At 39.9% G+C, this 57,671-nt stretch carries 48 protein-coding genes and 1 other RNA gene (1 of these 49 running past the window's edge); 33 read left to right on the top strand and 16 right to left on the bottom strand.

Features of this window, described 5'->3' with window-relative positions; genetic code table 11:
* Window positions 1–1,780 carry the 5' portion of a [protein-PII] uridylyltransferase gene (gene glnD, locus ACHUE3_RS14140; RefSeq protein ID WP_394193032.1) on the bottom strand. 836 nt of this gene lie to the left of the window's left edge, so only the first 1,780 of its 2,616 coding nucleotides appear in the window; its start codon is at window positions 1,778–1,780; its stop codon lies beyond the left edge, outside the window.
* 12 nt (window positions 1,781–1,792) lie between these two features.
* Window positions 1,793–2,605 carry a type I methionyl aminopeptidase gene (map, locus tag ACHUE3_RS14135; protein ID WP_280953826.1) on the bottom strand — a complete coding sequence of 271 codons (813 nt, stop codon included), beginning with the start codon at window positions 2,603–2,605 and terminating at the stop codon, window positions 1,793–1,795.
* A gap of 244 nt (window positions 2,606–2,849) precedes the next feature.
* On the opposite strand from map, the gene rpsB reads away from it, so the two are divergent.
* From rpsB to lpxA, 13 genes are all read left to right on the top strand, one after another.
* Window positions 2,850–3,578, top strand: a complete 729-nt coding sequence (gene rpsB / locus ACHUE3_RS14130; RefSeq protein WP_135474171.1) for a 30S ribosomal protein S2 — start codon at window positions 2,850–2,852, stop codon at window positions 3,576–3,578.
* 103 nt (window positions 3,579–3,681) lie between these two features.
* Entirely contained in the window at window positions 3,682–4,533 is an 852-nt protein-coding gene (gene tsf / locus ACHUE3_RS14125; RefSeq protein WP_394193031.1) for a translation elongation factor Ts, read from the top strand.
* Between the two features lie 158 nt (window positions 4,534–4,691).
* A complete protein-coding gene (gene pyrH, locus ACHUE3_RS14120) occupies window positions 4,692–5,441 on the top strand; it encodes a UMP kinase (protein ID WP_087530699.1) in 750 nt (249 codons plus the stop codon).
* A 50-nt stretch (window positions 5,442–5,491) separates the two neighbouring features.
* A complete protein-coding gene (gene frr / locus ACHUE3_RS14115) occupies window positions 5,492–6,013 on the top strand; it encodes a ribosome recycling factor (protein ID WP_370693511.1) in 522 nt (173 codons plus the stop codon).
* A gap of 81 nt (window positions 6,014–6,094) precedes the next feature.
* Window positions 6,095–6,874, top strand: a complete 780-nt coding sequence (locus ACHUE3_RS14110) for an isoprenyl transferase (RefSeq protein ID WP_394193030.1) — start codon at window positions 6,095–6,097, stop codon at window positions 6,872–6,874.
* Window positions 6,875–6,890: 16 nt separating this feature from the next.
* Window positions 6,891–7,757 carry a phosphatidate cytidylyltransferase gene (locus tag ACHUE3_RS14105; protein ID WP_394193029.1) on the top strand — a complete coding sequence of 289 codons (867 nt, stop codon included), beginning with the start codon at window positions 6,891–6,893 and terminating at the stop codon, window positions 7,755–7,757.
* Window positions 7,754–8,959: a 1-deoxy-D-xylulose-5-phosphate reductoisomerase gene (gene ispC, locus ACHUE3_RS14100; RefSeq protein ID WP_394193028.1), complete on the top strand. Its 1,206-nt coding sequence runs from the start codon at window positions 7,754–7,756 to the stop codon at window positions 8,957–8,959. The genes ACHUE3_RS14105 and ispC overlap by 4 nt, the downstream gene beginning before the upstream one ends.
* Window position 8,960: 1 nt before the next feature.
* Window positions 8,961–10,313: a sigma E protease regulator RseP gene (rseP, locus tag ACHUE3_RS14095; RefSeq protein WP_394193027.1), complete on the top strand. Its 1,353-nt coding sequence runs from the start codon at window positions 8,961–8,963 to the stop codon at window positions 10,311–10,313.
* Window positions 10,314–10,409: 96 nt separating this feature from the next.
* Window positions 10,410–12,881 (top strand): outer membrane protein assembly factor BamA, encoded by a 2,472-nt coding sequence (bamA, locus tag ACHUE3_RS14090; RefSeq protein WP_394193026.1) that lies wholly within the window; start codon window positions 10,410–10,412, stop codon window positions 12,879–12,881.
* A gap of 11 nt (window positions 12,882–12,892) precedes the next feature.
* Window positions 12,893–13,411 (top strand): OmpH/Skp family outer membrane protein, encoded by a 519-nt coding sequence (locus ACHUE3_RS14085; protein ID WP_394193025.1) that lies wholly within the window; start codon window positions 12,893–12,895, stop codon window positions 13,409–13,411.
* A gap of 7 nt (window positions 13,412–13,418) precedes the next feature.
* Window positions 13,419–14,459: a UDP-3-O-(3-hydroxymyristoyl)glucosamine N-acyltransferase gene (lpxD, locus tag ACHUE3_RS14080; protein ID WP_394193024.1), complete on the top strand. Its 1,041-nt coding sequence runs from the start codon at window positions 13,419–13,421 to the stop codon at window positions 14,457–14,459.
* A gap of 10 nt (window positions 14,460–14,469) precedes the next feature.
* Window positions 14,470–14,922, top strand: a complete 453-nt coding sequence (gene fabZ, locus ACHUE3_RS14075) for a 3-hydroxyacyl-ACP dehydratase FabZ (RefSeq protein ID WP_058561338.1) — start codon at window positions 14,470–14,472, stop codon at window positions 14,920–14,922.
* Between the two features lie 2 nt (window positions 14,923–14,924).
* Window positions 14,925–15,695, top strand: coding sequence for an acyl-ACP--UDP-N-acetylglucosamine O-acyltransferase (lpxA, locus tag ACHUE3_RS14070; RefSeq protein ID WP_394193023.1), 771 nt, complete (start codon window positions 14,925–14,927; stop codon window positions 15,693–15,695).
* Window positions 15,696–15,763: 68 nt separating this feature from the next.
* Here the strand turns inward: lpxA and cydC are convergent, their stop codons facing one another.
* From cydC to ACHUE3_RS14045, 5 genes are read right to left on the bottom strand one after another with little or no spacing between them, the layout of a single operon-like run.
* Window positions 15,764–17,497 (bottom strand): thiol reductant ABC exporter subunit CydC, encoded by a 1,734-nt coding sequence (gene cydC / locus ACHUE3_RS14065; RefSeq protein ID WP_394193022.1) that lies wholly within the window; start codon window positions 17,495–17,497, stop codon window positions 15,764–15,766.
* Complete coding sequence (gene cydD / locus ACHUE3_RS14060; RefSeq protein ID WP_394193021.1) at window positions 17,490–19,250, bottom strand: thiol reductant ABC exporter subunit CydD; 1,761 nt, start codon at window positions 19,248–19,250, stop codon at window positions 17,490–17,492. Before cydD ends, cydC begins: the two co-directional genes overlap by 8 nt.
* Entirely contained in the window at window positions 19,240–19,392 is a 153-nt protein-coding gene (gene cydX / locus ACHUE3_RS14055) for a cytochrome bd-I oxidase subunit CydX (protein WP_394193020.1), read from the bottom strand. Before cydX ends, cydD begins: the two co-directional genes overlap by 11 nt.
* A gap of 11 nt (window positions 19,393–19,403) precedes the next feature.
* Window positions 19,404–20,543, bottom strand: a complete 1,140-nt coding sequence (cydB, locus tag ACHUE3_RS14050) for a cytochrome d ubiquinol oxidase subunit II (protein ID WP_394193019.1) — start codon at window positions 20,541–20,543, stop codon at window positions 19,404–19,406.
* Window positions 20,540–22,126, bottom strand: coding sequence for a cytochrome ubiquinol oxidase subunit I (locus ACHUE3_RS14045; RefSeq protein ID WP_394193018.1), 1,587 nt, complete (start codon window positions 22,124–22,126; stop codon window positions 20,540–20,542). Before ACHUE3_RS14045 ends, cydB begins: the two co-directional genes overlap by 4 nt.
* A gap of 358 nt (window positions 22,127–22,484) precedes the next feature.
* On the opposite strand from ACHUE3_RS14045, the gene lpxB reads away from it, so the two are divergent.
* The 6 genes from lpxB to ACHUE3_RS14015 all read left to right on the top strand — a co-directional run bounded on the left by lpxB (window position 22,485) and on the right by ACHUE3_RS14015 (window position 30,492).
* A complete protein-coding gene (gene lpxB, locus ACHUE3_RS14040; RefSeq protein ID WP_394193017.1) occupies window positions 22,485–23,642 on the top strand; it encodes a lipid-A-disaccharide synthase in 1,158 nt (385 codons plus the stop codon).
* Window positions 23,632–24,228, top strand: a complete 597-nt coding sequence (gene rnhB, locus ACHUE3_RS14035) for a ribonuclease HII (RefSeq protein ID WP_394193016.1) — start codon at window positions 23,632–23,634, stop codon at window positions 24,226–24,228. The genes lpxB and rnhB overlap by 11 nt, the downstream gene beginning before the upstream one ends.
* Window positions 24,228–27,719, top strand: coding sequence for a DNA polymerase III subunit alpha (gene dnaE / locus ACHUE3_RS14030; protein ID WP_394193015.1), 3,492 nt, complete (start codon window positions 24,228–24,230; stop codon window positions 27,717–27,719). Before rnhB ends, dnaE begins: the two co-directional genes overlap by 1 nt.
* Window positions 27,720–27,735: 16 nt before the next feature.
* Window positions 27,736–28,692 carry an acetyl-CoA carboxylase carboxyl transferase subunit alpha gene (gene accA / locus ACHUE3_RS14025; RefSeq protein ID WP_394193014.1) on the top strand — a complete coding sequence of 319 codons (957 nt, stop codon included), beginning with the start codon at window positions 27,736–27,738 and terminating at the stop codon, window positions 28,690–28,692.
* A 136-nt stretch (window positions 28,693–28,828) separates the two neighbouring features.
* Entirely contained in the window at window positions 28,829–30,142 is a 1,314-nt protein-coding gene (gene tilS, locus ACHUE3_RS14020) for a tRNA lysidine(34) synthetase TilS (protein WP_394193013.1), read from the top strand.
* A complete protein-coding gene (locus ACHUE3_RS14015; RefSeq protein WP_394193012.1) occupies window positions 30,139–30,492 on the top strand; it encodes a hypothetical protein in 354 nt (117 codons plus the stop codon). The genes tilS and ACHUE3_RS14015 overlap by 4 nt, the downstream gene beginning before the upstream one ends.
* Window positions 30,493–30,512: 20 nt before the next feature.
* On the opposite strand, the gene ACHUE3_RS14010 is transcribed toward ACHUE3_RS14015, so the two are convergent.
* A complete protein-coding gene (locus ACHUE3_RS14010; RefSeq protein WP_394193011.1) occupies window positions 30,513–31,409 on the bottom strand; it encodes a GGDEF domain-containing protein in 897 nt (298 codons plus the stop codon).
* 158 nt (window positions 31,410–31,567) lie between these two features.
* Here ACHUE3_RS14010 and ACHUE3_RS14005 point away from each other — a divergent pair, with 158 nt between their 5' ends.
* Window positions 31,568–33,544: a monovalent cation:proton antiporter family protein gene (locus ACHUE3_RS14005; RefSeq protein ID WP_394193010.1), complete on the top strand. Its 1,977-nt coding sequence runs from the start codon at window positions 31,568–31,570 to the stop codon at window positions 33,542–33,544.
* Window position 33,545: 1 nt separating this feature from the next.
* On the opposite strand, the gene ACHUE3_RS14000 is transcribed toward ACHUE3_RS14005, so the two are convergent.
* Entirely contained in the window at window positions 33,546–34,691 is a 1,146-nt protein-coding gene (locus tag ACHUE3_RS14000; RefSeq protein ID WP_099296481.1) for a patatin-like phospholipase family protein, read from the bottom strand.
* A gap of 175 nt (window positions 34,692–34,866) precedes the next feature.
* On the opposite strand from ACHUE3_RS14000, the gene ACHUE3_RS13995 reads away from it, so the two are divergent.
* Together ACHUE3_RS13995 and ffs are read left to right on the top strand one after the other, a co-directional pair.
* Window positions 34,867–35,733 carry a DUF3014 domain-containing protein gene (locus ACHUE3_RS13995; RefSeq protein WP_394193009.1) on the top strand — a complete coding sequence of 289 codons (867 nt, stop codon included), beginning with the start codon at window positions 34,867–34,869 and terminating at the stop codon, window positions 35,731–35,733.
* Window positions 35,734–35,864: 131 nt separating this feature from the next.
* An RNA gene (gene ffs / locus ACHUE3_RS13990) (signal recognition particle sRNA small type) lies at window positions 35,865–35,961 on the top strand.
* 228 nt (window positions 35,962–36,189) lie between these two features.
* Here ffs and ACHUE3_RS13985 read toward each other — a convergent pair.
* Window positions 36,190–36,453 (bottom strand): hypothetical protein, encoded by a 264-nt coding sequence (locus ACHUE3_RS13985; RefSeq protein WP_394193008.1) that lies wholly within the window; start codon window positions 36,451–36,453, stop codon window positions 36,190–36,192.
* Window positions 36,454–36,831: 378 nt separating this feature from the next.
* Between ACHUE3_RS13985 and ACHUE3_RS13980 the strand changes: the two genes are divergently transcribed.
* Entirely contained in the window at window positions 36,832–37,245 is a 414-nt protein-coding gene (locus ACHUE3_RS13980) for a hypothetical protein (RefSeq protein ID WP_394193007.1), read from the top strand.
* Window positions 37,246–37,380: 135 nt separating this feature from the next.
* Here the strand turns inward: ACHUE3_RS13980 and ACHUE3_RS13975 are convergent, their stop codons facing one another.
* Window positions 37,381–38,268, bottom strand: a complete 888-nt coding sequence (locus ACHUE3_RS13975) for a LysR substrate-binding domain-containing protein (protein WP_394193006.1) — start codon at window positions 38,266–38,268, stop codon at window positions 37,381–37,383.
* Between the two features lie 145 nt (window positions 38,269–38,413).
* On the opposite strand from ACHUE3_RS13975, the gene ACHUE3_RS13970 reads away from it, so the two are divergent.
* From ACHUE3_RS13970 to ACHUE3_RS13940, 7 genes are all read left to right on the top strand, one after another.
* Window positions 38,414–39,583, top strand: coding sequence for an MFS transporter (locus ACHUE3_RS13970; protein ID WP_394193005.1), 1,170 nt, complete (start codon window positions 38,414–38,416; stop codon window positions 39,581–39,583).
* A gap of 688 nt (window positions 39,584–40,271) precedes the next feature.
* A complete protein-coding gene (locus tag ACHUE3_RS13965) occupies window positions 40,272–42,377 on the top strand; it encodes a GGDEF/EAL domain-containing response regulator (protein WP_394193004.1) in 2,106 nt (701 codons plus the stop codon).
* A gap of 39 nt (window positions 42,378–42,416) precedes the next feature.
* The gene (locus tag ACHUE3_RS13960) at window positions 42,417–43,307 is read left to right on the top strand and encodes a GGDEF domain-containing response regulator (RefSeq protein WP_394193161.1); all 891 of its coding nucleotides are present in this window, start codon (window positions 42,417–42,419) and stop codon (window positions 43,305–43,307) included.
* A gap of 69 nt (window positions 43,308–43,376) precedes the next feature.
* Window positions 43,377–44,645 (top strand): ABC transporter substrate-binding protein, encoded by a 1,269-nt coding sequence (locus ACHUE3_RS13955; RefSeq protein ID WP_394193003.1) that lies wholly within the window; start codon window positions 43,377–43,379, stop codon window positions 44,643–44,645.
* 9 nt (window positions 44,646–44,654) lie between these two features.
* Window positions 44,655–46,925, top strand: coding sequence for a response regulator (locus ACHUE3_RS13950; RefSeq protein WP_394193002.1), 2,271 nt, complete (start codon window positions 44,655–44,657; stop codon window positions 46,923–46,925).
* An 88-nt stretch (window positions 46,926–47,013) separates the two neighbouring features.
* A complete protein-coding gene (locus ACHUE3_RS13945; RefSeq protein ID WP_394193001.1) occupies window positions 47,014–50,394 on the top strand; it encodes an ATP-binding protein in 3,381 nt (1,126 codons plus the stop codon).
* A gap of 232 nt (window positions 50,395–50,626) precedes the next feature.
* A complete protein-coding gene (locus ACHUE3_RS13940) occupies window positions 50,627–50,845 on the top strand; it encodes a DUF6500 family protein (RefSeq protein WP_394193000.1) in 219 nt (72 codons plus the stop codon).
* A gap of 65 nt (window positions 50,846–50,910) precedes the next feature.
* Here ACHUE3_RS13940 and ACHUE3_RS13935 read toward each other — a convergent pair whose 3' ends face one another.
* Both ACHUE3_RS13935 and ACHUE3_RS13930 read right to left on the bottom strand, forming a co-directional pair.
* Window positions 50,911–51,393 carry a YchJ family protein gene (locus tag ACHUE3_RS13935; protein WP_394192999.1) on the bottom strand — a complete coding sequence of 161 codons (483 nt, stop codon included), beginning with the start codon at window positions 51,391–51,393 and terminating at the stop codon, window positions 50,911–50,913.
* Window positions 51,394–51,429: 36 nt separating this feature from the next.
* On the bottom strand, window positions 51,430–51,864 hold the full coding sequence (locus ACHUE3_RS13930; RefSeq protein ID WP_394192998.1) for a SulA-like leucine-rich domain-containing protein: 435 nt from the start codon (window positions 51,862–51,864) through the stop codon (window positions 51,430–51,432).
* Between the two features lie 720 nt (window positions 51,865–52,584).
* On the opposite strand from ACHUE3_RS13930, the gene ACHUE3_RS13925 reads away from it, so the two are divergent.
* The gene (locus tag ACHUE3_RS13925; RefSeq protein ID WP_394192997.1) at window positions 52,585–52,947 is read left to right on the top strand and encodes a hypothetical protein; all 363 of its coding nucleotides are present in this window, start codon (window positions 52,585–52,587) and stop codon (window positions 52,945–52,947) included.
* A 366-nt stretch (window positions 52,948–53,313) separates the two neighbouring features.
* Here ACHUE3_RS13925 and ACHUE3_RS13920 read toward each other — a convergent pair whose 3' ends face one another.
* Window positions 53,314–53,769: a tetratricopeptide repeat protein gene (locus tag ACHUE3_RS13920; RefSeq protein WP_394192996.1), complete on the bottom strand. Its 456-nt coding sequence runs from the start codon at window positions 53,767–53,769 to the stop codon at window positions 53,314–53,316.
* Window positions 53,770–53,897: 128 nt separating this feature from the next.
* Between ACHUE3_RS13920 and ACHUE3_RS13915 the strand changes: the two genes are divergently transcribed.
* A complete protein-coding gene (locus ACHUE3_RS13915; RefSeq protein ID WP_394192995.1) occupies window positions 53,898–55,190 on the top strand; it encodes an NCS2 family permease in 1,293 nt (430 codons plus the stop codon).
* 23 nt (window positions 55,191–55,213) lie between these two features.
* Here the strand turns inward: ACHUE3_RS13915 and ACHUE3_RS13910 are convergent, their stop codons facing one another.
* Together ACHUE3_RS13910 and ACHUE3_RS13905 are read right to left on the bottom strand one after the other, a co-directional pair.
* A complete protein-coding gene (locus tag ACHUE3_RS13910) occupies window positions 55,214–55,972 on the bottom strand; it encodes a hypothetical protein (RefSeq protein WP_394192994.1) in 759 nt (252 codons plus the stop codon).
* A 104-nt stretch (window positions 55,973–56,076) separates the two neighbouring features.
* Window positions 56,077–56,244: a hypothetical protein gene (locus tag ACHUE3_RS13905; protein WP_394192993.1), complete on the bottom strand. Its 168-nt coding sequence runs from the start codon at window positions 56,242–56,244 to the stop codon at window positions 56,077–56,079.
* A gap of 310 nt (window positions 56,245–56,554) precedes the next feature.
* Here ACHUE3_RS13905 and cysB point away from each other — a divergent pair, with 310 nt between their 5' ends.
* On the top strand, window positions 56,555–57,532 hold the full coding sequence (cysB, locus tag ACHUE3_RS13900; RefSeq protein WP_099295918.1) for an HTH-type transcriptional regulator CysB: 978 nt from the start codon (window positions 56,555–56,557) through the stop codon (window positions 57,530–57,532).
* The last annotated feature ends 139 nt before the right edge of the window (window positions 57,533–57,671 follow it).

The following is a 57,671-nucleotide window of genomic DNA, read 5'->3' as shown; positions in this document are numbered from 1 at the left end:
TGTTTTTCCAATCATTCCATAAGTTGTCATTAGTTGCGCGTATATCCGCAACAGTCAAACAATATAAATAATCTAATTGGCGCTCTGTTTTTACTTTTGATGCAAATTCTTTAATCACATCGGGGTCATTAATGTCTTTACGCTGGGCTGTAACCGACATAAGTAAGTGATTAGCCACTAACCACGAAATAAGCTTACCATCTGAGTTTGTAAACCGATGAAGTTTGGCAAATGCAATAGCATCTACAGAGCCAAGCTCGGAGTGATCCCCGCCACGGCCTTTGGCAATATCATGGAAAATACCCGCTAAGTACAGTAATTCTGGTTTATCCATTCGAGTGACTATTTCACAACATAATGGAAACTGATTGCTGCTTGATTTATCAAAATATTGATAAATATTATTAATTAATTTGTGAGTATGCTCATCGACCGTATAGGCATGAAACAAATCAAACTGCATTTGCCCAAATATATTGCGCCATTGTGGTAAGTAGGCCGCGAGCATGCCGTGTTTATGCATCAAAGTAAAAGCACGACCCATGCCATTAGGGTGTTTAATGATACGTAAGAACGCTTCACGGCACGCTGCGTAATCTTGCAAGTCACCGAGTAGACGCCTGCGTACTTGGCGTATAGTGCGAATTGTACTTGGATAGATATGCGTGATAGCAGGGTTATCAGCAATATGCTCAAACAATACAAAAAGCTGATCACGGCGGAAAAACACTGACGGATTTTTTACTTTTATTTGATGACCAACACGTTCGAAGCTATTGTCGAGCTCTACAATTGGTTGCTCACTGGACTCAGGTAAAATACTTTGCTCAAAATATGACAATAGCATTTGGTTGAGTTCGCGCACGCGGCTCATAATCCGAAATAAACGTTTCATCATACGTTCAACCGAGGCTTTACCATCACTGCCAAAGCCAAGGATTTCAGCAGCAAGGGGCTGGTGGTCAAACAATAAACGGTTTTCAGAACGCTCAGCAGCGAGGTGCAAGGCAAAGCGAATATTCCATAGGTTTTCTAAACACTCAGAAAGCTCTTGGTATTCTTCGTGTGTTAAGTAACCATGACTAATAAGTTCTTGCAGGGTTTCAGCTCTAAAATGCTTTTTTGCAACCCAAATGATGGTTTGTAAATCACGCAAGCCACCCGGGTTCTCTTTTATATTTGGCTCAAGGTTATATGCAGTACCATGACATTTTTTATGGCGAAGGTGTTGTTCTTTTACTTTAGCCAAAAAGAAATCATCTGAGCGCCAAATAGGGGTGTCAAGGATATGCTTTTTAAGCTTTTCATACTCGATGTGATTGCCAAACAATAAGCGGCTTTCTAGCAAGCTAGTGGCAAACGTAACGTCTTCACGTTTCTGTTCAATAGCTTGATCAATGGTGCGTACACTGTGGCCTATCTCTAAACCTAGGTCCCATAACATAGTGACAAATTGACCGATTTTTTCACAAATAGCGTCACTTGGCTGCTCAGTAACGAGTAATAGAAAGTCAATGTCAGAGTAAGGGTGTAATTCACCTCGACCATACCCGCCAACTGCAATGAGCGCTAAATCAGGCTCATGTGCTAAGTCATAAACATGAAATAGCTTGATCAGCAGGCGGTCTATAAATTCAGCGCGGGCATTAATCAAATTACCAACGGGTTGTTTTGAAAACTCGTTTTGCAGCCATTTATAAAAATAAGCGGAGCAATCGCGGTAATCGTTTAGTTGCTCAGCATCGCTAAGCAACTTTTTTACTTTATTGGGTAATGCCACGTGGGCTGGCTCCTAATGTTCGATGATCCTGTCTATCGTATCATCTGATCGGAGCGTTAAAATTTCAACACCATTTTCAGTTACTAACAGTGTATGTTCCCACTGCGCTGACAAAGAACGGTCTTTTGTGACCACGGTCCAGTCATCTTTTAGCAGCTTACATTGGCGTTTGCCGGCATTGACCATAGGCTCAATCGTTAAGCACATGCCCGCTTTTAAAGCCTCGCCAGTGCCCGCACGGCCATAGTGCATGATTTGTGGCTCTTCGTGAAACTCAGCGCCGATACCATGCCCACAATATTCACGCACGATAGAATAATTAAATCCTTCAGCGTATTTTTGAATCGCTTCGCCAATATCACCAAGGCGTACACCCGGTTTGACCATTTTAATAGCCAAGTAGAGACTCTCTTGGGTTATTTGTGCAAGACGTTTGCCTTGGATGTTGGGTGTTCCAACATGAAACATTTTTGATGTGTCGCCGTGGTAACCATCTTTGATGACAGTTACGTCAATATTTACGCTGTCACCGTCTTTTAATGCTTTGTCATTTGGAATACCGTGACAAATAACGTGGTTTACTGAGGTGCAAATTGATTTTGGAAAGCCGTGATAATTTAACGGCGCAGGAATAGCTTTTTGCACATCAACAATATAATTATGACAAATTGTATTTAGTTCATCAGTGGTCACACCAGGTACCACATGTGGCTCAATCATTTCTAGTACTTCTGCTGCTAAGCGCCCAGCAACACGCATTTTCTCTATTTCTTCAGGGGTCTTGATCACAGCACTCATAGAGGCTCCATAGTCGAGTTTTGACACATTTATCGTCGCACAAATTTTGCACGCGACGTTGAATATTTGTTTTTAATATGGTATAAAGCGCGCCGTCTTTTTACAAATAAATTCTTAAATGATTTTTTGTATTTAAGGCATACACAATTTTATTTTAACACACACACGTATCGTCACATACACTTGGGTGCATTTGAAGTTAATAAACTTCGGTGTTGGTGCTATGGGATATGTGGAGGCCTAACCCTAAACTAAACAGAGGATTTACAAAATGGCAAACGTTTCAATGCGCGATATGCTTCAAGCTGGTGTTCACTTCGGTCACCAAGCACGTTACTGGAACCCTAAGATGAAGCCTTTCATCTTCGGCGCACGTAACCGTGTTCATATCATCAACCTTGAGCAAACTGTACCAATGTTCAATGACGCACTTAAGTTTTTATCAAGTGCTGCAGCAAACAAAGGTAAAGTACTTTTCGTTGGTACAAAACGCGCAGCAAGCGAAGCAGTGAAAGAAGCGGCGATCGAAAGTGACCAATTCTTCGTTAACCACCGTTGGTTAGGTGGTATGTTGACTAACTGGAAAACAGTTCGTCAATCAATCAAGCGTCTTAAAGACCTTGAAATCCAAAGCCAAGACGGTACTTTCGAGAAGTTAACTAAGAAAGAAACGTTAATGCTTAACCGTGAAATGGAAAAGCTTGAAAAGAGCCTTGGTGGTATCAAAAACATGGGCGGTCTTCCTGATGCGCTTTTCGTTATCGATGCTGACCACGAGCACATTGCAATCCGTGAAGCGAACAACCTAGGTATCCCAGTTGTTGCAATCGTTGATACTAACTCTAACCCAGATGGCGTAGATTACGTTGTTCCAGGTAACGATGATGCTATCCGTGCTATCAACCTTTACACTAGTTCAGTTGCTGCTGCAATCACTGAAGGTCGTGAAAACAACATCGTTGCTCAAGCTGAGAAAGACGATTTCGTTGAAGCTGAGTAATTAGCTGTCATCAAGTCTTCATCTAATTTTAGGTGAAGACTTGCTATTCTTGTAGAGCGGGAACCCGCTTATCTAACCTGAATTCAGATTTGAGGATTTACTAATGGCTGTAACTACTGCCCTAGTTAAAGAATTACGCGAGCGTACTGGCGCTGGCATGATGGATTGTAAAAAAGCGTTAACTGAAACTGATGGCGACATCGAGTTAGCGATTGAAAATATGCGTAAGAGCGGTGCTGCAAAGGCTGCTAAAAAAGCAGGTAACATCGCTGCTGAAGGTACTATCATCATCAAGCAAAACGCCGGTGTTGCAGTACTTGTAGAAGTTAACTGTCAAACTGACTTCGTAGCTAAAGACGAAAGCTTCCTAGCATTTGCCAACAAAGTTGCTGACGCTGCTATCGCTGACACTATCACTATCGAAGACTTACAAACTAAGTTTGAAGAAGATCGTGTTGAGCTTGTGACTAAAATTGGTGAAAACATCAATGTACGTCGTCTTCAGTACATCACTGGTGAGCAACTAGTTGAGTACCGTCACGGTGAGCGTATCGGTGTTGTTGTTGCCGGTGTTGCTGATGAAGAGACACTTAAGCATGTTGCTATGCACGTTGCTGCTTCAAACCCAGATTACCTAACACCTGATGATGTACCTGCTGACGTTGTAGAAAAAGAAAAGCAAGTACAAATCGACATCGCGATGAATGAAGGCAAGCCTGCTGAAATCGCTGAAAAGATGGTTGTTGGTCGTATGAAGAAGTTTACTGGTGAGGTTTCACTTACTGGTCAAGCTTTCATCATGGAACCTAAAAAGTCTGTTGGCGAAATTCTTAAAGAGAAAAACGCGACAGTTACTAGCTTCGTACGTATGGAAGTTGGTGCAGGTATCGAGAAGAAAGAAGAAGATTTTGCTGCTGAAGTAGCTGCGCAAATTGCTGCAGCTAAAGGTCAGTAAGATTAACTATTTGTGATGCAAAAGGAAAATACATGCAATTAAAGTACTATTTGCTTTTGCGTCATGCTTAGAAATTCTTTAAAATAACCGCGCTTTTATGTTTATCATAAGCGCGGTTATTTTTTATCCATAATTTAATAAAAGTTGGCCCCAATACTATGACTATCAATCGTAAACCTATTTTTAGACGTGTTCTTCTCAAATTAAGCGGTGAAGCTTTAATGGGAGATGAAGGCTTTGGCATCGATCCAAAAGTGCTTGATCGTATGGCGCAAGAAATTAAAGAGCTAGTAGAACTCGACGTAGAAGTGGGTTTAGTTATCGGTGGTGGTAACTTCTTACGTGGTGGTTCTCTTGCAGAAGCAGGTATGAACCGTGTTGTAGGCGATCACATGGGTATGCTAGCAACGGTAATGAATGGCCTTGCAATGCGTGATGCTTTGCACCGCGCATTTGTAAACTGTCGTTTGATGTCGGCCATTCCATTAAATGGTGTGTGTGATGCATACAATTGGGCTGAAGCAATTAGTTTATTAAAAACGGGCCGTGTAGTTATTTTTGCAGCAGGTACAGGTAACCCATTCTTCACTACTGATTCAGCGGCGTGTTTACGCGGTATCGAAATTGAAGCAGACACAGTTATCAAAGCGACTAAAGTAGACGGTGTATTTAGTGATGATCCGGTGAAAAACCCAGACGCAACACTTTACCGCCACTTAAGCTACAATGAAATCATTGATAAAGAACTAAAAGTGATGGATCTCGCTGCATTCACATTAGCACGTGATCATAATATGCCATTGAGCGTATTTAATATGAACAAATCAGGCGCGTTAAAGCGTGTTATTATGGGCGAAGAAGAAGGAACACTTATCTCTTCACAAGCCTCAGATGAAGTAACTAACTAGATTAGGATTGAACCGTGATTAACGATATTCAAAAAGATGCTGCAGAACGCATGCAGAAAAGTGTAACGGCACTTGGCAGTCAACTATCTAAAATTCGTACTGGTCGTGCTCACCCAGCACTTTTAGACGGCATTATGGTGTCATATTACGGTGCGCCAACACCGTTGAACCAAGTAGCGAATGTAACAATTGAAGATTCACGTACACTGGCACTGAGTGTATTTGACAAATCACTTGCACAAGCTGTAGAAAAAGCGATTATGGCTTCTGATCTGGGCTTAAACCCTATGTCAGCGGGTGCAGTTATACGTGTACCACTTCCTCCACTTACTGAAGAACGTCGTAAAGATTTAATTAAAATCGTACGTGGTGAAGTTGAAAGTGGTCGTGTAGCAGTGCGTAATATTCGTCGTGATGCTAATGGTGATGTTAAAAGCTTATTAAAAGATAAAGACATCTCTGAAGATGAAGCACACCAAGCGGAAGATGCAATCCAAAAGCTAACTGATAAATTCATTAAAGAGATGGATACTCAATTAACAGCGAAAGAAGCTGAGCTGATGGAAATCTAAGCAGCTAAATAAGCTGAACTTGGGTTTAGAAATATATTAGTTTTGAAACGCCGTCTAGGGTATACTAGGCGGCGTTTTTTTATGGAATACTCGATATTTATGGTTCTTAACGCTGATAAAATTTCCCAGCAATGTTTACCCAAGCATGTCGCTATAATCATGGATGGCAATGGTCGTTGGGCACAGGCTAAAAATAGGCCGCGTGTTTACGGGCATAAAAAAGGTGTGGACGCTGTTCGTCAATCTGTACAGCTTTGTACTAAATTGGGTGTAGAGTCACTGACTTTATTCGCCTTTAGTAGTGAAAACTGGCAACGTCCTGAAGATGAAGTGAGCACATTAATGGAGCTATTCTTGTTCGTGCTGAGCAAGGAAGTAAAAAAACTTCACAAAAACAATGTAAAATTAACTATTATTGGTGACCTATCACGCTTCTCAGACACTTTGCGTAGTAAAGTGGATGCAGCACATGCGTTAACTGCTGATAATACAGGGCTTAAATTAAACGTCGCCGCTAATTATGGTGGCCGTTGGGACATAACAAATGCGGCTAAACAACTTGGTAAACGAATAGCTGCAGGGGAGTTAGACCCCAATGATATTACTGAGCAAGATATTGCCTCACAAATGAGTATGCAGGATCAGGCCGAACCTGACTTGCTTATTCGAACTGGAGGAGATTTGCGCATCAGTAACTTTTTATTATGGCAAGCAGCTTATGCTGAGCTTTATTTTACTGATACGCTTTGGCCAGACTTCGATGAGGCTGCTTTTGCTGACGCTATCGCCTGCTACGTTGCCAGAGAGCGACGATTTGGTTGTACCGGCGAACAAATAAAACAATTACTCGCCGAAACCTAATTAAAAGGGTAACACTTTGCTAAAACAACGAATTTTAACCTCTTTAGTGTTAGCGCCTTTGGCGCTGTTATTAGTTTTTTATACACCACTAACTTTATTTAGTTATATTGCCGGTGCCATTGTTTTAATGGGTGCTTGGGAATGGTCTGCCTTTATGGGCTTATGCGATAAGTTGAAGCGCTTCGCGTTTGTTATCTTTATTGCGGTTTTATTGGCGCTGTTAAATTGGCACTGGCCGATAGAGTCGCTTTGGGTTGATGGGAAATTGGTCGGGGATGCGAATTATATTTTCACCTTATCATTCTCCTGGTGGATTGTTGCTACTTATCTAGTTTGGCGCTACCCATCAATGGCTAAAGCATGGAACGAAGGGCTTGTAATGCGCGCTATTGCAGGTATTTTAACTTTAGTTCCATTATGGCTTGCACTCAATACGCTACGTAGTGCTAATTACTTAGAATCAACTCACTTTGGTTCAATGCTTATCTTGGTCGTGTTAGGTATTGTTTGGAGTGCTGACATTGGCGCTTATTTTACCGGTAAAAACTTTGGTAAACATAAATTAATGCCAAAGGTGAGCCCAAATAAAACCATTGAAGGTTTAGCTGGTGGTGTTATTGCTGCAGTTATTTTTGTATTACTATTTTGTCACTTTAGTGATGTTGATATGGCTGTTTGGCCAATTTACGCTGTGATGACAATTTTTATTGCCTTGTTCTCCGCGATTGGTGATTTATTAGAAAGTATGTTTAAACGTGAAGCGGGCCTAAAAGACAGTGGTTCATGTTTACCGGGCCATGGTGGAATATTGGACCGATTAGATAGTTTAACAGCCGCTGCGCCTATTTTTGTTTTATGTTATGCCTGGACACTTAGTCTATGAGTTGTAAACAACAACTAGTTGTTCTAGGTGCAACAGGGTCGATAGGTCTTAGCACGTTAGATGTTATTGCTAGAAACAAAAGCCAGTTTGAAGTGTTTGCTTTGACTGCGGGTGGAAACGCCAAATCTATGGCTCAGCTGTGTCTTACTCATAACCCTGTTTTTGCTGTTATGGCCTCAGACAATGCTGCTGAGCAACTAAAACAAAACCTGTCAGGTACTGCGTGTAAAACAATCGTTAGAAGTGGTGTTGATGCAATGAGTGAGCTTGCCGCCCACCCAAGTGTAGATGCTGTGATGTCAGCCATTGTGGGCGCAGCAGGACTTATTCCAACCTTAAGCGCAGTAGAAGCTGGCAAAAAAGTATTGCTTGCTAATAAAGAGTCCCTTGTAATGTCAGGGCAGTTGTTTATTGATAAAGTAAAAAAGCATGGAGCAACGTTATTGCCGATAGATAGTGAACATAACGCTATTTTTCAGTGCTTGCCCAATACATTACAAGGCTCAAAAACCGATGCGAAGCTTGCGCAGCATGGAGTTAGTAAAATTTTATTGACAGGTTCTGGTGGTCCTTTTTTAACGCGTGATATCAATACGCTATCGACAGTCACTGTTGAACAAGCTGTGGCGCACCCAAACTGGTCAATGGGTCAAAAAATATCAGTAGATTCAGCCACCATGATGAATAAAGGTTTAGAGTTTATTGAAGCAAAATGGCTATTTAATTGTGCAGCCAATGATATTGAAGTTGTAATTCATCCGCAAAGTATTATTCATTCAATGGTGCAGTACCAAGATGGTTCCGTGCTTGCACAAATGGGTAACCCTGACATGCGCACGCCTATTGCTCACGCACTAGCCCACCCACAGCGTATTGACGCAGGTGTTAAGCCGCTTGATTTTTCTCAAATAGCTGATTTTACCTTTACAAAACCTGACTTTGCTCGTTACCCAAACTTAAAATTGGCCATCACAGCATGTGAATTAGGGCAAGGCGCAACAACAACGGTGAACGCTGCAAATGAAGTTGCAGTCGCTGCTTTTTTGAATGGTGAAATTGCCTTTACAGATATATACCGTATAAATGCACAAACACTGGATGCAACTAATGATGTTAACGTTCATACACTAGATGAAATTTTAGCGTGTGATAAATTAGCCCGAGAGCAAGCAGTACAACAAATACGTAAGGTACAACGTTAATATGTTCGATTTCTTTTGGAATTTAGGTTCGTTTATTCTGGCGCTGGGTATTTTAGTTACTGTTCACGAATACGGCCACTTTTGGGTTGCACGTAAAGCGGGGGTTAAAGTCCTGCGTTTTTCCATTGGTTTTGGTAAACCATTATTAAAGTGGCACGATAAACTTGGTACTGAATATGTAATTGCAGCCATTCCTCTGGGTGGTTATGTCAAAATGCTTGATGAACGTGTTGATGATGTCCCTGAGTCAGAGCGTCACCTTTCATTCAATGCAAAGTCTGTACAGGCTCGTATTGCGATTGTTGCAGCAGGGCCTATGGCGAACTTTATTTTCGCCATTTTTGCTTTAGCAGTCATGTATCTAGTCGGTGTGCAATCAATAAAGCCGGTAGTTGGTTTAGTACAAGAGGGTAGCAGAGCCGAACTTGCAGGTATTACGTCGAACCAACAAATTATTAAAATTGGCAATGATTATATAGCCACGTGGCAAGATGCCACATTTGCGTTAATGGCAAGCCTTGGTGATGAACGTGTTGATGTGACAGTTCGCACTAATGAGTACCTTGAGCAAGTTAAAACGATTAACATTGATGGTTGGAAGTTAGACCAACAAGATGTGCCTCCATTAGCTTCGCTGGGGATCGTTCCGTTTCGTCCAGATGCAACGTTAGAAGTTGCAGCAATCACCAAAAATTCAGCTGCATCTATGGCTGATTTGAGAGTTGGCGATGAAATTGTGATGGTGGATGGCGAAACAATAACCAGTTGGCAGCAATTAGTTAATCTTATTCAGCAATCAGCTAACAAATCTTTACAATTTAGTGTAAAAAGACAAGATAGTATGGTGTTGCTAACGGTTACTCCACAAGGCAGAACGTTAAGCAATGGCGTACAACAAGGGTTTTTAGGTGTTGCTCCAGTTGTAGAACAATGGCCTGATGGCTACATCGAGACTAGACATTGTGGTCCACTGGATAGTATTGTGCTCGGCGTAAAGGAAACGTGGCGTTTAATAAGTTTAAGTTTTGATATGATCGGTAATTTAATTACAGGTCAAGTATCCGTTAAAAATTTAAGTGGTCCAGTAGGGATTGCTGTAGGTGCAGGAACCAGCGTAAGCTATGGTTTTGTTGCCTTTTTAAGCTTTTTAGCATTAATAAGTGTTAACTTGGGTGTATTTAATTTATTACCCTTACCAGTACTTGATGGTGGGCACTTAATGTATTACATAATTGAACTTTTCCGTAAAAAGCCAGTCTCTGAAAAGACACAAGAATTTGGTTTTAAAGTGGGAGCCTTGCTCCTAATTTTTCTAACATGTTTCGCTTTGTTCAATGATGTATCGCGATTATAGAATGGCGACAGTCTCGAATTAAAAAACACGATTGTAAAACATTGCATTAATGTGGTGTTGAGCGGTAATACAGTTGTAAAGGATAAAGATAATAAAATGGCTATAAAAAAACATTTGGCAGTAACAAGTTTATTAGGGGCAAGTTTTGCGGCCCTTGGCCAAAACTCCTTTATTGTTGACGATTTAAAAGTTGAAGGCTTACAGCGTGTAGCACTTGGTGCTGCGTTAACGCATATTCCAATCAATGTCGGTGACAGTGTAGATGACTATACAATTTCAAAAACAATTAAGTCGTTGTATAGCTCAGGTCACTTTGACAACATAAAAGCATTACGTGATGGCAACAATGTTATTTTTAAAGTAACAGAGCGCCCAACGATCAGTTTTATAGAGTTTGATGGCAATAAAGATATTAAGGACGAGCAGTTAACCCAGTCTCTTGAACAGCAAGATATTCGTCAAGGTGAACCGCTAGATAAAACAGTGGTTGATAATATCGAGAAGGGCTTAATTGAGTTCTTCCACAGTATTGGTAAGTACAATGCAAAAATCGATATTAGCATTACAAAACTGCCACGAAACCGCGTCAAATTGAAATTAGAATTTGACGAAGGTGATGCTGCGTCAATCCGCCAAATTAACCTAGTGGGTAATGAACTTTTTCCAGATGAAGAGCTATTAGCGCTTGCTGAGTCACAACAAGATTTACCTTGGTGGCAGTTTATGGGCAGCGATCGCTACCAAAAACAAACCATTGAGGGTGATTTAGAAAATATCCGCAGTTATTATTTAGACCGTGGCTATCTTCGTTTTAATATCGATTCGACCCAAGTATCGGTAAGTCCTGAGCGTGAATCTGTTTATGTTACAGCGAACATAACAGAAGGCGTAAAATACAAAGTAAAAGGTTTTGACTTCATTGGTGATTTGCTCGGACGCGAAGAATTAATTAAAAGCGTTATCCCACTACGAGCAGGTGAGCTTTACAATGGCTCAGTTGTAACATCATCTGAAGAGTTTATTAAAAGCTATTTAGCCCGCTTTGGCTATGCTAATGCCGAAGTACGCACCATCCCTGAAATTGACGATGAAAACAAAGAAGTACAATTAACATTATCGGTTAACCCAGGTAAACGTGTTTATGTGCGTCGTATCATTGTTGGCGGTAACCAAAATACCTCTGATGAAGTACTTCGTCGTGAAATGACACAGTTAGAAGGCGCGTGGCTTTCAAACCAAAACTTAGAGCGTTCAAAATTACAAATTCAACGTCTGCCGTATATGGAAACTGTTGACTTTAACGTCGTCCCTGTCCCTGGCGTTGATGACCAAGTAGACGTTGACTTTAATGTTAAAGAGCAATCAGCGGGTAGTTTTAATGCGGGACTTGCGTATGGTTCTTACCTCGGTTTACAGTTTAACATTGGTGTAACTGAATCCAACTTCTTAGGAACGGGTAACCAAATTGGTTTTAATATCAATACGTCACGTGGTTCTGAGCGCGTAAGCCTTTCATACACAGACCCTTATTTTACGCCTGACGGTGTATCACAAGGTAGCAGCATATTTTACAGTAACTATGATGCAAGTAAGTTTAGCCTTATCGATTATAAATCGAAGAGTTACGGTATCGGTACGAATATTGGTTTTCCAATTGATGCGGTTAACCGTGTAAACTTTGGTGTGAAGTGGATTCAAGAAGAGCTTTCTGAAATTGCTGAATACGAGCAAACACGTGTAATGCGTGAAACCTTCTTAGACCCAGAAAACCCAGATGCGGGCTTTGACTTTACCAAGTATGAGTTAAGTGTTGGTTGGTCACGTATAACGGTAAACCGCGGTTTATTCCCAACCGCTGGTTCACGCCAAACACTTAATTTAACAGGAACAACGCCTAACTCTGATTTAACCTACTTTAAGCTAAATTATGATTCGCGTTTTTATTGGCCTATCAGTGATGATCATCGTTGGGTGTTCTCAACGCGTGCAGCACTGGGCTACGGAAATGGTTATGGTGAAACTAATGGTTACGATCAAACTTTACCATTCCAAGAGTACTTCCGTATTACAGAAATGGAGCTACGTGGTTTTGACCGTAATACAATTCTACCTCGTGCAGTATCTAGAACGCCAAAATTAATTCCGGGCACACCATTGCCAGATGGCACACCGACTGGCAGTATAGGCGGCGCATCAGAGTTTGACGTGTTAAATACCCAAGGTCGAATCGGTGGTAACGCGAAAGCTGTTGCAGGTATGGAGTTGATAGTTCCGACACCGTTCTTAGATGAAGAGAACACCAGCTCGGTACGTACAAGTTTCTTTGTTGATGCTGCAAATGTGTGGGATACAGAGTTTAGCGTTGATCGCTATCAAAATTTAGGTGTGGATCAACGCGCCAAACTTGAGGATTACTCTGATCCATCGCGCTTTAGGGTTTCAACAGGTTTATCATTACAGTGGGTTTCACCTATGGGCCCAATGCTGATTAGTTTTGCGTATCCATTGCAACAAGAAGAAGATGACGATACGAAGACCATCAGTTTTAATATTAGTAATACATTCTAAAGGAGTTTTTTGTGAAGAAATCATTTAAATCATCGGCAATTGCCTTATTAGCCACTCTTATGATGGGTACTTCAGCGAGCGCATTAGCTCATAAAGTAGGTATTGTAGATATGCAAGAAATCTACAAGCAAATTCCTCAAATGGCTAAAGTAGAGCAAACTTTACAAGCTGAATTTGCTGAGCGTCGTCAAGAAATTGAGAAGCTTCAAGGTGATATCCGTTTTGAAGCTGAAAAATTTAAACGTGAAAGCACAACAATGAGCCAAGCGCAAAAAGATGCGCTACGTGAAAAAGTTGAAGGTATGCAAAAAAACCTTGCAGAAAAAGGTCGTCCTTTAGAGCAAGAAATTAAAATGCGCCAAAATCAAGAATTAGCTAAAGTACAAAAGCTTATTATCGATGCAATCCAAACAGTTGCTAAAGATGGCAAATATGATGAAGTTAAAGTAAAAGATACTACTGTTTACTTTAACCCTAAGACAGTTTCTGATTTGTCAGAAAAAGTTGTTGAAAAAGTAAGTAAACAATAGAAGAAATATGCAAAATTATACGCTTTCGCAGATTGCGGAACTTCTTGGCGCTGAACTCGACGGGGACGGCGCTTTAGAAATCTCAAAAATAGCGACACTTGCAAATGCCCAGTCTGGGCATATTGCATTTTTAGCGAATAAGAAATATCGTCCGCAATTGGATAATACACATGCCAGTGCGGTGATATTATCTGCAGCAGATGCCCCTTATTATCAGGGAAACAAGCTTATTGCAGCTAATCCCTATAACAGCTATGCACAGCTTGCTCAGATAATGGACACAACGCCTACATCAGCAGTAGTAGGCATACACCCCAGCGCAGTTGTTCATCCTGACGCACAGGTTGCTGACTCGGCCTCTATAGGTGCCAATGCAGTGATTGAAGCAGGCGCACAGATTGCTGATAATGTACAAATAGGCGCTAATTGCTTTATCGGTGCGATGGCTAAAATAGGCAGTAACACCAAACTTTGGTCGAATGTATCTATTTATCATGATGTTGAAATTGGCGAGAATTGTCTATTTCAAGCAAACTCAATCATAGGTAGCGATGGTTTTGGCTACGCTAATGATAAAGGCCAGTGGATAAAAATACCGCAAATCGGTGCTGTCATTATAGGTGATAACGTTGAAATTGGTGCAGGGGCAACGATTGATCGTGGCGCACTTGATAATACAATAATCTCTAGTAACGTGATTATCGATAACCAAGTACATTTAGCGCATAACGTAGAGATTGGATCAGGTACGGCTATCGCCGCTTGTACTGTAATTGCTGGTAGTACAACAGTAGGTAAAAATTGCCAATTTGCTGGGCTTGTAGGTATTAATGGTCACATTGATATATGTGATGGTGTTATACTTACCGGCATGAGTATGGTAACTAAGTCAATTAAAGAGCCAGGTATCTATTCTTCTGGTATGCCGCACTCTACCAATAAAGAGTGGCGTCGTAATATTGCTCATTTGCGTAATTTACCAGAGATGAAAGACCGTCTTAAAGCACTAGAGACTTTGACTCAGTCATTAAATGTTGATAATCAATAAGGATGCTATTTTGGCAAACGAATTAAATAGCTTGGATATACAAGAAATATTGAGCTTACTGCCGCACCGTTACCCTATGTTATTAGTGGACAGAGTGCTTGACCACACGCCTGGCGAGTCACTTCACGCCATTAAAAACGTTAGCGTGAATGAACCTATTTTTACTGGTCATTTTCCAAATCAGCCAATTTTCCCGGGTGTTCTTATTTTAGAGGCTATGGCACAAGCTACAGGCCTACTTGGGTTTAAAACGGTTGAAAACCGCAGTGAGAATGAGCTTTACTTATTTGCTGCAATCGATAATGCGCGATTTAAACAACCGGTTGTTCCTGGCGATACTATGCATTTGCATGTACAGTTTTTAAAAGAGCGCCGCAATATATGGAAATTTGCAGCAGAAGCGAAAGTTGATGGTAAGGTAGTGTGTACTGCTGAAATCATGTGTGCGAGAAGAGAGCTTTAATTGTGATCCATCCTACGGCAATAATCGAATCAGGTGCTAAGTTAGGCGATAATGTCAGCGTTGGCCCTTACAGCTATATTGGTAACGATGTAGTTATTGGTGATAACTGTATCATTGAATCTCATGTTGTTGTGAAGGGGCCCTCTACTATTGGCTCTGGCAATCATATTTTTCAATTTGCGTCTGTAGGTGAAGCCTGTCAAGACAAGAAATACAATAACGAACCAACTACACTTATCATTGGCGATAATAATGTTATTCGTGAATGTGCGACAATTCACCGTGGTACTATTCAAGATCAAGGTGTGACTAAAATTGGTAGTAACAACTTATTTATGGCCTATACCCATGTTGCACATGATGCTGTAATTGGTGACAACGTTATCTTTGCAAACAGTGCTTCAGTTGCTGGCCATGTGCATGTTGGTGATTGGGTTATCCTTGCTGGTAATTCGGGTGTTCACCAATTTTGTAAAATCGGTGCGCATGCTTTTGTGGGAATGTACTCTGGTATAAATAAAGATGTTCCTCCATTTGTAACCACAATTGGCACACCTGCTGGTCCTGTGGCTATTAATACTGAAGGTATGAAGCGACGTGGTTTTGACAGTGATGAAGTAATGGCGACACGCCGTGCTTATAAAACACTTTATCGTAAGAGCTTAGGTGTTGATGAGGCAATTGCAGCATTGAGTGAAGATGCCGCTAAGTACCCAGCAGTTCAGCTAATGGTTGATTTTGTAAAGAACTCCGAGCGTGGGATTATTCGTTAGGTATTATTCGTTAATTACACCGCTTAATAAAAACCACCGCTAAGTAATAACCGGTGGTTTTTTTATGTTTAAAATCGTGTTACCAAAGACATGTAATCCATTTCATTTTTAAGTAAGGCGTTGTGTGTATCGATAGCTCTTACAGCTCCTTCTTCTAGCCATATTACTTGGTCCATGGTACTCAATAGCGCTGGATCGTGAGTAATAGTAATAATGGTTTTATCTGTCATTATCTTCATTACAGTGTCTATCACAGCGTGTTTAGTTTGGTTATCTAAGCTTTCGGTTGGCTCATCAAGTACGATGATAGTGCTATCTCGCAGCAGCGCTTGTGCAATAGCAATACGCCGTGCTTGGCCCTGCGAAACAGTTCGTCCTGCAGTGCCTAAACGTGTTTTTAGGCCACCAGGCAGTTGTGCAAGCCAAGTGCCTAGCTGAGCTTGCTGACAAGCGTTTAGTAAGGCTTCATCGCTCGCTGTTGGCATTGCATAACGTAAATTCTCGGCTAAGGTACCGTCAAATATATGGTGCTGCTGAGCAACTATTGTCAGTAACTCAAAACGATTATCTGTTGATAGATCATTTAAATTAATTTTACCCTGTTGTGTAACTAACTCAATATGACCATTTTGAACTGGCCACAGTCCACTGAGTAAATTTATTAAGGTGCTTTTACCGCTTCCACTGGGGCCAACTAAGGCAATCTTTTGTTTCGCCTCTATGGTTATGTTTATTTTGTTCAGCGCTTTAGTTTGTGTGTTATAGCTATAATCAATATCAGTAAACTTAATACCAAGAGGTTGATTCTTTATATTAACGGTTGTTTGTTCACCGCTATTATTTAGCTTATCTTCAAGCTCAAAAATACGTGCCGCGGCACTTAGGGCATTGGGTAATTGGATAAATGCATTAGGCAGGTTTAATACTGTTTCAAAGCTAGCTAATACAAATAGGCTCATCATTGCCAGCTCTACGTTTGCTATTTCTGCGCTGCTTACTAGTGGCACTAAAATAACAATACTGCCTAGCATGGTTAGTTGGGTAATTAATAAGGTTATACCGTCACTATTTGCAAGGGCGCTGTGGCGTTGTTGAATTTGTTGGTTGTAGCGCTCACTGGCTTTATCGCATTGCGCTAACTGATGTGCGGATGCTTGGTAAATCGCCAGCTCTCGGGCACCTTTTAAAGAGTCAGACAATTGCGCACGTAATAATGCTGATTGCGCTCGATCTTGCGCTGCTGTTTTACTAAATTTATGCCCCAAAAATGCAGGGATCAGGACGCCCACAATCATGAGTGCTGTAAAACACAATAACGCTACATTTGGGTTATATGCACTCATAAACAGCATTACAACAGGTATGCTGATCAAAGCAACAATAATAGGTAATAACACATTTAAGTAAAATGTATCCAACGCATCCACATCATCTTGCATGCGACTAACTAAATCAGCGCTGCGGCTCATGGCTAAGTCCACATTACTGAGCTTACTTAATGTGGAAAATACACTGACGCGTATTTCACTTAACAGCAAAAACGTCGCATTGTGGGTAATTAATCGTTCGCCGTATCGCGATGCAGTTCTTACAATCGCTAAAAATCGGATCACGCCTGCAGGGGTAAAGTAATTCATATGCACTGATGCGATACCTGCTGCAGCCATAGCTGCTAAAAACCAGCCAGATATTGCCAGTAAACCAACGTTAGCAAGTACCGTAAGAGTTGATAAAAAAGCGCCGAGCAGTAGCATTGCGCCATGCGGCTTACATAGTTTTAGTAAGCGAATAAAGTTACTCATGCATCGCTCCTGCAGTGACTAACTGCCAAAGTTTACCTTGCTGCTGATACAACTTCTCATAAGAACCTTGTTCGATTATTTTCCCTTGCTCTAAAACATAAATTGTATCGGCGCCGGTTATGGTATTTAAACGGTGTGCAATAACCAGTACTAAATGATCGTTAGCATAGTCAGTAATTGCAGTGTTGATCAGCTTTTCGGTTTGGCTATCTAAGTGGGCGCTTGGCTCGTCCAACATAAGAATGGGAGCGTCTTTTAAAAATGCGCGGGCTAAGGCAATGCGTTGTTTTTGTCCACCGGATAAGCCTTCACCGTGTTCACCCAGTAGGGTGTCAAAGCCTTGTGGAAGTGCTTGTATAAACTCAAGTGCTCCGGCTTTCATAGTTGCTTGTTCTAATTGTGCTTGCGTGACATTTGCATTACCAAGGCGCAAGTTTTCTGCAACACTCATGTAAAACAACGTTGGTTTTTGCGGGATCCAAGCAATATGTTGTTGCCAGCTTTGGCAATCAAGCTCAGATAAAGGCGTACCATTGATAATAATTTGCTTATTAGCGAGTTGATGAAAACCCAGTAAGCAATCAAATAAGGTGCTTTTACCTGCACCACTGTCTCCAACGAATGCAACTAAGCCTTTTTGTGGTAAAGCGAGGTTAATATCGCTGATACCTTCTTCACTTTGAGGGTAGTAAAAATTAAGCTGGGTTGTGCTTAAACTTTTAATTGGTAATGAAAGTTGTGCTCCTGGTGCTGAGGGTAAACCTTCATCAGCATTGATAATATCAATCATATCAGCCGCTGCGCTGATCCCTTCTAACCGAGCATGATAATGAGTCCCCATTTGGCGCAACGGCAAGTAAAATTCAGGGGCTAGCAGTAAAACGACAAAACCGGTGGCAAAATCAAGGGTGCCAAAAAATAGCCTAAAACCAATGATCACAGCCACTAAAGCGACACTAATCGTTGCAAAAAACTCTAACGTAAATGCAGATAAAAACGCGACTTTCAACACGTCCATGGTTGAAGTACGAAAGTCATCAGAAATTTTGGCTATATTTGCCAATTCTCGGCGGGTTGCGTTAAAGAGTTTTAATTGGGTTAAGCCACTTAACCTATCAAAAAAGTAATTGCCCAACACTGAGAGTTGTTGCCAGCGTTGTTGATTGATTTCTTCAGCTTTGTGACCAACTAAAATCATAAAAAAAGGAATCAGCGGTGCGGTAAATAAAAAGATCAGCCCAGCTTTGTAATCTGTGGGGAATATGATTATTAAAATAGCCAGCGGTATGAGTGCACTGTAAGCAACGCTAGGCAAGTAATTAGCATAGTATTGGTGTAGGGCTTCAACTCCATTGTGTAAGGTATTTAACGTTGCGCCATGGCCTTTTTGTTCGCTGTATAAAGGCCCAAGTCGGTTGAGTTTGGCTAATAGGGTTTTGCGCATTGCGGTTTTTATTTTCTGCGCCGCATAATGACTAATACGTGTACTGAGCGCTAAAAACACGGCACGTAATAAAATTAAGCCCGCCAGAGGCCACAAGAGGTGAGTAATATCATCAAGTTGCTTATCGACAAACATAATCAAGTGCACGGCATTAGCGATTAAATAGCACGACGCAATCATCAATAATGCGTTTAGTGTACCAAGTAAAATACTTATTTTTAACAGGCGCGAACCGCTGTGACTATACTGCTTTAGAAATGCGCGCAGCTTAATTTGCTGCGCGCGGTCTGGGCGAGGTTTAGTTGTCATCTTGGCGTTTAAGCCTTTCGTGTAGTTCTAATTCATCTTCAGCTATGCTGTCTTTGTGTTGTTGAAACTCATACCACATGACATTAATCACGCCTAAAGTACAAGCAAGTAGTACACCTAGTATCCATGCGAAATACCACATAACCAGTCTCCTTAGTAGCTGCCATGAGTGTTGTTTTGAATTTCATCTTGCGTAACTTTACGCCACATTTTTACGTAGCACCAAGTCGTGTAACACAAGATTAATGGAACGAAAATTATAGCGGCAATAAACATTACATTTAATGTCATATGGCTAGATACAGCGTCCCACATTGTTAAGCTAATATTTGGATTATTACTTGATGGCATAACAAATGGGAACATTGCACTGCCTGCTGTCATAATAACCCCTATTAACATTGAGCTAGTTGTGACTAATGCTAAGGCAGGTTTGTTTAACTTAGATAATATAATGGCTAAAATGGCAGATACAAAAGCCAGCGCGGGGAATATCATCGTGAGTGGTATTTTGCTGTAATTATCAAGCCACGCCCCTGGCGCTGTTGTAACTACTTTACCAAGCGGATTAGCATAGCTTTGGGTATCAGGCATTGAAATAATTTGAAACCCATCCATTTTTGCCACCCACAAACCACCAACAGCAAAGAGGGTAATAAAAACCATTAATGCGTAACGACCAAATTTAGCTGAGCGGATTGATACTTCAGCGTCGGTTCTTAGTTGTAACCACATACCAGCATGACCAACCAGCATAGTGACACTCACCAAACCAGCGATTAGCGCAAATGGGTTAAGCAAAGCAATAAAAGAGCCTTGATAGGTCGTGCGTAATAAATTATCAATGTCAAAAGGTACGCCTTGAAGTACATTACCAAAAGCGACACCAAACACTAAAGCTGGCACAAAGCTGCCCACTAGCAAAGCCCAATCCCAGTTATTACGCCACTTCGCTGATTCGAGTTTTGAGCGATAGTCAAACGCGAGTGGGCGTAAAAACAATGCAAATAACACCAACATCATAGCAAAGTAAAAGCCAGAGAAAGCAGCGGCGTATACCATTGGCCAAGCAGCAAATAATGCTCCGCCAGCGGTTATAAACCACACTTGGTTGCCATCCCAGTGAGCACCAATGGTATTGATCACAGTACGACGCTCTAAATCTGTTTTACCAACTAGGCGTAACAATATTGCTACCCCCATGTCCATGCCATCAGTAATGGCAAAGCCTATGAGCAGTACGCCAATTAACAACCACCAAAGGAACTTTAAGGTTTCGTAATCAAAAATCATGATTGTGCTCCTTGGTCTAGTTGCTTATCAGCTTTTTCAAGTTCAAAGTGATACTTACCTGTATGCAGTGAGCTTGGCCCGAGTCTTACAAATTTGAGCATTAACCAACCTTCTATAACGGCTAAGCAAATATAAAAAATAACAAACGCAGTAATGGTAAAAATTAAATCGTTTACTGTTAACGACGAGGTAGCTAAAAATGTTGGTAACACTTCTGAAATGGCCCATGGTTGACGGCCATACTCAGCAACAACCCAGCCAAACTCAATAGCAATCCAAGGCAGGGGAATGCTCCAAACTGCTGCTTTTAATAGCCAGCGTTTTTGTTCAATAACACGATGAGCGTTGTAGTAGAACGATAGGGCAAATACGACGAGCATGATCATGCCACAGCCAACCATAATCCTAAACGACCAAAACATAGGGCCAACCCGCGGGAAAGAATCCTTCACGGCTTTTTGAATGTGCTCCTCTGTTGCGTCTACCACGTTCGGGGTATAGCGTTTAAGTAATAAACCGTAGCCTAGGTCATCTTTTAAGGTATCAAACTTGGCAATGTTGGCAGGGGTATCTTCGCCATTTCTGAGTTTTTGTAAGTACTCATACGCTATCATGCCGTTACGAATACGTACTTCGTGTTTTTTCTCTAAATCACTGATACCTGTTACTTGCTCGTCAAGCGAACGCGTGGCGATAATGCCCAGTGCATAGGGAATTTTAACTGCCGCATGAGTGACTTGTTCATCTGAATCAGGAATACCAATTGCGGTAAATGCAGCGGGCGCTTCTTCAGTATGCCACTCAGCTTCAATGGTAGCTAATTTTACTTTTTGCACTTCGCCGACTTCGTAGCCTGATTCATCACCAAGCAGAATTACACACAGGATAGACGCTAAACCAAAACCAGAAGCAACAGAAAATGAACGTTTTGCGAACGCTAAATCACGCCCTTTTAAGATGTACCAGCTACTTATACCCAGCACAAACATAGATGCGGCAACATAACCTGCCGACACAGTATGAATAAATTTAACCTGCGCAACAGGATTAAATACCAGCTCGGCAAAACTGGTCATTTCCATACGCATTGTCTGGTAGTTAAACTCAGCACCGACAGGATTTTGCATCCAACCATTGGCGACAAGTATCCAAAGTGCAGACAAGTTGGTACCAATGGCCATCAAAAAGGTAACACCTAAATGCTGTCGCTTAGTGAGTCGTTGCCAACCTAGAAAAAACATACCCACGAAGGTCGACTCTAAAAAGAAAGCCATTAAGCCCTCAATCGCCAGTGGAGCGCCAAACACGTCACCAACATAATGTGAGTAGTAAGACCAATTGGTGCCAAACTCGAACTCCATGGTTAAACCTGTAGCTACACCAACTGCAAAGTTAATCCCAAACAATTTGCCCCAAAATTTAGTCATGTCACGGTAGATTTCTCTACCTGTCATAACATAAACAGATTCCATAATAACCAAAATCCATGTCATGCCTAATGTTAGCGGGACAAAGAGGAAGTGAAACAGTGCAGTGATTGCGAATTGCAATCGCGATAGATCGACAAACGCTTCATCTATCATAGTGTGCTCCTTTATAGTTGACGGCGCGGCTGTATTATCTTTCAGAAATTACTGAAACTTCACTAATGTTATGCCTTTATTGATTTTAGTCAACCCAAAAGTGTAAAAAATAGCTTATGTATGGATCATTAATCAATGTGGCAGAAATATAAAATTAGGCTTATTTTAATTAAGACCCAGTGCAATCAATGATTTTTTAGTAGTTGTGGGCCTTAATTCATCTTATCTACAAGGTTGAGTTTGTTGTTTATGCGCCAAGGAATAAATTTAAATTAATATTACCTCCCAACATTTATACTGCATTGAAAACACGTTAAACTGCTGCTATTAAATGCAGAGTTAATTGCGAAAAGAATCAATGAATAATCAGAGCAAACCATTACGCATAGCAATTGTAGTGGGTGAACTATCCGGTGATATATTAGGCGAAGGCCTTATAAAGGCACTAAAAATACGCTACCCAAATGCTATTTTAGAAGGTATTGCGGGGCCTAAAATGCAGGCGCAAGGATGTAAAAGTCTATTTGATATGGAAGACCTTGCTGTTATGGGTTTGGTTGAAGTGCTAGGGCGATTACCCCGATTATTAAAAATTCGTAAGCAGCTGATTCAGCACTTTGTTGATAACCCGCCAGATATTTACATTGGTATAGATGCACCCGACTTTAATCTGCGGATTGAAAAGCCGTTAAAAGATGCCGGTATTAAAACCGTGCAGTATGTTAGCCCGTCTGTGTGGGCCTGGCGTGAAAAACGTATTCATAAAATTAGTGCAGCAACCAATATGGTGCTTGCTCTATTGCCATTTGAAAAAGCATTCTATGATAAGCACAACGTACCTTGCACATTTGTAGGTCATACACTTGCTGATGATATTGCCTTGGAACATGATAGCAGTGCAGCCCGTTTGAAACTTGGTTTGAATGACAATGACAAAGTATTGGCATTGTTACCCGGTAGTCGTGGTTCAGAAGTCGGTTTATTAAGTGAGACCTATATTCAAACCGCGGCTGAGTTACAAGCTAAAAACCCAGATTTAAAAATTGTGGTACCGTTAGTTAATGATAAGCGTAAAGCACAATTCAGTGAAATTTTAGCCGCCACTGCACCGTCATTAAAAATACAACTGCTGGATGGGCAATCTGATATAGCAATGCAAGCAGCGGATGCCATTTTAATTGCATCAGGCACAGCCACCTTAGAAGGCATGTTATATAAAAAACCCATGGTTGTGGGCTATAAAATAAAAGCAATGAGTTATTGGATATTCAAGACATTGTTTACCTTTAATATTAAGTATTTTTCATTGCCCAATTTATTGGCTGATGAAGAGTTAGTCCCAGAGTTTTTGCAAAAAGACTGTAACGTGGATAACCTTACGAACGCACTTGAACCTATGTTAAATAGCGATAACAGCGAGTTAAAAGCTCGATTTTTAGCAATCCATCAGCAAATACGTTTAAATGCCAGCGAGCAAGCCGCGGCGGCAGTAGCGGAGTTACTAAATGCAAATTGAACGACCTAACCTAACCTTTATCGCCGGTGTTGATGAAGTTGGCCGTGGCCCACTTGTTGGTGATGTAGTTACCGCAGCGGTCATACTAGACCCAACAAAGCCGATTGCAGGCCTTGCAGATTCAAAAAAATTGACTGATAAAAAACGTCAAGCTTTGGCGATTGAAATTAAAGAAAAAGCACTGTGTTGGTCAATAGGTCGTTGTAGCCCAACAGAAATAGATGAGCTAAACATTTTACACGCCACTATGCTGGCAATGACTCGAGCGGTAGAGGGATTAACGACTACACCAGAGTTTGTTTTTGTTGATGGTAATCGACTACCTAAACTAAACATGCCAGCACAAGCTGTGGTAAAGGGCGATAGCCTTGTAGCTGAAATTTCAGCAGCCTCTATATTAGCCAAAGTAGCGCGTGACGATGAAATGATTGAACTTGATAAACGTTATCCGCAATATGGCTTTGCCGGGCACAAGGGTTATCCTACCAAAGCGCATTTTGCGGCACTTGAACAATATGGCGCAATTGATGAGCACCGTAAAAGTTTTAAACCAGTACAACGTGTACTAGCAATGCAGGAGCAATAATGGCAGCGCCTGATTTTGTACATTTACGAGTTCACTCTGACTTTTCGATGGTTGATGGGTTAGCTAAAACCAAGCCGATCGTTGCTAAAGCTCAAGAGTTACAGTTGCCTGCATTGGCTATTACAGATCAAATGAACTTTTGTGGTTTAGTGCGTTTCTATGATACTGCTCATAACGCAGGCATAAAACCGATTGTCGGTGCTGATTTTTGGCTCCATAGCCCTGAATTCCCTGAAGGGCCGTGTCGAATTGTTATTTTAGCCAAAGATAACACTGGCTATAAAAATATTACTTTATTGATCTCAAAAGCGTATCAGCGCGGGCATTTATTTCATCGTCCAGTAATTGACCGAGAATGGCTGGTTGAGCACAAAGAAGGGCTTATTCTTCTCTCTGGCGCTAAAGACGGTGATTTAGGTAAAGCACTGTTAAAAGGCAATCCAGCAACGGTTGAGTCGGTTGTCAGTTTTTATAAACAGCATTTTAGCGACCATTATTACATCGAGCTTATTCGTACTTTACGAACACAAGAAGAAGAATACCTGCACTTAGCGGTAGAACTTGCTGAGGCTGAGCAGTTACCTGTTGTTGCAACGAATGAAGTGGTATTTCTAAAACCTGAGAACTTTGAAGCGCATGAGATTCGCGTTGCCATTTTTGATGGTTACACGCTGGATGATAAGCGTAGGCCTAAACGATTCTCAGAGGAACAATACCTAAAAACGCCAGAGCAGATGGCTGATCTATTTAGTGATATTCCTGAAGCACTACAAAACAGTGTTGAAATTGCTAAGCGTTGTAATGTCACAGTGCAACTGGGTACTTATTTTCTACCTGATTACCCAACAGGCTCATTAAATATTGAAGACTTCTTAGTCAAAGTATCACAAGACGGCTTAGAAGAACGTTTGCAGTTTTTATTCCCAGATGAAGATGACCGTAAAGAAAAACGCGTTGAATATGACGAGCGACTAAAAATAGAACTCGACGTAATCAACCAAATGGGTTTCCCAGGTTACTTTTTGATCGTAATGGAGTTCATCCAATGGAGTAAAGATAACAATATTCCAGTAGGGCCAGGGCGTGGTTCAGGTGCGGGCTCATTAGTGGCCTATGCCCTTAAGATCACCGACCTTGATCCACTCGAATTTGACTTACTTTTCGAACGTTTCTTGAACCCAGAACGTATCTCAATGCCGGATTTCGACGTCGATTTCTGTATGGATCGACGTGACGAAGTAATCGACCACGTATCAGCGCTGTATGGGCGGGACGCGGTATCGCAAATCATCACCTTTGGCACGATGGCAGCAAAAGCGGTTATTCGTGATGTTGGTCGTGTACTTGGCCACCCTTATGGTTTTGTTGACCGGATTTCAAAATTAATACCGGGCGATCCGGGTATGACCTTAGCAAAAGCCTTTGATGTTGAGCCGCGCTTGCAAGAGGCTTACGATGGCGACTCTGAGGTTAAAGACTTAATTGATATGTGCCGCATCCTTGAAGGGTGCACGCGTAATGCCGGTAAGCATGCGGGTGGTGTTGTTATATCACCCACGACTATTACCGATTTTGCCGCCCTTTATTGTGATGATGAAGGAAAGTTTCCGGTTACTCAGTTTGATAAAAATGACGTAGAAACAGCCGGCTTGGTTAAATTTGACTTCTTGGGTCTAAGAACGCTCACAATCCTGCAGTGGGCTATTGATATGACCAACGAGCGCCTTGAGCGTGAAGGCAGAAAGCCGGTTGATATCAACGCAATTCCACTGGATGATAAAAAGAGTATAGAGCTATTACTGCGCGCCGAAACAACCGCAGTATTCCAGCTCGAATCACGGGGCATGAAAGATCTGATCAGGCGTCTTAAACCCGACTGCTTTGAAGATATGATTGCATTAGTGGCCTTGTTTAGACCGGGCCCATTGCAATCGGGCATGGTAGATAACTTTATCGACCGTAAATTAGGCCGAGAAGACATCTCATACCCAGACGCACAATATCAACACGACAGCTTACAGCCTATTCTTGAGCCTACGTACGGTATCATCCTGTATCAAGAACAAGTAATGCAAATTGCGCAGGTTTTAGCAGGTTACACGCTGGGCGGCGCAGATATGCTGCGTCGTGCAATGGGTAAGAAAAAACCTGAAGAAATGGCAAAGCAACGTTCAACCTTTGAAGATGGCGCAAGAAATAACGGCATTGACGGCGAACTTGCAATTAAAATCTTCGATTTGGTAGAAAAGTTTGCGGGTTATGGTTTTAACAAATCTCACTCTGCGGCTTATGCGTTAGTATCGTACCAAACCTTGTGGATGAAAACGCACTACCCAGCCGAGTTCATGGCGGCGGTAATGTCGGCAGATATGGATAATACCGATAAAATCGTAATTTTGGTGGATGAATGTGAAAACATGAAACTCACTTTATTACCGCCGGATGTAAACGCGGGTGAGTTTAAGTTTACTGTAAATCAGCAAGGCGAAATTGTTTACGGCATCGGCGCTATCAAAGGGGTAGGTGAAGCACCTGTTGAAGCTATTTTAGAAGCGCGCAGTGAAGGCGGCCCATTTAAAGACTTATTTGATTTTTGCGCCCGAGTTGATTTAAAGCGTTTAAATAAACGAGTCACAGAGAAACTCATTTACGCCGGAGCACTTGATCAACTTGGCCCAGATAAAACTCAACCTGGGCGAGCAACCTTATTAGCGAGCCTTAAAGATGCAATGCGCGCCGCTGATCAACACAACAAAGCTGAGTCTCTTGGTCAAACGGATTTGTTTGGGCTACTTGCCACAGAGCCTGATGAAGTCGAACAAGCCTTTATAAAAGCCACTGCGTTGACTGATAACCAATGGTTAGACGGTGAAAAAGATACTTTAGGCCTTTATTTAACTGGTCACCCAATAAACCAATACCGCAGAGAGCTTAGGCACTACACCACAGGCCGTTTAGTGGACTTGCAGCCAACTAATCGTGATGTGCAATCAACCGCTGCAGGCCTTGTTATTGCAGCGCGTACACTGATTAATAAAAAGGGAAATCGCTGGGGGCTTATAACTTTAGATGACAAGAGTGCCCGTATTGATGTACGCTTATTCCCAGAACAGTTTGAAATGTACCAAGATATGCTGCAAATCAACAATATCTTGGTAATATCTGGACAGGTCAGCTTTGATAACTTCTCCGGTGGCATTACAATGACCGCCAGAGACATATGCACCATAGCTCAAGCGCGCGAAAAACGTATAAAAGCGATTAAAATGACGCTGAACATGGTGCAAATCGAGGCGAACTTCTTCGATAATTTACAAAAAGTACTTGAACCTTATAAGTTTGGTACTTGTCCTATTAGGGTTTTCTATCAACGTCCAGATGCGTTGGCTGAGTTAACCTTAGGTACAGAATGGTGTGTTACGCCTAGCGATGACTTAATTCATAAGTTATCGCTGATGGCGGCGCAAGATGTAGAACTAGAATTTAACTAATTAGGTAGTTTAGAGCATGAGCCTCAATTATCTTGATTTTGAGCTTCCAATCGCAGAATTAGAAGCAAAAATTGAAGAGTTACAAAATATAAGCCGCGCTGGCGAATTAGACCTTGAATTAGAAGAGGAAGTCAGCCGATTAAAAGAGAAAAGTGCCCAACAAAAAGAGGAAATATTCTCTAAGTTAGGTGCTTGGCAGGTTTCTCAGTTGGCCCGTCATCCGTTGCGTCCTTATACTCGAGATTATATCGAGCGTATTTTTACGGAGTTTGATGAGCTAGCCGGTGATCGTACTTTTGCAAATGACCCAGCTATTCTAGGTGGTGTTGCGCGTTTTGAAGGCCAACCAGTGATGGTTATTGGCCAACAAAAAGGCCGTGATACAGCTGAAAAAATTAAGCGTAATTTTGGTATGCCAAAGCCAGAAGGTTATCGTAAAGCACTTCGCTTAATGGAAATGGCTGAGCGTTTTAAAATGCCAATCATGACCTTTATCGACACACCGGGTGCATACCCAGGCGTTGGTGCTGAAGAGCGTGGTCAATCTGAAGCTATCGCACGTAACTTAAAAGTAATGGCAGCACTTAAAGTGCCAACTATTTGTACAGTTATTGGTGAAGGTGGTTCAGGTGGTGCATTAGCAATTGGTGTTGGCGATCGCGTTAACATGTTGCAATACAGTACTTACTCAGTCATTTCACCTGAAGGGTGTGCGTCAATTCTTTGGAAAAGTGCTGATAAAGCACCGCTTGCCGCTGAAGCTATGGGCGTAACCGCTGCGCGTGTTAAAGAACTTGATTTGATTAACAGCCTAGTTGAAGAGCCTCTAGGTGGCGCACATCGTAATTACGATGCAATGGCGCGTAACCTTAAAAATCAGCTTAAACGTGACCTTTCAGATCTTCAAGCGCTGTCGCTTGATGAAATGCTTGATCAACGTTATAAACGATTAATGTCATTTGGTTATTGCTAAAAAATAGCTCGAATGCAGAAAAAAGCCGCTCTAGCGGCTTTTTTGTTTTAAAATGTTTGTAAGCTAGGAGCTAGGAGCTAGGAGCTAGGAGCTAGGAGCTAGGAGCTAATCAATCACTTATTTAGCGGTTTAATTCATGCATTCAACACCTTTGTATCAACAAGTAAAAAGCACCATTGCCCCATTTGTCGATAATAATCAAACGTCATTTACTGTCGCGCTATCTGGTGGTGTTGACTCTGTGGTGTTATTGCATCTGATGAATAAAATTAAATGTGAAATACCAGCGCTACAACTAAATGCGGTTTACGTTAATCATGGTTTAAGTAATTATGCCGATGACTGGCAGCAGTTTTGCGCCCAGCTATGCGCGCAATTAAATGTGCCATTTACAGCAGCGCAGGTAGTTATTGAGCAGCGCTCGCGCACCAGTTTAGAAGAGCAAGCTCGTGATGCGCGGTATTTAGCGCTTGATAAATACAGCGCTAAGGGCAGTGTTATTTTATTGGGTCAGCATTTGAATGATCAGCTTGAGACTTTTTTACTGCGTCTTAAACGCGGCTCAGGGTTGAAAGGTTTAGCATCTATGCGACAAACCCGTATACTTAAAAGCGGTCGTGTTTGCTTTAGGCCTTTACTTGATATTACACGCTCAAAAATCGAGTCATTTGCAAAAACGTTTTCACTTACGCATATTACTGATGACTCAAACACCGATGAACGTTTTGATCGTAACTTTATCCGCCAACAAATTGTGCCCGTTTTATCTGATAAATTTACAGGTTTTGAAAAAAGCGCTTCACGCAGCATTACGCTACTGCAGCAGCAGCAAGATTTACTTAATGAGTATACCCAGCAAGATTTAGCCAAGTGTCAAAATAACAGCCAAGGCTTAAGTTGCACTGAGCTTGCAATGTATAGCGCTGCACGCCAAGCAAATGTACTGCGCTGTTGGCTTGAGCAGTTTACCGTCTTAATGCCATCGCAAAAGCAAACTGAGCAAATTTTAGATCAAGGTATTAATGCACAAGTTGATGCGCAATTAAAAATACAATTAAAAGAAGGTCAGATCCGCCGTCATCAAGGTTATTTGTATTTTGTAATACCCAAAGCACAAGAGCAACTTAATGTAATTTCGCAGTCTGAGGACACGTTTATTCTCAATAACGGCGCTCGTATCAGCCCAGTGCAAGGAAAAGGGATAAGGCAGCCTCATGCCGATGAGCACGTAACTGTGCAATTTGACTATCCTCAGGTAAAAATCAAACCTTTGAATAAACCAGGCCGTAATACCTTAAAGCATTGGTTTAAAGATGCAAAAGTAGCCCCTTGGTTAAGGGCCAGTGCGCCACTTATTTTTTACAACGACGAATTAGTCCAAGTTGTCGGTTACTTCATCAGTGCGAATCATGTTACCGATGAAGGAATTTTTTGGGAGTACCATACATGAACAACCAGCCCCATGTCGGCTTATCACTTGTTAATAAAGCACCGCTTGGCTTGTTAGTTACAACATTAATAGCATTGGTTGCGTACTTAGTGTTTGAACTAGATGTAATGACTTTACTTTATTCACTAGCGGGTGGTTTGGTATGCGCAACTATTTTGATTGCTTATTGGTTAGGAAAGGGCGGAGCCTTTTTTATTATTGGTGTGAGTATTCCGCTGATTTTAATTGTGCTCACTCCACTGGCTACCATGGCCGCTTTACTTTATTTGATTAGTGGCTTTTTCTTTGGTTTTTGTTTTTCGCTACTGATTTATAAGTTGATCAGTAAGCAAAAGCAAGTTGCGCCGTAAGGGGAGGCGCAACACTTTTTTTAATAAGCTCTAGCGCAGTTACGTCCTGACGCTTTTGCTTTATAGAGCCCTTTATCTGCACGAGAGAACACTTCGTCTTCGCAGTCATGGCTATTCACCAATGTGTAACCAATACTCGTAGTTACTTGGTATTTAGACATAATATTAGACTCTTCAACTAAACGCATAATACGCTGGGCAATTACTTTATTCGTAATAAACTCAGGGTCGTCTATAAGAATTGCAAATTCATCCCCACCAAACCTGAAAACACAATCAGTGCCACGTATGCTTGTTTGCAAAACAGCTGAAAACTCCTTTAATACGTCATCACCTACTTTGTGACCGAAGTTATCATTTACCTGCTTAAAGTTATCTAAATCTAGCAACATTAAACTAAATGAGCGATGTTGACGGCGGCAGCGTTCGAGTTTTTCAAACAATATATCGTTAAACTGACTGCGATTGTTTAACCCTGTTAGGGTATCTTTGGTTGCTAACTTTAGCACTCGGCTGTACATGATTGCATTTCTAAGCGGGTACACCAATGCATTGTGCAACCCTGTGAGCTTAGCATTAATGTTCCCTGTAAGCGGGTACTGACTAAAGTAAACCAGCTGCCCTAAATGCTCGTTGTTGATATCTAAATCAAACGAGTACGGTTGGGTTGAATTATCACTTTGTGCAACCTGTGTCACTCCTTGAGTTGAGTGAAACTGTATACCTGAAAAGTTAATAATCTGCTTAGTGTATTCAGCATAAATATTGAGTATTTCATCGATATTTAAAGTTGTTTGTAGCTTAGCTACTAAGCTATGAATTGCTGCAGGCTCATTGTTACGGTAATGCTCTGCCGAAAACGGCAGAAACTCGCCACGTGCAGAAACCCTTTGTGTCAAAATATGGACGTTTTCCACTAAATCTCCCCCCTCGGAGTGTGTTGTTGGTTGGTTAAAGCGATTTCTATGCCACAATTTCAAAGTGGCTGAAAAACAGATAGTTGCTATAGTTAAAATTATTAGGTGGTAAAACTTTGACGCGGTATTTTCTGGTTTCAGATTATCGGGAGGTCTATTTGCAAAGTGTTCTAGCTCAAATATTTGGTTTGCTATTTGCTGCCGTCATTCTAGTGTGGCTCTTTAAACGTGTTGGGTTGCCACCAATATTGGCTTACTTAGCAACCGGTGTGCTTGCAGGTGGGCACGGTGTGGGTTGGATAGCACAAAGCAGCGAGATGCATTTTGTTGCTGAGCTTGGTATTGTTTTTTTGCTATTCAGTTTGGGGTTAGAGTTTTCAATTGGCAGACTAATGGCAATGCGCAGTATTGTATTTGGTTTGGGCACGTTGCAAGTAGTCGTGACTAGTCTTGTAATTATGCTAATCCTACAGTTACTGGAATTTACGCTATTGACCAGCTTCACTATTGCGACCCTAATGGCACTATCTTCAACGGCCGTTGTAGTTAAATTACTTAAAGAGTCTGGGGACTTAAAGCACCGGCGTGGACAGCTTGGTATAGGTATTTTGCTATTCCAAGATATAGCCGTCGTACCATTACTCATTATTTTACCTTTATTGGCGCAAAGCAGTGGATCGGAAGGAATAGCATGGGCTTTGGCATTAGCGTTAACAAAAGGCGCTTTTGTTTGTGTGCTTTTATGGGCAATAGGAAAGTGGGTATTGCCGCCGGTGTTTAGCGAAGTGGCACTGATGCGTACAGAAGAGCTGTTTGTGTTAACCACCTTGCTAGTAGCATTATTTGCTGCAGGACTCACGTATTTATTTGGTTTATCAATGGCCTTAGGGGCTTTTTTAGCTGGCATGATGCTTGGTGAAAGTCAGTATCGTCATCAGCTAGAGGCAGATATACGGCCATTTCGTGACATATTGATGGGCTTGTTTTTTGTTACTGTAGGGATGCAGCTAGATATTCTTTTTGTTGTAGATGTATGGTTTTGGATTTTAGCGGCGTTGACGCTGATGTTTGTGTTAAAAATTGGCGTTATTGCCGTTTTAGCACAGTTCATGGGAGAGCGAAAACAGGATTCTATTGCTGCGGCTATTATGCTTTGGCAAATGGGCGAGTTTGGTTTTGTACTCATTGCTTTGGCTACTAAACACCAGTTACTGCTTACTGAGCAAGCATCCTTTTTAATTGCATTGGCGGTGATGTCGATGGCTCTAACACCTTATTTAATAGAGCGAACTCCTTGGATGCTGGCAAAGCTTGGCTACTTAAAAAATGCTCAAAGTTACGCATCAAATCAACCTACTAGTAGTACTTTATATAGTAATCATGTGGTCATTTGTGGATTCTCCCGTGTAGGGCAAACTATTGCGCGGTTTTTAAAACCAGAAGCCATAGAGTACGTTGCGGTTGAATGTAATCCTGTATTGGTTCAAGAAACCAAAGCGGTAGGGGAACCCGTTATTTTTGGCCATGTTAAGCAAAAAGACATTTTACGTTCAGCGGGAGTCGAGCGCGCACGACTCGTTATAATCACCTTTACTGATTTTGAGCAAACGCAAATTGTAGTAGATGCAATTAAGCAAATAGCCCCAGAGGTTAAAATCTTGGTGCGCATGCGCGATGACTCAGAACTGGAGCTGTTACAAGATTTAGGGGTCACAGAAGTTGTTCCTGAAACACTGGAGGCCAGTTTAATGTTGGTTTCGCATGTTTTGTACATGTCAGGCGTTCCAATGACACGTATTGTGCGCCGTGTGAGTAAAGAAAGGCGTAACAGATACAAGTTTTTACATGGCTTTTTTGCCGGCGATAAATTTACCAATGACGATACTAATACAGATCGCTTGGAGTATTTGCATGTAATTGCATTACCACAAGAGGCGTACGCTGTGGCTAAAAGTATCGGGGAGTTAAACCTCGAAAAACGACGTGTATCAGTTAGGGCACTGCGTCGTCAAGATCGAGAGATTGAAATGCCCTCACAGCAAACCACCTTACTCAGCGGTGACATTCTTGTATTACAAGGTAAACCGCGGCGAGTAGAGCGTGTTGAACGTTACTTAATTGATGGTAGTGAATAATTTAGTCTAACTCTAAAAACTCGCGAATTTGAGGTAACTTTTCAAGGCCATCTTTATAGCCAATACCAATTAAATGTTGGGTATAGCGTTTTTCGAATAATAAGTAGCTGGTTAAGCTTGATTGAGATCGCTTTTTAACACCAATCATACGCAACAGTATTTTAATTGGTAACGGCATATCGTCATAATACTGCGCAGCAATCGCGTTAAAATTTTCAGATGGGTTTATTACACAGGTATCAATTTGCTTGAGTTCTTGGTGTTTTTCTCGCCCAGGCATTAATCCTAGTGTTCTATTAATACGCTCAAGGCGTTCTAAATCTGACTGCAAAGTATCCGTGAATACGCTATCAAGTAAATGCCCTGCTATAGATGATAAACCAGGGAAGTGAGGCAAATACCCAGGAGGATGCGACTCTTTTGGTTGATCCACACCAATTATAAAAATCTTCTTTGCACCTAGGTGAACACATGGGCTCAACGGAGATAGTTGGTGAATAGAGCCATCGCCAAAATAATGGTTATGCACGTTCACACTTGGAAAAACCATGGGGATCGCACTTGATGCCATCAAATGATCCACGTTTATGCGCGTAGCTTGCCCAACTCGCTTAGCACGTTGCCATGGTGATTGAGTCTTAGATTGAAAAAACGCAACAGAATCACCTGTAGTATAACTGGATGCTGTAATTGATAGCGCATCTAAATAATTTCGATGCAAATTGCGTTCGATACTGGACAAGTCCAGTACTTCACTCAGTAAGTCACGTAAAGGTCGATTATTTAGTAGGCTAGCTGGTGGGTGGTTAATATGCTCAGATTGAAAGCTTGTAAGCATATTACGAGTTATATGGCCAAATACACTTAAAAAGTCACTCTTATAGACTGTTGAAGTTGAAAAGTTTTTCCATACATACTCTAATTTGCGTACTGCAAGGTGCGCACACGAGGCGTAACATGCCAAAGCAGCTGAATTTATAGCGCCTGCGGAGGTACCATTAATAATAGTAAAAGGCAGGGGAGCTGTTCGAGGCATACTATGAGCAAGTGCCTTTAATACACCAACTTGGTAAGCTGCGCGTGCTCCGCCCCCTGTTAATAGTAAGGCTATTTTGGGTTTATTTTTATCGACTTGTTTTATTCTCATAGTTGCAATTAAACTGTTGACCGTCTTTACTTTATTTATTAACTGTAAGTCTTTAAGCTAGAACAATCAAAGGATACCTGAGTAAGATAACTTTTTTATCGCTTGGTTTGGAATTTCACTCACTTAGGAGACTCTAAGTGTTTGAATTATGCATTTTAATTTTTATGGAGTTCGTATGTCAGATCAATCATCGCAACCAGATGTCGAAAAACGTCCACCCAATAACAATCTGCTGTTTGCAATTGTAATACTTGTTGTTATTGCATGTGCGGCAGCATTTGTATTACTTAGCTCAGAAGAGCAGCCTCAGCCTGTGGTTGAGCAAGCTCCTGTAGAGCAACCAATCCAAGAATATAGAGCTCCAGAGCCAGAAGTAACCGAACCAGAGCCTGAAGCTTTATCAGAGCCTGAGGTTGTTAATCGCCCACCAAGCAGAGATGCAGAGCCAGCACCTGAGGTAAAACCATTACCGAATCTTAATGACAGTGATGAAGTTGTGGTTGCAAATATTGACGAATACCTTAGCGATCAAGTGATGGGTTTAATGATCACTGATGATGTGATTCGCCGTGGTGTTGTATTTATTGATAACTTAGCAAAAGGCAAAGTGGCTGTAAAACATGCACCTGTTGAACGCCCGCAAGAAAGTTTTAGCGTTATTGAAGGGGATATTCTGATGATTGACCCTAATAGCTATGAACGCTACACCCCTTATGTAAAAATATTCACGAGTATGAGTGCTGCACAAATAGTGCGTTTATATGATGAATATAAACCACTCATAAGTGATGCTTATAGTGAAATTGGCTATCAAGGTGAGGAGTTCACACAAACGCTTGATGAAGCGATTGAACTATTACTTGATACGCCAGAACCTAAAGGTGATATGCCCTTACTCAGAGATTCAGTTACTTATCAATATGCATATTCAGAATGGGAGCGCCTTCCTGCTGCGCAAAAACAGCTGTTGCGTATGGGCCCAGAAAATATGAAAAAGGTAAAAGCTGTATTACGGAACGTTCAGAAAGAGCTAGCTAAGTAATTTTGTATAAAAAACAGTGCGATTGTTTGATTATCATGCAATCGCACCTTCTTTTTTGATTTCCTCTTGAATAAGAGTGCAAAAGTAGAGATAATCCTTCCCGCGCCAACCAAGGCCCTCAATGGTAGTCTTATTGGTCCTCTCGCAACACTAGCAGGCGAACCTGGTCAGGCCCGGAAGGGAGCAGCCACAGTTTGTGACGTGTGTGCCGAGATGTGGCTGGTAAGACTGCCACCCAAATTCTTCACTTTTTTGTTGTTTGAAGTATAAGTTGACATATTTTTACTAAAAGATGGCATAAATTGGAAGTATAAGGTGGCATAGTCAAGTATTTAACCAAATGGTTAGGTGACTGACTCACATGTTACGAAAAAAATCAAAAATTCTCCAATTAATCACAATCATAAATTTGCTAGTAAAAAATAAATATACCCGTTTATTAGACTGAAACGTGAGCTACTTTTTGTCATCACAGATAATTTTATCCTTATCATCTAACCCATAAAGTTTTTCGTTACTGCTCAGTTTTTCAAAATGCTTAGAAAAATCCTGTTCTAAATTAGAGTTTATAGCTTCGTCAAAATTATCCATAAATACAGCTTGTTCAGCGGCACTAAGATCATCTACCGAAAATCGACCATCTAATGCAGCTTTTACATTTTCGCAATCTAAATTCGCCGATTTATCTATGGTATTGCTGGTTTTTATTGGTTTAGCCATATTAAACCCCCAAAATATAAAAGCTGATGTTATCTAACCATAACTTAATTCTAAAAATTTGCGAAGTTCGGTGATGAGTGAGAACCGGACGGTCGGGTCAACTCGTTTTTGGACAGAAACGAGTTATACGTGAATAACTGCTCATGGCACTTAATGGAAGCAATCTATTTAACTTAAGAATGTTGCTGACTTTGATGACCGATGAAGTAAACATGGAGGGTTGAGTTAATATAAATTGCTTCTACTCAAGTTATACTATGAAATTATTTTCACTATTTGCTATTTATGTTATCTCATCAAGTAAGGTCATTTACGTATACTAATAGACAAAGTGCCCATATATACCCGTTAAGTTTAATTATAGTTATGGAGTAAATTATGAATAGCAATCTTATTGGTGATGCTGGAAAGTATTTGGTTTCATACTGTCTATCTCGAAGAGGTATCGCTGCGGCATTAATGAATGCTGGTGCAAAGGGAGTTGATATTCTAGCTACAGACAATGGTGAAAATGTAGTTAGTATTCAGGTTAAATCATCTCAGGGTAAATCTCAGCCTCGCCAATGGATCGTAGGAAAGAAACAGCCTAGCGCCTCTGGTCATTTCTTTTATGTGTTCTGTAACATATGGGAAGATCTCCAGTGTGAACCAGAATTATTTATTGTTCCTAGCCTCTATGTAAAAGAATCAGTAAATTGGAATTCTAAAGTACCTTTGTTTAAATTAAATTCAGAATCTTCCGAACGCTACTTAAATAATTGGGATCAAATTTTAAATATATTTAGTAAATAGAAATTATCTACAAGTGACGGTGCTACGAAAGTCTGCAATTGGCACCCAGGCGTACTTCGGCAAAGAGCGAGCAGCGGACCTTCAAATTTCGTTCATTTATAGCCGCTTTAGGTAAGGCAGATAAGATATCCTGTATTACAACGTTAATCTTGGTCTAATAAAGTCAATAAATGCAGTAACTCTTTCAGCGACTGATGAGGATTTATAGTAGACAGCATTTACCAATTCACGATCAGTACCAATTAACCTGTATGACTCAAGCAGTGATATTAGTCGGCCTGATTTAATATCTGTATTAACCATAAAGCCCGATAAACAAGTGATACCACTGCCTGATAAAGCTAATTGCCGAATGGTTTCTCCATTGCTAGCTGTAATTGTCGGGTTTACGTTATCCAAACCTTTAACAGGCCATTGGTTAAGGGATTTTATATTTGAGAAGCCAATTAATTTATGACTTATAAGCTCATCAGGCGTTTTTGGTAAACCATTTTGTGCAATATATTCAGGTGATGCGACAATAAAAAGGGGGCTTCTTCCTAAGGCGCTAGCATGTAATGTAGAGTCCTCTAATTTTCCTATTCTTATTGCTAGATCTGTTCGTTTTTCTATTAAGTCAACAATACCCTCGTTAGAGTTTAGCTCAATCTCTATTTCAGGGTAGGCCTCAGTGAAGGTATTTATATGGGGTGATAATTGGTGAAATATAAATGGGCTAACAGCATCAACACGTAACTTCCCCTGAGGTACTTTACCTTTAGTAATAATGTCTGATTCAGCATTCTGGATCTGTTTCAACCCTAAACTTACTGCGTCGATAAACTTTTTACCTTCATCTGTTAGCATCACTCGCCTAGTTGTTCTAATTAAAATAGCTGTGCTTAGCGCTTTTTCAATTTTAGTAACTGATCGTGATATACGAGCCACCTGAATGTTAAGTGCATCTGCTGCGGCAGAAAAACCACCAAATTCAATGACAGCTAATAAAAGTTCTAAATCATCAGATCTTGTTTTTAAATTCAAATTAACCTCATTTATTACAATAGTATTTTGTAAATAGCGCTATTTATTACAAAAGTTTATCAGTTAATAATTGCCTCAACAAATAAAGAGAGCGAATTAATTTAACTCGTTACTTTACGTCTATTAAATAAATTTGGAGATAATGATGCCACTTGCATTAATAGCATTAGCGCTTAGCGCCTTTGCCATAGGAACAACAGAATTCGTTATTGTAGGGTTACTCCCAACAATGGCACAAGACCTTAACGTATCAATTCCTTCCGCTGGTTTATTGGTTAGTCTTTATGCTTTAGGAGTAGCCATTGGAGCACCTGTGTTAACAGCGCTAACCAGTAGATGGAATAGAAAGCATGTCTTACTATCGGTCATGGGGTTGTTTGTAATAGGAAACTTAGTTGCTTGGCAAGCACGAAGCTTTGAAGCACTCGTAGTAGCTCGAATCTTAACAGGATTGGCACATGGTGTTTTCTTTTCAATTGGATCGACCATTGCGACTGGGTTAGTGCCTAAAGAAAAAGGAGCTAGTGCGATTGCCATTATGTTTACAGGGTTGACGGTAGCTTTAGTTACAGGGGTTCCATTAGGCACATATATCGGGCAGATTTTTGGTTGGGAAGCTACTTTTTTAACCGTATCGATTTTAGGCTTATTAGCCATGGTTGGTAGTGCAATATTAGTACCTAGCACTCTAAAGCAAAGTAAACCTACTAAGATTTCAGCACAACTAAGAGTATTAACTCACCCTAGATTACTATTGGTTTATGCAATTACGGCTATTGGTTACGGTGGAACTTTTATCGCCTTTACTTACTTAGCCCCAATTCTTAATGAAGTGAGTGGCTTTGATTCAAGTTCTGTTGCTCTGATACTTTTGGTTTATGGTGTGTCAGTTGCAGTTGGTAATATCTGGGGTGGTAAAATGGCTGATAATTTTGGCCCTATTAAAGCCTTAACTATAATTTTCGCAGGTCTTGCTGGAATATTATTTATGTTAAGTTATACCGCTTACAACCCGGTTACAGCAGTCGTTACTATTTTGGTTTGGGGAGCATTTGCTTTTGGAAACGTACCAGGATTACAGGTATATGTGGTTAAGCTAGCCGAAAAGCACACACCTGAGGCTGTAGATGTAGCATCCGGATTAAATATTGCTGCTTTTAATGTTGGTATTGCATTGGGCGCATGGGGAGGAGGTAACATTGTTGCTGAACATGGCTTAATGAATACACCTTGGGTAGGCGCTATTGTTGTTTTAGTTGCTCTTTTGTTGACACGCTATAGTGGAATGCTTGATAGAAAAGGGACAAACTTTTAGTAAAGATTAAATCTATACAGGAATTCAGTTTAGGTAAGTAAAATTGAGTTTATAAAGCAGGCTTAATTGATAAAATTCAAGCCTGTTTTCGACTCTAGTAGCTTCTGCTCAAATGTCTGCTATTGGCACAAAGCAGTCAATTAAACTTGGCAATATTTTTATGGGATTGGCCTTATAAAGCCTGTAATTGGTAACTTTATGCCATTATATGCTTCAATATTATGCCAAGTTACACTTCACTTGTACCGTTGTAGCTCAATGAAATCTAATGTGCCTATGTCAACTTATGCTTCAAACAACAGTATTTGCTGTTATTGACCTAGTTTAATATCAATCCGCAATAATACTTAATCATTTTGCGGGGTTAAATGTGTCGCTACCTACGTTAAAAAATTCTCATTTAGAACAACTAAATAGCGAATTTTTTGCCTTGCTACCAACACGTTGTTCCACACTCAAAATAGATCACTTAATTAAGTGAATTGGTATAAATCAACTTTTCGTTCACTTTATTTATTACTACGCATATTTATTTGCGTATTCATGTTTAAGAAACGTGGACAAATTCATTGGTTTTGTTTAAGTATGGTCTAAATTTAAACAATTAACGTACAAATTAAGTGTTTTAATAATTCGCTTTTAGTTACACAGCAATCTATTATTTTAGTGATAATGGAGGGAGCTATAAATGGAACCACAATGTAAGATACTTGTAATAGATGATGAACCTATCAACACTTTAATGCTAGAAGAGGCATTAGCTCTAGTGGGTGTCATACACTCTTGCAACGATAGCGAAAAGGCACTCGATCTAATTAGAGATATTGAGCCGGATATACTTTTACTTGATTTAGAAATGCCGAACGTAAGCGGTTTCGATATACTGCGGTTGATCAAAGAGCTCCCCAAATTTAGCGATATCCGTACTATTGTTATTACATCGCATAGCGACCCTGCAATTGAAGAAGAAGCACTATCATTAGGTGCTATAGACTTCATCTCTAAACCTTTAAATTTAACATTATGCCGAATGAGGGTTGAAAACCACATTACTCTATTAATTCAAAACAAAGCTATTCGAAGTACTAAAGCAGCACTCGCAGCAGAAAAAGAACAACTAAGAATTACGATTGACTCGATTGCTGATGGCGTTATTTCTACAGATGAAAAAGCGTGTATTACTTACTTAAACCCTGTTGCTCAACGTTTAACGGGTTGGTCTCAAATATCAGCAAGAGGCCGTCATATTGAAGATGTGATGATATTACAAGATGCAACCACAAAGAATAAATCTATCAATCCTCTAACGGTTGCTTTAAAAGAAAATAGAGCCGTGGCTATGGCAATAAATACTCAACTTGTGAGTAAGCAAGGGCTAGAGCATCGCGTTGAAGACAGCGCAGCCCCAATTCTTGATAAAAACAATAAACAATGTGGTGCAGTAATGGTGTTTCAAGATGTTAGTGAAACACTGGCAATGTCTGTACAAATGACATATTTATCACATCATGATCAGCTAACTGCTTTACCTAATCGAGTATTATTACACGATCGCCTAACACAAAGCCTGGCAAGAGCGAGCTTTAATAAAAGCAAAGTTAGTTTATTATTGTTGGACCTTGATAAATTTAAATACATTAACGATGCGATGGGTCACCATGTAGGTGATGAAATTATTGCTCATATTGGTCACAGCTTAGATAAATTTACCTGTAACGATATTACTGTTGCAAGAGTAGGGGGAGATGAGTTTGCATTAGTCGTTCCGCACGGTATGCATATTACCAGCATAGAGGCATTGATAAGCCAAGTATTAGAGGTAATAGGTAAACCCTTTAGAGTGGCTGGAGAAGATCACGTTCTTTCAGCAAGCTTAGGAATTAGTGTTTTTCCTGATGATGCCCAAACTGTAGAAGAGATTCTTCGTCACGCTGATTCAGCTATGTATAAAGCTAAGCAAGTTGCGGCAAATAGCTATTGTTACTTCAGCCAAGACTTGCAAGAAGATATGAATAAACGCTTAGAAGTGGGTAATTACCTACGAAAGGCGCTTGAAACAAATGATTTACAGGTTCATTACCAACCTAAATATGATTTACAGAGCGATGATATTATTGGTGCTGAAGCGCTAGTGAGGTTAAAAGGACCTAATGGTGAGTTTATATCTCCAATTCACTTTATTGAGTATGCTGAAGAGTCTGGACTTATATATTTATTAGGGGAGCAAGTGCTTGAAAAAAGCTGTATTACTGCAAAAAAATGGTTAGATAGCGGTTACCCTAAAAAAATCGCAGTTAATGTTTCTGCTAAACAATTTATAAGTTCTACCTTGGTTGAGACTGTTGCATCTGTGCTAGAGAGAACTCAATTACCCAGCAGGTATTTAGAGCTTGAAGTAACTGAGTCAGCTTTGATTGACAGTTACGACCAAACTATTACTCAATTAAAATTAATTGCTGATATGGGCGTATCATTAGCTTTAGACGATTTTGGAACGGGTTATTCGAGCCTCTCGTATTTACGATTATTTCCGCTTGATGTGCTCAAAATAGACCAATCTTTTGTGCGCGATATGCTCAGTGACTCTCAGTCATTGGATATAGTCACCGCGATTGTAGATTTAGCGAATTCACTCAAGCTTGATATTGTGGCTGAGGGTATAGAGACACCAGAGCAAAAAAGTAAACTGAAAGAGCTTGGGTGTGCGATAGGCCAAGGTTTTTTAATGGGGAAACCAATGCCCTTTGATAAAATCACTCAACAACTATCGCCTTTACATAGCAGCAAAAATTAATGCCTAAATTTAAAGCCACTCTGTCAATGTAGGGTACTAATCGTCGATGATGATGAAATTATTTGTGTCACGCTTGAGGCTGTTTTAGAGGAACACTTTAAAGTAGATACATTAACTAATGGACTAGAAATAGATGAATTTTGTCGATTAAGTAAACCTGATCTTATTCTTCTTGATGTAAATTTGCCGCAAATAAATGGCTTAGAAATATGTAAAAAATTAAGACAAAGTGCAGATTATGCGAATATTCCAATTATATTTATAACATCTAGCAGTGATGTTGATTCGCAAAATGCATGCTGGGAAGCGGGGGGGACTGACTTTATTAGCAAACCGGTCATAGCATCAACACTTATTCATCGTACTAAAAACCATTTAGAAAATAAGCTTCGCTTAGAAAAGCTGGCAGAGCTGACATACAAAGATTCTCTTACTGGGCTTTATAATCGCCATTATTTAGAGCAAGAAGTTGTAAACGCACTTAAATTGTCCGATCGTGACAAAACCCCTTTTAGCATATTGATGATAGATATTGACTTTTTCAAGCTCTACAACGATAAGTATGGGCATCTTCAAGGTGATAAATGTATTAAGGAAATTGCGGCAGTATTATTGAGCGTATTGAAACGGCCGCAAGATATGGCTGTGCGCTTTTGTGGAGAAGAATTTCTAGTTGTTTTGCCCGACACTGATTACGCAGGAATGAAACATATTAGCGATCACATAAGGTCGCAACTTTGTGATTTGAATATAACGCACAGTGAATCAGCGTATGAGCAAGTTACATTAAGTATTGGAGGAGTAACTCGTCACCCACCAACAGCAATGACTTTACAGGCAGGGATATCAGCTGCAGATGAGCATTTGTATGAGGCAAAGAGGTCCGGACGTAATGGGTATGTTTTTCATAAAATGGAGTCAGATATGTAGTTATATTTACTAGACTTTTGTTTATTTAGACTACACTTAATCTCATGGAAAATTTATGGGTAAACGATTATGAGCCACTCTTTTAACCGAAGACAGTTTCTTCGTACTGTCAGCGCGGGTGCTGCGGTATCAACTCTTGCTTTTAAAGCCCCTTTTGTATTTGCAAAAAAAATGGTCACACTGCGCGTTATGGGTACCCACGTTACGTTACAAGAAGAGCTTCGCCAACGAGCAATGCAAGAGCTTGGTATTAATATCGAGTTTATTCCTATGGGTAGTGCGGCTGTTTTACAAAAAGCGGCAGCAGATCCAGATTCGTTTGATCTTTATGAGCAATGGTCTGACTCAATTAATATCTTATGGCAAGCGGGGGCTATTCAACCAATAGAAACTGAGCGGCTTGTATATTGGGATGAAGTTAATAACTTAACTAAAACCGGGAAAGTCAACCCAGCAGCCAAACTTGGCGCGGGTGATGCCCCTAATAAAATTCTTTATGTGCAAAGTGATGGCTCTTTGGGAAGTTCGCCCTCTAAGCAAATAAGCTTTATGCCGTATGTGCATAATGTGGATTCATTTGGCTACAACACACGCTTTATTGAACAGGGAAAACCATATCAGAGCGAGTCTTGGGCATGGTTATTAGATGATGAAAACAAAGGCAAGGTTGGTTTGATCAATGCACCAACCATCGGCATATTTGATGCTGCATTGGCTGTGCAAGCAAAAGGATTAATGACATTTAAAGACATTGGCAATATGACCATTGCTGAATTAGATAATTTGTTTGCAATCTTGTTGTCTAAAAAAAGACAAGGCCATTTTTCAGGCTTTTGGACATCTGTACCACAATCAGTCGATTTTATGAAAACAGGCCGAGTTAACATTCAAAGTATGTTTTCGCCGGGCGTCAGTGCGTGTAGGGGCCAAGGGATCCCTGTTGTTTTTGCCTCGCCTAAAGAAGGCTATAGAGCTTGGCATGGTGTTATGTGTTTATCGTCTAATGTATCAGAGGAAGTGAAAGAAGCGGCATATAAATATATGAACTGGTGGTTATCTGGTTACCCAGGCGCATTTATTGCGCGTCAAGGCTATTACATATCAAACCCTGAACGGAGTCAGCCCTTGATGTCGAAACCAGAATGGGATTTTTGGTATGAAGGAAAAGAAGCCACCAGAGATCTTAAAGGAACCGATGGTAAGGTCTCTGTTTTAGCTGGGCAATTTCGCGATGGAGGCAGCTATCAAAAGCGATTTTCAAATGTTGCAGTGTGGAATACTGTGATGCAAAACTACGATTACAGTTTAGACAAATGGTATGAACTGTTGAATGCTTAAGGAGAACTCGTGTTGCATTTAGTTTCACGATCTATTGCTGCTAAGATGGCGTTTGCATTTGCACTGGTTTTTATCGTGTTGAGCATAAGCTATGTTGTAATGGACAGGCGCTTAAATACAATTCAAAGCTCAATGAATGGGATTACTAATATAAGTAATCATGCCATAAGTATATTACGAATCAATAAAGATATTGTTGAAATGCAGCGAGATATTTCTGTGTATGGTTCATCTGGCAGTAGTGCTGTATTTGCTAAAATAGAACAAAGTTTTCAAAGCATTCAACAACGCTTAAAAATCATCGAAGTGAATGACTATGGGCCGAGCGAGCAGCTATATATTGATAGCCTGTCTGAGCTGGTGGTGAGGTACGGTAATAATTTAAATGTTTTAGTGAAACGTTATAACCAAAAAACGTCGTTAATGTCTGTGCAGTTACCACGTATTTACCTTGATGCGATTGTTGATTTAGAAAAACTAGGGGAACAGACTACAAATACAAAAGCTAAGATCGTCATATTAAATAGGATAAACACTTGGCATGCTTTACACCATAACGCACAACTTTTTTTAACAAAAAAGGATTACTCAAAACGCCAAAGTGTAATGAGCTCTCTTAAGCAATTAACTGTTTTTGAAATTCCTACTTTGCCAGCTCAAAGTAAACAGCTTGAATCAAACATATTATTAGCAAAAAGTTATCAAAAAACATTTAATAAAAGTGTGCAGGCTAATCGTAATTACTTAAGCCTAGTAAATGTAGTAATGGCAGGGGATGCGATAGAATTTAGTACGTTAGCAGATACACTTAGAGAACAATTGTTGCAACGCTTAAGTCAAATAAAAGAACTGGGTGAAATCACTATCTCTAGAACTGAGCGTGTTTTACAGCTGCTTGGTATTGGTATTGTTTTTTATGTGATTATTTTGACTATGTTCTTTCATTTTCATATTGGTCATGCAATTAAGCGACTTACAAAAAGTTTTCAATGTTTTCTTAATGGCGATTTATCTGAACCTATTGATGATTTATCACGTCGTGATGAGCTAGGTGTATTAGCCCAAGCAGCCAATCGTTTTAGGGTGCTAAGTAAAGACCTCGAAAGTGCAAAACAAGCCGCTGAACATACCTCTAAAGTCAAATCAGAATTTTTGGCAAACATGAGTCATGAAATTAGAACCCCAATGAATGGTATCTTGGGGATGGCTAGACAACTAAGTAAAACAACTTTGACGAATAAACAGGCCAGAATGCTCGAAATCATTCAATCATCTGGTAGCAGTTTACTGGTCATTATTAATGATATTTTAGACTTAAGTAAAATTGATGCAGACAAAATCGTTCTAGAAAATAAGCCAATCAATCTAAATAAATTGTTAGATGAGATGAAGCATTTATTTAGTGATCAAATCATGAGCAAAAATATAAGTTTGTTTGTTGCATCTAACACCGAAACAGAAAATACAATTTTCTTAGGGGATGAAACCCGCATCAAGCAGGTACTTATTAATTTATTAGGCAACGCGGTTAAGTTTACTGAAAGAGGGAGTGTGGCTCTAAATGTGACCGTTCAGTTAGTTGATGAAGGCAAAATTAAATTGCTTTTTGATGTGTCAGATACCGGCATTGGAATAGATAAAGAACACATAGATACTTTATTTGAAGCATTTTCTCAGGCAGATACATCGATTACACGCAGGTTTGGTGGTACTGGTTTAGGCCTAGCCATTACCAGTAAGTTGCTAGGTATCATGCAAGCGCCCTTAAAAGTCGAAAGTGAACTTGGTAAAGGCTCTCGGTTTTATTTCGAATTAAATACGTATGTAGGTGTGGAGCAAGTTGACCCTTTAAATACACCACAGAATGAGGTCATTGGGCAAGAAATAGATTTGTCTCATTTACATGTGCTAGTTGTTGAAGATAATGCAATTAACCAAATCGTTATAGAGGCACTGTTAAATGAGCTTACCATTACTGACATCACACTCGCAGGGGACGGTAAGCAAGCAATTGAGCAGTGTGAGGTATGTGCCTATGATCTTATTTTAATGGACATGCAAATGCCAGTTCTCGATGGACCTCAGGCTACCAAAGAAATAAGAACAATATCAAACTATTATGATACCCCCATTATTGCTTTAACGGCGAATGTATTAGCAAAAGACAAACAGCAGTGCTTTGACGCCGGTATGAACGATTTTTTAGCTAAACCAGTCGACTATGAATGCTTAAAAGCCATGTTATTAAAATGGTGTACTCATTTGAACGACAAAACGTAACGAAGGAATAAATATGGTTGTTTTAGCAAATAGAGAAAGGAGCTTAATAAAATCAAAGCGTTTTTTTCGTTGGGGCACAGGATTATTTGTGACTTTACTTTTAGTTGCAGTGCTGTTGTTTGAATCACAAATAGAGCAAGACGTGATTTCGCAGGTGAATTATGAATTTACAGAAACGAGTCAACGTTTAGAACAAATTGTTAACTCAACAATTTCGAGTGCAAAATCGGATATTCGTTTTCTTCATGCGACACCTCCGATATCTGGCCTGCCTCGGGCTTTTTATAATAAAGGCATTGACCCATATGATGGAACAACATATCAACAATGGAAAGAACGCATAGAAACAATTTTTATCGGCTTTATGGAAAACAATTTAGCAGTAGAGCAGCTTAGAATTATTGAGGTAACAGCACAAGGTAATGAATTAGTGCGTGTTCAGCGCAGAGGGGCAGCAGTGGAAGCCGTACCTGACTTTTCTTTACAACCAAAAGGCGATGCTGCTTACTTTTTGCCAAGTTCACAGCTTGCTGATGGTCAAATATACCTTGCCCCATTGTCGTTAAACCGAGAGTTTGGAGGTGAGCTGACTTTTCCATATAGGCCGCAATTGCGTTTTGTGCTGCCAATCTATAGTGAGCAAGGCAAGCGTTTTGCCTTCTTAATTATGAATTTAAATGCCAGTGCGCTTATCGAAAGCTTAAAGGCAGCGCTGTTTAATAACTCACAGTTAATCATTAGTGACTCAAAAGGGAGCTTTATATATCACCCAATTGAAAGTTATCGTTTTTCGAGGGATTTAGCACCAGATATAACCTGGCAGAATGTATACTCTCAACCGCCAGAGTATTTGAATTTATACCTTTTAAGTGAAAAAGATAACAAGAGTAAGCAATACTATGTAAGGTCAAATAAAGTGCAAACCAGAGCAGGTACAAAATATAATTATATCGACCTTAGTTTACTTGCTTCTAAAAATCACATTAATAGCTTAATAAATCAAAAACGACTTTCAACATACAGCTTCCTGTTGATTATGGTTATTTTTATGTCAATCTTACTTTATGTTTTTTATCGCAATGCGATAAGGAGCCAGATGTTAGCTGATGCGAGGAAAGAGTCATCTGCAATTGTTGATGGATCAATTGATGCCATTATTGGTTTGAATTTATCTGGGCAGTTAACCAGTCTGAATTTTACTGCTGAGCGGTTGTTATCTATTTCTAGAAGTACATCAATAGGTCGAGATAGTTCTGAGGTAGCATTACTAGGTAAGTTGCCGATTGATAATTATATTAAAGATTTAGAAGACAATAAGCCGCAAATTAAAGATGAACGAGCGATCGAAATCTTTGGTAAAGCGTATCATTTTGCTATTGCAGTGAGCCCTGTTTTTACTGAAGATCACCAGCTAAGCGGCCTTGCGTTAATAATAAGAGATATCAGTAGTGAGAAAGAAGCCGAAATTAAAGTTAAGCGGTTAAATTCTGAATTAGAGGACAAAGTAAGAAAAAGAACACATGCACTTGCTAACGCTAAGGACCAAGCTGTTAAAAATAGTGATGTTAAAAGCGCTTTTATATCTAATATAAGCCATGAATTAAAAACATCACTACACGATGTAACTAAAACTTTAAATATTTTGCAGCGTGAAGCTCTATCGGAGAAATCACAAAACTTGTTAACGACTACGGATCAGAGTATTGCAAACCTAAACCTTTTAATACATGACATTTTAGACTTATCAAAGATTGAATCAGGGCAGCTAGAATTTAACTTAGTTGCGTTTAATCCACAAACACTGATAGAGCGACTTGTTGAAACATCCGCGGTTAGTGCCTTTGACAAAGGCCTTGATATTTATTTAGATACCAGAAACTTAAGGTGTAAAAGTGCAATTGCCGATACATTAAGATTGGCACAAATCATAAATAATTTAATAAGTAATGCAATCAAATTTACAACCCAAGGCTTTATAAAAATAAGCGTTAGTTCTGAAGATGTTGAAGGTGAACAAGTAAAATTAACGGTAAGTATAGAAGACTCGGGGATTGGTCTTGACAGACACAGCCTTGCTAGACTTTTAAAGCTTTTTAATCAAGCTGATAACTCAATTGAATCAGGAAACACAGGGGCTGGGATTGGGTTATCTATTTGCAAACAGCTTTGCCAAATGATGGGGGGTGACATAGAGGTTAGTTCAACCTTGAATAAAGGCAGTATATTTAGTTTTCATGTTTACATACAGGGGCAAAGTCAGCACTCTTCTGAAGCTAAAATGGCCTATGCATCTAAAAACACGCTGGTGGTGAATAATAATAAACATTCAAGAGAGTTTATTGGCGAACTGATTGAAGGTGAAGGCGGTCATGCAGAACTTTTGCAATGTGACGAACTTGATCAGGTGAAACGTACTGACTATGAGCTTGTGTTTTTAGATATGCGAGATGATAGCACAAACCAATTAAGCTCGATTATAGAGCAACTCACGCTAAAGATTCCTAATATAAAAATTGCACTATTGTATAAACCAAGTGAACCAATACCTAAAACGATTAAAGCCAAAGTTATCGCAATAAGTAAACCTTTAACATACAGAAACTTACTTAAAGCTGTTGGTTATTCGCAACCGATTGACAAAGAGCCTCATGATGAAACTAGTGCGCCTAACAATGTATCGCAAAAGGTAATACAACAAATAGACGGTTGTAGCATTTTAATCGTCGACGATAATACTATAAATATAGATGTTGCTTGCGGGGCACTTGAAGGATTACCACTAATAATAAATACGGCAGAGAATGGGATTGAAGCTCTTGAAGCGCTTAAAGCAAGCGAGTCAACTGAACACCCAATCAGTTGTATTTTGATAGATTGTGAAATGCCAATACTTGATGGTTATCAAACATGCAACAAGATTCGTTCTGGTCAAGCAGGCGCGTTATTTAAAGATATACCTATTATAGCAATGACGGCTAATGCTACGATTGATGAAAAGGGAAAGTGCTTATCTGCGGGTATGAATGACTATGTAAGTAAGCCTATTAAAACGCAAGTACTACAAGATACACTTATAAAATGGATTCTATCCAATTATGAAAATGATGCGCAATTAAGTTCACAGGCAAAGCCTGAGACTGATGAGTTATGGGATAGAGAAGCGACCCTTGCAAGGCTATTGAATAAAGAAGCTTTGCTGAATAAAATTTGTAATATGTTTATAGTGACAGCACCTGAGAAGTTTTTAGCACTCAAAAAATTAATTAGTGATAAAAATTACGAAGAGGTTCGCCAGTGTGCTCATTCTCTAAAAGGGTTATCTGGTGAGGTAGGGGCGAAAAGCTTAAGACAACATTTTGCAGAGATAGAAATACAGGCTAAAAGCCAGCAATTGAATGTTGAGAAACAGTTAGTGCTTATTGAAGAGCAACTACCAAAATTGATAGCCCAGATGAGTGAATATTTATAACTATAGCAATCCGCAATAATATTTAATCATTTTGTGGGGCTAAACGTGTCGTTACCTGCGTTAAAAAATTCTCATTTAGAACAAATAAATAGCGAATTTTTTGCCTAGCTACCAACACGTTTTCTATCCTCAAAATAGAGCACTTAATTAAGCGAATTGGTCTTATTTTATCAAAGGCGATAGCTCAACCTTTGTTGGGATAGTTTTTACATGTAAGAGAGGGACTTTAAATATGGATGATGAAATTAGGGAACGTATAATCCGCGTTTGTGACAAAAAAATAGCTGCAAAAGGGCAAGATGTTGGCTTGTCTTTTTACGCTTTCTTTGCCAATAAAAACAATGAACCAGAGTTATTAATGCAAGTTGCCACTTGGTGGATTCAAACGCATCAGTTAGATCATTTTGTTAAAGCGCAGAAAATAAAAGATATGATGATTCAGAGGCTATAATCAGTATACATAGATAATAGAGGGGCGATGATTGCTCACAGCCCCTTGTAGTACTGCTCAAACCGCTAAGTATTCATATGGCATTTTTTATATTTTTTACCGCTACCACATGGGCAAAGGTCATTACGGCCAATATTCGTTTCTGCAGTTGGAAATATTTCCCCATCTAAATATTTCCAGACGTTTTCTTCTTTTATAAATCGCGACTTTTCGTGTAGTTTGCAAAATAGATTTTTATAAAAATAGCTCGCACAAAACTCCACCACACCGTTATTTTCGTCGTATTCGGACATCACGATCTCGAGGTTAATAAAACGACAACTAATCGCAAATTCAGCAATTTCATGAAGTGGATTTTCTACCTGCTTTTCATTCGCATAGGTTTGGTAGATATACTCAGCATTTTTAATCGCATAAGCAACATAGCGTGAGCGCATAAGTTGCTCAGGAGTTATTGCGTGAGCTGTACCCAAGTGTAACTTTTCACAGCATTGGGCATAACTCTTTTTACTATTACATAAACACGGAAGGTCTGAGAGTGAGGCCATGTCATTTACCCAGTCTAAAACGGGTAGCTTAACAGTTTATTGAGCCAACGCTAACTCTTCTGCAGGCTCATTGTTTGAAAAGCAATATAGCTTGGCTGAAGCCTGTTCTAAGTTGAGCGATAAATCAGCTAACTGGTTGCCTTTTACAATATCTGTCCAAGTTATCACTGCTGCAAAGTTACCATTATGCAGTGCAGAGTTAAGCACATATTCCAAATTTACTAAATGTTTTTGCCTGATCACAAGAAGTTTAGATGTGTCGATTGAGCATGAATCTAATAATGCTTTACTTGGCACGTGGTCGGGTGCAATTAAGAGTGTCCATGCATTTTGACTATTATAATGATGCAGTACTTTCAATAATTCGAAGGTCGCTGAAATTTCGTCTTCAATCTGGATCACATTGACAGATGAACTGAGGTTATCTTGCTGGTAGCTTTTAACAGTTCTTAAGGTAATTGGCTGTAACATAACGGTCACTCACTGGTTGTTTATACAGTATATGTATACAGTAGTTTATACAGTTGTTGTGTGCAAGCATTATTTGTTATTTTTTGAACGATTATAGATTTTAAATTGTTCTTTTTCACGTCGCGCTGGAATTGTTCCTCACATACTTGGAATAGAATGCTAGGTATAGCAAGGCCTGTAGTGGCGTTGTTGTAACTTTTTTGGGTTTTATTCATAAGGTTTGGAATGTGGTTTTAGGCTTAAACTAATTAAATCACCAAACAGAGATTCCAAATTAAAATTTCATGCTTAATCTTTTTTGATTTAATACTGTATGGATAGCTATTTATTGGTGTACTACATAACCTGAATTCTGGATAATAAATTTATCTCCAGCGGCTACTTTAAGCGCTAACTGCGTTGAATTTACTTGCAATAGGCCAGCTATTGACGCATAAATTCGCCTTGTTACCCCTGAAAGTCTCCGGCTGGAGACTTATAAAAAAATTATTATTTAACATCAGTATATTAGTACATCTCTTAACCAGAGTTCAGGTTACATATTAAAAAAGAGCGCCTCAACAGGCCAAGCTATTTGCCGCTAAATTCATGTTCTAAAGTTTTCACCGATACAGAGGCTTGTTCTGGAATTTATATTTATGACAATGATCTTACTTATAAAAGGGTTCTAAAACCAAGTTAACTGAGTCGTGTTGGGAAATATAAATTTAGGAGTCCTTTATGAATAGCAAAGTTGGCATCTTTTGGTTTGCTGAAAATACATTTGTCTATAAAGCTCAAAATGCTATCGACTTAAAGCGAGATCAACTTGGTTTTATCGATAGCACGTTACAGCATCAGATTGAATGGGAGGAGAATAAGATTTATCAATTGTTTGGTTTAATGCTAGCTAATACTGACTACTACAACTTCCCTAGAGGGCGCGTTGTTTTTAGTGCTAAGCAAAATACCTCTTACGTATATTTAGACAAAGGCGTATTTAAAAAGCATATAGTTAAAGACATAAAAGCTAATTTTAATTTGCCAGATACAAAGGTCAGATTCTTTACTGACCCTCATTATAATTGTTTTAGTAGTATTTAGAACAAGTTATATACTACTAAAAATCATAGCATGTATACGAAGAGTAAAAATGGTTACAAATCTGCGAAACTAATTACTAGGAGGGGCTGGTGATTGACTGTTTATAAAGGCAGGAATATCAAAGTATCACTTTTACTAGATACAACAGGTTTAGCTTTTGAGGTTTGATCTACTACAGGTATCGTTTCACCTGTCTTTTCGTCTCAGGTTTACTGAAATAACAGAAGGTATGATTTTAATTTTCCTCGTTCCAGCCTCTAATGAGAAAGAGCATTTAAATTACCTGTTTGTTAAATTTAATATTATAAATTAATTTAAAACAGAGGCTTATATTTTTATTGGAATTGCTTCGTTCACTGCTTCATATTAGGGAGAAGAGGGGATTAAATGATTAAACTGCTGTTGATGTATTTGTTCATACAGTGTTGCTGCATAACATTTAGCATCTTGAAAACGTTTTGTTGATAAATGTTTTCTTAAATCAGCTAAAGCGGTTGTTGCTGGTTCATAGCCTTGACTACTTGCAAGGCTCAGCCATACAGCGCCATGAAATATGCTTTGAGGCACGCCTTGGCCTTTTATGAAGAACAATCCTAAATAAAATTGCGCACGTTGATTACTAGCCATAGCGGCCAGTCTCATCCACTTTGCTGCAAGCGGTGGTTGATCATTTTTTAAATAGTACAGTGCTTTTGTGACTACATTGTCAGGCGTTTCAGTGTTGCCTTCATTGTGTTCTGTTTTACTCGGTTGAGTAATAAACGCCAATACATTGTCTAATTGTTGCTCAAGGTCAAGCCCACTTGGAGATGTATCTGTCATAATACCACGCATGTTATTGTTTTCATTCACTGCCTAAGTTTAGTCTAATCAAAGGTAATTTGTCCTGTTATTCCATAAATCTATGGTAAAATTACACAATTATTCACTCGTTTTAATGAAAAAAACTTATGCTTGACGCTATTTTTAAAATCAAAGCGCACAATTCATCCATTCGCCGCGAATGTATTGCCGGTTTAACGACCTTTATCACTATGGTTTACATTGTTTTTGTGAACCCCGCTATGCTTGCTGAGGCAGGAATGGATCAAGGCGCGGCGTTTGTTGCTACTTGTATCGCCGCAGCGATAGGTTGTTTTATTATGGGTTTTTGGGCTAATTACCCGCTAGCATTGGCACCAGGAATGGGATTGAATGCATTTTTTACCTATGGAGTTGTGTTAGGTATGGGGTATACATGGCAAGCTGCGCTAGGTGCGGTGTTTATGTCGGGGTGTATCTTTTTATTATTGAGTTTGTTTAAGGTCAGAGAGTGGATTATTAATGCGATTCCGCTGGTACTTAAACAAGCGATTGCAACAGGGATTGGTGCATTTTTAGCGCTTATTGCTCTAAAAAATGCAGGTATTATTGTTGCAAGTCCGGCGACATTTGTTCAGTTAGGTGATATCACCGAAGCAGGGCCTTTACTCGCGATTTTCAGTTTTTTCATTATAGCAGCGCTGCTTTTTAGAGATTTTAAAAGTGGTGTGTTGATTAGCATTTTAGCCGTTACTTTAATTGCGCTTGGCTTTGGTTTAGTTGAGTATCAAGGTGTTGTATCGATGCCACCTTCTATTGTTCCTACTTTTATGCAATTAGACTTTGCAGCAGCGCTTGAGCTATCGATGTTGAGCGTGATATTTGCATTTTTGTTTGTTGATTTATTCGATACCTCAGGGACGTTAGTTGCAGTGACTCAAAAAGCTGGACTCGCAGACGAAAAAGGCAATATGCCACGTCTTGGTCGTGCCTTGAGTGCTGATAGTACGGCAACGATAGCAGGATCTATGTTAGGTACATCAACAACAACGTCTTATATTGAATCTGTGGCAGGAGTGTCTGTAGGAGGGCGTACAGGTCTCACTGCAGTTGTCGTTGGTATCTGTTTCTTATTGATGATGTTTTTTGCTCCACTGGCTCAAATGGTCCCCGCTTATGCAACTGCAGGCGCTATTTTGTATGTAGCAGTATTGATGTTACAAAATCTTAAGCTTGTGAACTGGGATGATATGACAGATGCTATACCAGTTAGTGTGGTTTTATTGATGACGCCGCTTACTTTTTCAATTGCTCATGGTATTGCACTAGGTTTTATTTCTTATACTGCGGTGAAAGTATTATGCGGTAAACGTGATGAAGTAAGTGTAAGTGTGTGGATTTTAACGATGATGTTTGTAATTAAGTTTGCGTTTTTATCGTAACCTGTAAACAAAGAAAAAGTGGATTACCACTTTTTCTTTGGTGCAAATAAAACATCTAAATCGTCTTGCTCTTCCTCTGTTTTCTTCTTCAGAGCTGTTGCATTAGAAGCTTTAAGTTCAGTACTTATGGCTTCTAAATACCCCTCAAGTTCTTGCCTTTTACTATTGACATAATCATCGCTGTAAGGAACCGCTGAGATAGTCGCGTATGCTTTTTCAAAGTATTGCCTAGCTGAACCAACCATATTAGCTGAACGGGCAGATAAACCGCGTTTAATTTGACTCTCTATGTTTATTTTTAATTGTAGCTTCTCCATTCGTTTATCTTCAGCAACAAATGTTTGGCTATCCACTTTACCTTTACCGTGTTCAGAGCGTAAAAGGGCTCTTAACTTTTTTATCCCTTGAATAAGTGCAATGAGTTGCTTGTCGTTATCAGGCAATGCCAGGTTTTCAGATTCATTTGAGTCAACTTGATTGGACATTCGCGTTTTTGACTCATTCAAACGATTTTTAAGCTCTTTTGAAGAGGGAGATAATTGCACCATTTCTGTAAGCGCATCATAAATACGGCGTTGAATTACGCGCAGGACCCCTTCAGACATAGGGATGTTGGCACTGTTAAGAAGTACATCTTCAGATTCTTCTATGATCTTTTTTTGTTTTGTGAGCTCTTTGCGACGCTCTGTTTCTTGTTTCTCTTTATGTTGTTGTACAGCACTCACCCATAAGGCAATGACGATTAGTGCAACTATCAACACAATAATAATAGAAACGATCATGGTTCAGGTCTCTGGTTTCAAAGCTAATAATTTTTATCTTACCTTAATTATATGCTAAGGGGGTAGTTTTGCGCGGGATATCTAGAAGAAAAAGTGTTTTCTCATTATCTATATACCCAAGCCACCTCAAGATGCGAGTTTTCAGTTGCAATTAAAAGCGGTTTAGGCAAGGCATTGATTGCAAGTAATAGTGGTTCTATTGTTAAAATCACTAACGCAGTATAAATCGCTTTTAACAACCCACTGGGCGTTTCACAGGGACTTACTCTCATTGTTGTTCCCTCTTAAAAGGGATGGCCATTGTTGCAAAGTAACGCCTTGATATTAAGCCCCTGTGAAACGCTGAATTCTGCATCTTGAGGTAGTTTGGGTATAACTACAATATAGATTTGATCAAGAGTTGGCTCTTATCTAATCAAAAGATGGCTACCTCATAGCGGGCGTTTGTGCTAGCCTAGTGTGATAAACATTATAAATAATCTGCAGTTTAGCCTGTTAATTTCAACTTTTAAGAAAAAACACTTGGCTTGGCATGCATCTACATTTATAAATAAGCAGTATAACTACACTAAAAATGCAGCCATGAAACTACAACAACTCAGATACATCGTCGAAGTCCAAAACCATAAACTGAATGTGTCAGCGACAGCTGAAAGCTTATTCACTTCTCAACCTGGTATTTCTAAGCAAGTTCGCATGCTAGAAGATGAGCTGGGAGTACAAATATTTGGCCGAAGCGGTAAGCACTTAACGCACGTTACCAGTGCAGGTAATGAAATCATTAATATCTCCCGCGAAATCCTTTCTAAAGTAGAAGGTATTAAAGCGGTTGCGAATGAACATACGCTTCCTGACCAAGGTAAATTGAATATTGCAACAACACACACCCAAGCTCGTTATGCGTTGCCCAGTGTTATTCAAGGTTTTATGAAAAAGTACCCTGCGGTTTCATTACATATGCACCAAGGTACGCCGCAACAGATTTCAGATGCAGCAGCCCGTGGCGATGCTGACTTTGCTATCGCAACCGAAGCGCTTCACTTGTATTCTGATTTAGTGATGTTGCCTTGTTATCACTGGAATCGCAGTATTGTGGTTGCGAAAGATCATCCGCTTGCACAAAAAGCAAATTCGTTGACTGTTGCTGATATTGCACAATTTCCGTTGATTACTTATGTTTTTGGTTTTACAGGCCGATCTGAACTTGATAAAGCGTTTAACGCTCAAGGGTTAGAGCCGCATATTGTATTTACCGCAACAGATGCTGATGTAATTAAAACCTATGTTCGTTTAGGGCTTGGTGTTGGAGTTGTTGCCTCAATGGCCATAGACGAAATTACTGATACAGATTTAGTCTGTATTGATGCTAGTCATTTATTTGAAGCAAGCACTACTAAAATAGGCTTTAGAAAAGGCAGTTTCTTACGTAGTTATATGTATGACTTTATTGAGCGTTTTGCCCCGCATTTAACAAAAGAGCGAGTAGAGCGAGCGAGTTTGTTACGCAATCAAGAAGATGTAGATAAACTATTTGCAGATATTGAGTTACCAGTTAAGTAACGTCTTTATGTCCCGTCCTGAAATAGGTTGACGGTTTTAATGAGAGACTTGGTGCGAAAGCACCAGGTCTTTTTTATGCACTTGATTTGGTGTTTTCATTCCCAAACTCAAATGCGGTCGTATTTCATTGTATATGAAT

Source organism: Pseudoalteromonas atlantica (assembly GCF_043641955.1).
Lineage (GTDB): Bacteria > Pseudomonadota > Gammaproteobacteria > Enterobacterales > Alteromonadaceae > Pseudoalteromonas > Pseudoalteromonas atlantica_A.
Note: the sequence above shows the minus strand (reverse complement) of the source record. Positions and strands in the feature narration are given on the sequence as shown.

Excerpts from the sequence above, each read along its gene's own strand:
- rpsB (WP_135474171.1), top strand. The coding sequence starts at position 2,850 with ATGGCAAACGTTTCAATGCGCGATATGCTTCAAGCTGGTGTTCACTTC.
- tsf (WP_394193031.1), top strand. The coding sequence starts at position 3,682 with ATGGCTGTAACTACTGCCCTAGTTAAAGAATTACGCGAGCGTACTGGC.
- pyrH (WP_087530699.1), top strand. The coding sequence starts at position 4,692 with ATGACTATCAATCGTAAACCTATTTTTAGACGTGTTCTTCTCAAATTA.
- frr (WP_370693511.1), top strand. The coding sequence starts at position 5,492 with ATGCAGAAAAGTGTAACGGCACTTGGCAGTCAACTATCTAAAATTCGT.
- ACHUE3_RS14110 (WP_394193030.1), top strand. The coding sequence starts at position 6,095 with ATGGAATACTCGATATTTATGGTTCTTAACGCTGATAAAATTTCCCAG.
- ispC (WP_394193028.1), top strand. The coding sequence starts at position 7,754 with ATGAGTTGTAAACAACAACTAGTTGTTCTAGGTGCAACAGGGTCGATA.
- rseP (WP_394193027.1), top strand. The coding sequence starts at position 8,961 with ATGTTCGATTTCTTTTGGAATTTAGGTTCGTTTATTCTGGCGCTGGGT.
- bamA (WP_394193026.1), top strand. The coding sequence starts at position 10,410 with ATGGCTATAAAAAAACATTTGGCAGTAACAAGTTTATTAGGGGCAAGT.
- lpxD (WP_394193024.1), top strand. The coding sequence starts at position 13,419 with ATGCAAAATTATACGCTTTCGCAGATTGCGGAACTTCTTGGCGCTGAA.
- cydC (WP_394193022.1), bottom strand. The coding sequence starts at position 17,497 with ATGAGTAACTTTATTCGCTTACTAAAACTATGTAAGCCGCATGGCGCA.
- cydD (WP_394193021.1), bottom strand. The coding sequence starts at position 19,250 with ATGACAACTAAACCTCGCCCAGACCGCGCGCAGCAAATTAAGCTGCGC.
- cydX (WP_394193020.1), bottom strand. The coding sequence starts at position 19,392 with ATGTGGTATTTCGCATGGATACTAGGTGTACTACTTGCTTGTACTTTA.
- cydB (WP_394193019.1), bottom strand. The coding sequence starts at position 20,543 with ATGATTTTTGATTACGAAACCTTAAAGTTCCTTTGGTGGTTGTTAATT.
- ACHUE3_RS14045 (WP_394193018.1), bottom strand. The coding sequence starts at position 22,126 with ATGATAGATGAAGCGTTTGTCGATCTATCGCGATTGCAATTCGCAATC.
- lpxB (WP_394193017.1), top strand. The coding sequence starts at position 22,485 with ATGAATAATCAGAGCAAACCATTACGCATAGCAATTGTAGTGGGTGAA.
- rnhB (WP_394193016.1), top strand. The coding sequence starts at position 23,632 with ATGCAAATTGAACGACCTAACCTAACCTTTATCGCCGGTGTTGATGAA.
- dnaE (WP_394193015.1), top strand. The coding sequence starts at position 24,228 with ATGGCAGCGCCTGATTTTGTACATTTACGAGTTCACTCTGACTTTTCG.
- accA (WP_394193014.1), top strand. The coding sequence starts at position 27,736 with ATGAGCCTCAATTATCTTGATTTTGAGCTTCCAATCGCAGAATTAGAA.
- tilS (WP_394193013.1), top strand. The coding sequence starts at position 28,829 with ATGCATTCAACACCTTTGTATCAACAAGTAAAAAGCACCATTGCCCCA.
- ACHUE3_RS14015 (WP_394193012.1), top strand. The coding sequence starts at position 30,139 with ATGAACAACCAGCCCCATGTCGGCTTATCACTTGTTAATAAAGCACCG.
- ACHUE3_RS14000 (WP_099296481.1), bottom strand. The coding sequence starts at position 34,691 with ATGAGAATAAAACAAGTCGATAAAAATAAACCCAAAATAGCCTTACTA.
- ACHUE3_RS13995 (WP_394193009.1), top strand. The coding sequence starts at position 34,867 with ATGTCAGATCAATCATCGCAACCAGATGTCGAAAAACGTCCACCCAAT.
- ACHUE3_RS13985 (WP_394193008.1), bottom strand. The coding sequence starts at position 36,453 with ATGGCTAAACCAATAAAAACCAGCAATACCATAGATAAATCGGCGAAT.
- ACHUE3_RS13980 (WP_394193007.1), top strand. The coding sequence starts at position 36,832 with ATGAATAGCAATCTTATTGGTGATGCTGGAAAGTATTTGGTTTCATAC.
- ACHUE3_RS13970 (WP_394193005.1), top strand. The coding sequence starts at position 38,414 with ATGCCACTTGCATTAATAGCATTAGCGCTTAGCGCCTTTGCCATAGGA.
- ACHUE3_RS13965 (WP_394193004.1), top strand. The coding sequence starts at position 40,272 with ATGGAACCACAATGTAAGATACTTGTAATAGATGATGAACCTATCAAC.
- ACHUE3_RS13955 (WP_394193003.1), top strand. The coding sequence starts at position 43,377 with ATGAGCCACTCTTTTAACCGAAGACAGTTTCTTCGTACTGTCAGCGCG.
- ACHUE3_RS13940 (WP_394193000.1), top strand. The coding sequence starts at position 50,627 with ATGGATGATGAAATTAGGGAACGTATAATCCGCGTTTGTGACAAAAAA.
- ACHUE3_RS13935 (WP_394192999.1), bottom strand. The coding sequence starts at position 51,393 with ATGGCCTCACTCTCAGACCTTCCGTGTTTATGTAATAGTAAAAAGAGT.
- ACHUE3_RS13930 (WP_394192998.1), bottom strand. The coding sequence starts at position 51,864 with ATGTTACAGCCAATTACCTTAAGAACTGTTAAAAGCTACCAGCAAGAT.
- ACHUE3_RS13925 (WP_394192997.1), top strand. The coding sequence starts at position 52,585 with ATGAATAGCAAAGTTGGCATCTTTTGGTTTGCTGAAAATACATTTGTC.
- ACHUE3_RS13920 (WP_394192996.1), bottom strand. The coding sequence starts at position 53,769 with ATGACAGATACATCTCCAAGTGGGCTTGACCTTGAGCAACAATTAGAC.
- ACHUE3_RS13915 (WP_394192995.1), top strand. The coding sequence starts at position 53,898 with ATGCTTGACGCTATTTTTAAAATCAAAGCGCACAATTCATCCATTCGC.
- ACHUE3_RS13910 (WP_394192994.1), bottom strand. The coding sequence starts at position 55,972 with ATGATCGTTTCTATTATTATTGTGTTGATAGTTGCACTAATCGTCATT.
- ACHUE3_RS13905 (WP_394192993.1), bottom strand. The coding sequence starts at position 56,244 with ATGAGAGTAAGTCCCTGTGAAACGCCCAGTGGGTTGTTAAAAGCGATT.
- cysB (WP_099295918.1), top strand. The coding sequence starts at position 56,555 with ATGAAACTACAACAACTCAGATACATCGTCGAAGTCCAAAACCATAAA.